54 protein-coding genes (1 of these 54 running past the window's edge) are annotated in these 56,426 nt (G+C 63.4%); 28 read left to right on the forward strand and 26 right to left on the reverse strand.

Annotated features, from left to right (window positions below; all coding sequences use genetic code 11):
• Positions 1–367: 367 nt before the first annotated feature.
• The gene (locus ACWUI7_RS09910) at positions 368–928 is read left to right on the forward strand and encodes a TATA-box-binding protein (protein WP_435162250.1); all 561 of its coding nucleotides are present in this window, start codon (positions 368–370) and stop codon (positions 926–928) included.
• Positions 929–950: 22 nt separating this feature from the next.
• On the opposite strand, the gene ACWUI7_RS09915 is transcribed toward ACWUI7_RS09910, so the two are convergent.
• The gene (locus tag ACWUI7_RS09915) at positions 951–2,156 is read right to left on the reverse strand and encodes a Cdc6/Cdc18 family protein (RefSeq protein ID WP_496642064.1); all 1,206 of its coding nucleotides are present in this window, start codon (positions 2,154–2,156) and stop codon (positions 951–953) included.
• Between the two features lie 1,384 nt (positions 2,157–3,540).
• Positions 3,541–5,793 (reverse strand): NADP-dependent malic enzyme, encoded by a 2,253-nt coding sequence (locus ACWUI7_RS09920; protein ID WP_496642065.1) that lies wholly within the window; start codon positions 5,791–5,793, stop codon positions 3,541–3,543.
• Positions 5,794–6,117: 324 nt separating this feature from the next.
• On the opposite strand from ACWUI7_RS09920, the gene ACWUI7_RS09925 reads away from it, so the two are divergent.
• Together ACWUI7_RS09925 and ACWUI7_RS09930 are read left to right on the forward strand one after the other, a co-directional pair.
• Complete coding sequence (locus ACWUI7_RS09925; protein ID WP_496642066.1) at positions 6,118–6,939, forward strand: DUF7117 family protein; 822 nt, start codon at positions 6,118–6,120, stop codon at positions 6,937–6,939.
• A 99-nt stretch (positions 6,940–7,038) separates the two neighbouring features.
• On the forward strand, positions 7,039–7,266 hold the full coding sequence (locus ACWUI7_RS09930; protein ID WP_496642067.1) for a DUF7385 family protein: 228 nt from the start codon (positions 7,039–7,041) through the stop codon (positions 7,264–7,266).
• A 105-nt stretch (positions 7,267–7,371) separates the two neighbouring features.
• Here ACWUI7_RS09930 and ACWUI7_RS09935 read toward each other — a convergent pair whose 3' ends face one another.
• Positions 7,372–8,436, reverse strand: a complete 1,065-nt coding sequence (locus ACWUI7_RS09935) for a mechanosensitive ion channel family protein (RefSeq protein WP_496642068.1) — start codon at positions 8,434–8,436, stop codon at positions 7,372–7,374.
• A 244-nt stretch (positions 8,437–8,680) separates the two neighbouring features.
• Here ACWUI7_RS09935 and trmB point away from each other — a divergent pair, with 244 nt between their 5' ends.
• The 4 genes from trmB (at position 8,681) to ACWUI7_RS09955 (ending at position 12,108) form a co-directional block, all read left to right on the forward strand.
• Entirely contained in the window at positions 8,681–9,733 is a 1,053-nt protein-coding gene (gene trmB / locus ACWUI7_RS09940; RefSeq protein WP_496642069.1) for an HTH-type sugar sensing transcriptional regulator TrmB, read from the forward strand.
• A 98-nt stretch (positions 9,734–9,831) separates the two neighbouring features.
• Positions 9,832–11,169 (forward strand): 3-phosphoshikimate 1-carboxyvinyltransferase, encoded by a 1,338-nt coding sequence (aroA, locus tag ACWUI7_RS09945; RefSeq protein ID WP_496642070.1) that lies wholly within the window; start codon positions 9,832–9,834, stop codon positions 11,167–11,169.
• Between the two features lie 45 nt (positions 11,170–11,214).
• Positions 11,215–11,433, forward strand: coding sequence for a hypothetical protein (locus ACWUI7_RS09950; RefSeq protein WP_496642071.1), 219 nt, complete (start codon positions 11,215–11,217; stop codon positions 11,431–11,433).
• A 141-nt stretch (positions 11,434–11,574) separates the two neighbouring features.
• The gene (locus ACWUI7_RS09955; protein ID WP_496642072.1) at positions 11,575–12,108 is read left to right on the forward strand and encodes an Rrf2 family transcriptional regulator; all 534 of its coding nucleotides are present in this window, start codon (positions 11,575–11,577) and stop codon (positions 12,106–12,108) included.
• Positions 12,109–12,393: 285 nt separating this feature from the next.
• On the opposite strand, the gene ACWUI7_RS09960 is transcribed toward ACWUI7_RS09955, so the two are convergent.
• The 7 genes from ACWUI7_RS09960 to ACWUI7_RS09990 form a co-directional block, all read right to left on the reverse strand.
• A complete protein-coding gene (locus ACWUI7_RS09960; protein WP_496642073.1) occupies positions 12,394–13,575 on the reverse strand; it encodes an NAD(P)/FAD-dependent oxidoreductase in 1,182 nt (393 codons plus the stop codon).
• Between the two features lie 180 nt (positions 13,576–13,755).
• Positions 13,756–14,574, reverse strand: coding sequence for a nucleoside phosphorylase (locus ACWUI7_RS09965; protein ID WP_496642074.1), 819 nt, complete (start codon positions 14,572–14,574; stop codon positions 13,756–13,758).
• Positions 14,571–14,978: a cytidine deaminase gene (gene cdd, locus ACWUI7_RS09970; RefSeq protein WP_496642075.1), complete on the reverse strand. Its 408-nt coding sequence runs from the start codon at positions 14,976–14,978 to the stop codon at positions 14,571–14,573. The genes ACWUI7_RS09965 and cdd overlap by 4 nt, the downstream gene beginning before the upstream one ends.
• Before the next feature lie 89 nt (positions 14,979–15,067).
• Entirely contained in the window at positions 15,068–15,661 is a 594-nt protein-coding gene (locus ACWUI7_RS09975) for a GNAT family N-acetyltransferase (protein WP_496642076.1), read from the reverse strand.
• 117 nt (positions 15,662–15,778) lie between these two features.
• Positions 15,779–16,075 (reverse strand): hypothetical protein, encoded by a 297-nt coding sequence (locus tag ACWUI7_RS09980; RefSeq protein WP_496642077.1) that lies wholly within the window; start codon positions 16,073–16,075, stop codon positions 15,779–15,781.
• Positions 16,076–16,819 (reverse strand): MBL fold metallo-hydrolase, encoded by a 744-nt coding sequence (locus tag ACWUI7_RS09985; protein ID WP_496642078.1) that lies wholly within the window; start codon positions 16,817–16,819, stop codon positions 16,076–16,078.
• 63 nt (positions 16,820–16,882) lie between these two features.
• Positions 16,883–17,863, reverse strand: coding sequence for a hypothetical protein (locus ACWUI7_RS09990; RefSeq protein ID WP_496642079.1), 981 nt, complete (start codon positions 17,861–17,863; stop codon positions 16,883–16,885).
• Between the two features lie 82 nt (positions 17,864–17,945).
• On the opposite strand from ACWUI7_RS09990, the gene ACWUI7_RS09995 reads away from it, so the two are divergent.
• Complete coding sequence (locus tag ACWUI7_RS09995; protein ID WP_496642080.1) at positions 17,946–19,487, forward strand: glutamate-cysteine ligase family protein; 1,542 nt, start codon at positions 17,946–17,948, stop codon at positions 19,485–19,487.
• Positions 19,488–19,510: 23 nt separating this feature from the next.
• On the opposite strand, the gene ACWUI7_RS10000 is transcribed toward ACWUI7_RS09995, so the two are convergent.
• A complete protein-coding gene (locus tag ACWUI7_RS10000; RefSeq protein ID WP_496642081.1) occupies positions 19,511–20,698 on the reverse strand; it encodes a 5-(carboxyamino)imidazole ribonucleotide synthase in 1,188 nt (395 codons plus the stop codon).
• A gap of 168 nt (positions 20,699–20,866) precedes the next feature.
• Between ACWUI7_RS10000 and ACWUI7_RS10005 the strand changes: the two genes are divergently transcribed.
• Complete coding sequence (locus ACWUI7_RS10005) at positions 20,867–21,640, forward strand: SDR family NAD(P)-dependent oxidoreductase (protein WP_496642082.1); 774 nt, start codon at positions 20,867–20,869, stop codon at positions 21,638–21,640.
• Here the strand turns inward: ACWUI7_RS10005 and ACWUI7_RS10010 are convergent.
• The 4 genes from ACWUI7_RS10010 to aglJ all read right to left on the reverse strand — a co-directional run bounded on the left by ACWUI7_RS10010 (position 21,637) and on the right by aglJ (position 25,926).
• Positions 21,637–22,398, reverse strand: a complete 762-nt coding sequence (locus ACWUI7_RS10010; RefSeq protein ID WP_496642083.1) for a profilin-fold protein — start codon at positions 22,396–22,398, stop codon at positions 21,637–21,639. The two genes, ACWUI7_RS10005 and ACWUI7_RS10010, sit on opposite strands and share 4 nt — an antisense overlap.
• A gap of 68 nt (positions 22,399–22,466) precedes the next feature.
• Complete coding sequence (locus tag ACWUI7_RS10015; RefSeq protein WP_496642084.1) at positions 22,467–23,636, reverse strand: FtsZ/tubulin family protein; 1,170 nt, start codon at positions 23,634–23,636, stop codon at positions 22,467–22,469.
• A gap of 53 nt (positions 23,637–23,689) precedes the next feature.
• The gene (locus ACWUI7_RS10020; RefSeq protein ID WP_496642085.1) at positions 23,690–24,799 is read right to left on the reverse strand and encodes an AI-2E family transporter; all 1,110 of its coding nucleotides are present in this window, start codon (positions 24,797–24,799) and stop codon (positions 23,690–23,692) included.
• 56 nt (positions 24,800–24,855) lie between these two features.
• The gene (gene aglJ, locus ACWUI7_RS10025) at positions 24,856–25,926 is read right to left on the reverse strand and encodes an S-layer glycoprotein N-glycosyltransferase AglJ (RefSeq protein ID WP_496642086.1); all 1,071 of its coding nucleotides are present in this window, start codon (positions 25,924–25,926) and stop codon (positions 24,856–24,858) included.
• A 135-nt stretch (positions 25,927–26,061) separates the two neighbouring features.
• On the opposite strand from aglJ, the gene ACWUI7_RS10030 reads away from it, so the two are divergent.
• From ACWUI7_RS10030 to ACWUI7_RS10055, 6 genes are all read left to right on the forward strand, one after another.
• The gene (locus ACWUI7_RS10030; RefSeq protein WP_496642087.1) at positions 26,062–26,451 is read left to right on the forward strand and encodes a DUF7522 family protein; all 390 of its coding nucleotides are present in this window, start codon (positions 26,062–26,064) and stop codon (positions 26,449–26,451) included.
• Positions 26,452–26,589: 138 nt separating this feature from the next.
• Positions 26,590–27,621, forward strand: a complete 1,032-nt coding sequence (locus ACWUI7_RS10035) for a PhoU domain-containing protein (RefSeq protein ID WP_496642088.1) — start codon at positions 26,590–26,592, stop codon at positions 27,619–27,621.
• 76 nt (positions 27,622–27,697) lie between these two features.
• Positions 27,698–27,880, forward strand: coding sequence for a DUF7525 family protein (locus ACWUI7_RS10040; RefSeq protein WP_496642089.1), 183 nt, complete (start codon positions 27,698–27,700; stop codon positions 27,878–27,880).
• 49 nt (positions 27,881–27,929) lie between these two features.
• Complete coding sequence (locus ACWUI7_RS10045; RefSeq protein ID WP_496642090.1) at positions 27,930–28,154, forward strand: DUF7123 family protein; 225 nt, start codon at positions 27,930–27,932, stop codon at positions 28,152–28,154.
• A gap of 114 nt (positions 28,155–28,268) precedes the next feature.
• Positions 28,269–28,697, forward strand: coding sequence for an SRPBCC family protein (locus tag ACWUI7_RS10050; protein ID WP_496642091.1), 429 nt, complete (start codon positions 28,269–28,271; stop codon positions 28,695–28,697).
• Between the two features lie 320 nt (positions 28,698–29,017).
• Positions 29,018–30,037, forward strand: a complete 1,020-nt coding sequence (locus ACWUI7_RS10055) for a presenilin family intramembrane aspartyl protease PSH (protein WP_496642323.1) — start codon at positions 29,018–29,020, stop codon at positions 30,035–30,037.
• Positions 30,038–30,070: 33 nt separating this feature from the next.
• Here the strand turns inward: ACWUI7_RS10055 and ACWUI7_RS10060 are convergent, their stop codons facing one another.
• The 3 genes from ACWUI7_RS10060 to ACWUI7_RS10070 form a co-directional block, all read right to left on the reverse strand.
• Entirely contained in the window at positions 30,071–30,574 is a 504-nt protein-coding gene (locus ACWUI7_RS10060) for a PUA domain-containing protein (RefSeq protein ID WP_496642092.1), read from the reverse strand.
• 89 nt (positions 30,575–30,663) lie between these two features.
• Positions 30,664–31,944: an MFS transporter gene (locus ACWUI7_RS10065; protein ID WP_496642093.1), complete on the reverse strand. Its 1,281-nt coding sequence runs from the start codon at positions 31,942–31,944 to the stop codon at positions 30,664–30,666.
• 97 nt (positions 31,945–32,041) lie between these two features.
• Positions 32,042–32,863, reverse strand: a complete 822-nt coding sequence (locus ACWUI7_RS10070) for an HD domain-containing protein (protein ID WP_496642094.1) — start codon at positions 32,861–32,863, stop codon at positions 32,042–32,044.
• 321 nt (positions 32,864–33,184) lie between these two features.
• Here ACWUI7_RS10070 and dapA point away from each other — a divergent pair, with 321 nt between their 5' ends.
• The 6 genes from dapA to ACWUI7_RS10100 are packed head-to-tail and all read left to right on the forward strand — an operon-like array spanning position 33,185 to position 39,328.
• Positions 33,185–34,162: a 4-hydroxy-tetrahydrodipicolinate synthase gene (gene dapA, locus ACWUI7_RS10075; RefSeq protein ID WP_496642095.1), complete on the forward strand. Its 978-nt coding sequence runs from the start codon at positions 33,185–33,187 to the stop codon at positions 34,160–34,162.
• Entirely contained in the window at positions 34,159–34,953 is a 795-nt protein-coding gene (gene dapB, locus ACWUI7_RS10080; protein ID WP_496642096.1) for a 4-hydroxy-tetrahydrodipicolinate reductase, read from the forward strand. The genes dapA and dapB overlap by 4 nt, the downstream gene beginning before the upstream one ends.
• A 52-nt stretch (positions 34,954–35,005) precedes the next feature.
• On the forward strand, positions 35,006–35,845 hold the full coding sequence (locus tag ACWUI7_RS10085; protein ID WP_496642097.1) for a 2,3,4,5-tetrahydropyridine-2,6-dicarboxylate N-succinyltransferase: 840 nt from the start codon (positions 35,006–35,008) through the stop codon (positions 35,843–35,845).
• Entirely contained in the window at positions 35,842–37,221 is a 1,380-nt protein-coding gene (lysA, locus tag ACWUI7_RS10090) for a diaminopimelate decarboxylase (RefSeq protein ID WP_496642098.1), read from the forward strand. The genes ACWUI7_RS10085 and lysA overlap by 4 nt, the downstream gene beginning before the upstream one ends.
• Entirely contained in the window at positions 37,218–38,150 is a 933-nt protein-coding gene (gene dapF, locus ACWUI7_RS10095) for a diaminopimelate epimerase (RefSeq protein ID WP_496642099.1), read from the forward strand. Before lysA ends, dapF begins: the two co-directional genes overlap by 4 nt.
• Entirely contained in the window at positions 38,147–39,328 is a 1,182-nt protein-coding gene (locus tag ACWUI7_RS10100) for a M20/M25/M40 family metallo-hydrolase (RefSeq protein WP_496642100.1), read from the forward strand. Before dapF ends, ACWUI7_RS10100 begins: the two co-directional genes overlap by 4 nt.
• Before the next feature lie 30 nt (positions 39,329–39,358).
• On the opposite strand, the gene ACWUI7_RS10105 is transcribed toward ACWUI7_RS10100, so the two are convergent.
• Complete coding sequence (locus tag ACWUI7_RS10105; protein ID WP_496642101.1) at positions 39,359–39,856, reverse strand: LabA-like NYN domain-containing protein; 498 nt, start codon at positions 39,854–39,856, stop codon at positions 39,359–39,361.
• Positions 39,857–39,973: 117 nt separating this feature from the next.
• Here ACWUI7_RS10105 and ACWUI7_RS10110 point away from each other — a divergent pair, with 117 nt between their 5' ends.
• Genes ACWUI7_RS10110 through ACWUI7_RS10130 form a run of 5 tightly spaced genes read left to right on the forward strand, consistent with a single transcriptional unit; the run spans position 39,974 to position 46,416 of the window.
• A complete protein-coding gene (locus ACWUI7_RS10110; RefSeq protein ID WP_496642102.1) occupies positions 39,974–41,851 on the forward strand; it encodes an ABC transporter substrate-binding protein in 1,878 nt (625 codons plus the stop codon).
• 45 nt (positions 41,852–41,896) lie between these two features.
• Positions 41,897–42,871, forward strand: coding sequence for an ABC transporter permease (locus tag ACWUI7_RS10115; RefSeq protein ID WP_496642103.1), 975 nt, complete (start codon positions 41,897–41,899; stop codon positions 42,869–42,871).
• Positions 42,872–42,875: 4 nt separating this feature from the next.
• Positions 42,876–44,060: an ABC transporter permease gene (locus ACWUI7_RS10120; protein WP_496642104.1), complete on the forward strand. Its 1,185-nt coding sequence runs from the start codon at positions 42,876–42,878 to the stop codon at positions 44,058–44,060.
• The gene (locus ACWUI7_RS10125; protein WP_496642105.1) at positions 44,057–45,097 is read left to right on the forward strand and encodes an ABC transporter ATP-binding protein; all 1,041 of its coding nucleotides are present in this window, start codon (positions 44,057–44,059) and stop codon (positions 45,095–45,097) included. The genes ACWUI7_RS10120 and ACWUI7_RS10125 overlap by 4 nt, the downstream gene beginning before the upstream one ends.
• On the forward strand, positions 45,094–46,416 hold the full coding sequence (locus ACWUI7_RS10130) for an ABC transporter ATP-binding protein (RefSeq protein WP_496642106.1): 1,323 nt from the start codon (positions 45,094–45,096) through the stop codon (positions 46,414–46,416). The genes ACWUI7_RS10125 and ACWUI7_RS10130 overlap by 4 nt, the downstream gene beginning before the upstream one ends.
• 154 nt (positions 46,417–46,570) lie before the next feature.
• Here the strand turns inward: ACWUI7_RS10130 and ACWUI7_RS10135 are convergent, their stop codons facing one another.
• The 6 genes from ACWUI7_RS10135 to tpiA form a co-directional block, all read right to left on the reverse strand.
• The gene (locus ACWUI7_RS10135; protein WP_496642107.1) at positions 46,571–48,268 is read right to left on the reverse strand and encodes a sensor histidine kinase; all 1,698 of its coding nucleotides are present in this window, start codon (positions 48,266–48,268) and stop codon (positions 46,571–46,573) included.
• A gap of 263 nt (positions 48,269–48,531) precedes the next feature.
• Positions 48,532–49,302 (reverse strand): SDR family NAD(P)-dependent oxidoreductase, encoded by a 771-nt coding sequence (locus ACWUI7_RS10140; protein WP_496642108.1) that lies wholly within the window; start codon positions 49,300–49,302, stop codon positions 48,532–48,534.
• A gap of 56 nt (positions 49,303–49,358) precedes the next feature.
• Positions 49,359–50,132 (reverse strand): acyl-CoA synthetase family protein, encoded by a 774-nt coding sequence (locus ACWUI7_RS10145; RefSeq protein ID WP_496642109.1) that lies wholly within the window; start codon positions 50,130–50,132, stop codon positions 49,359–49,361.
• A gap of 70 nt (positions 50,133–50,202) precedes the next feature.
• Positions 50,203–51,357: a molecular chaperone DnaJ gene (gene dnaJ, locus ACWUI7_RS10150; protein ID WP_496642110.1), complete on the reverse strand. Its 1,155-nt coding sequence runs from the start codon at positions 51,355–51,357 to the stop codon at positions 50,203–50,205.
• Between the two features lie 187 nt (positions 51,358–51,544).
• Positions 51,545–53,437 carry a molecular chaperone DnaK gene (gene dnaK / locus ACWUI7_RS10155; RefSeq protein WP_496642111.1) on the reverse strand — a complete coding sequence of 631 codons (1,893 nt, stop codon included), beginning with the start codon at positions 53,435–53,437 and terminating at the stop codon, positions 51,545–51,547.
• Positions 53,438–53,617: 180 nt separating this feature from the next.
• Complete coding sequence (gene tpiA, locus ACWUI7_RS10160) at positions 53,618–54,262, reverse strand: triose-phosphate isomerase (RefSeq protein WP_496642112.1); 645 nt, start codon at positions 54,260–54,262, stop codon at positions 53,618–53,620.
• Positions 54,263–54,413: 151 nt separating this feature from the next.
• Here tpiA and ACWUI7_RS10165 point away from each other — a divergent pair, with 151 nt between their 5' ends.
• Positions 54,414–55,139 (forward strand): DICT sensory domain-containing protein, encoded by a 726-nt coding sequence (locus tag ACWUI7_RS10165; protein ID WP_496642324.1) that lies wholly within the window; start codon positions 54,414–54,416, stop codon positions 55,137–55,139.
• 38 nt (positions 55,140–55,177) lie between these two features.
• Here the strand turns inward: ACWUI7_RS10165 and ACWUI7_RS10170 are convergent, their stop codons facing one another.
• On the reverse strand, positions 55,178–55,711 hold the full coding sequence (locus ACWUI7_RS10170; protein ID WP_496642113.1) for a multiprotein bridging factor aMBF1: 534 nt from the start codon (positions 55,709–55,711) through the stop codon (positions 55,178–55,180).
• Positions 55,712–55,839: 128 nt separating this feature from the next.
• Here ACWUI7_RS10170 and ACWUI7_RS10175 point away from each other — a divergent pair, with 128 nt between their 5' ends.
• Positions 55,840–56,426: the 5' portion of a hypothetical protein gene (locus ACWUI7_RS10175; protein ID WP_496642114.1), read on the forward strand. Its footprint extends 157 nt past the window's final position; the window shows 587 of its 744 coding nt (coding positions 1–587); it begins with the start codon at positions 55,840–55,842; its stop codon lies off the right edge, out of view.

Below are 56,426 nucleotides of genomic sequence, written 5' to 3' on the forward strand. Positions count from 1 at the left end.
CCGTTTCCACGACATTGAAGAACGATTCTACCGAAGGATCATCCTGCAGGGTCGCTGAACTCATTCCACCTCAGCGTTCACCCTGCTCTTTGGTATGTGAACTGTTCTATGACACCCTGATTGGCCGGTAAAAAGTGAGTCATAGGCTCAACAAGCGAAGTACTCGGCCAGACAGAGGGAGTAAGAGGTAGGCATAATCGTCATGTGTGCGCTCGCGGCGGTACAGCAAAGTTTGACTCGTGACGTCTCAAGCGGCGGGCTCAACGCACGGTAGTTGAGCGGCGTGGTCAGGCACAACTGTAGTTCGATTGACCCCGTTTATACCACGGGCGTTTATAAGGTAGGGGGACACATATAAAAGCGAACGATGACGAACCCCGCAGACTCTATCGAGATTCAGAACGTGGTTGCATCGACGGGAATCGGACAGGAGTTGGATTTGGAAGCACTGGCAGAGGATCTTCCCGGTGCTGATTTCAACCCCGACAACTTTCCTGGCCTAGTCTACCGAACCCAAGAGCCGAAGGCGGCGGCACTCATCTTCCGGTCGGGAAAAATCGTCTGTACGGGCGCAAAGAGCATTGACGACGTCCACGAGGCGCTGGGGATCATCTTCGAGAAGCTTCGCGGCCTCCAGATCCCAGTCGAAGACGATCCGGAAATAACGGTCCAGAACATTGTCTCGAGTGCAGACCTTGGTCACAACCTCAACCTCAACGCACTCGCGATAGGGCTCGGCTTAGAGGACGTCGAGTACGAACCCGAGCAGTTCCCAGGACTGGTCTACCGAATGGACGAGCCAGAGGTCGTGATTCTCTTGTTCGGGAGTGGGAAGATCGTCATCACCGGCGGGAAGCGAACCGATGACGCCGAAGGTGCCGTAGAGGAGATTGTCGAACGGATAGAGGGGCTTGGACTCCTCGGGTGAGGCCCAGTACCAACCGTAGAGACTACGTGATCGCTGCGTCTTCGACGAGTACCTCTTTGACCACTGTCGGATCTTCGAGTAGCTGATGGTTCGTGTAGCTTCCTTCTGCACTGCCTCCGCTGTGTTTCGACTGTTCGATGATGTCGAGAAACGCGTGTTCTTTGAGTAGGTCTCTGACGCGTCGTAACGAGAGCGTGTCAGATCCCTCTTGTCGACAAATGTTTTCGTACACCTCGTACACGCGACTGGTACGGAATCCATCTTGGCGGTCAGCAGAGAGCGAAAGCAACGCGAGCGCTTGAAGAACGTATCGCGAATGTGGCGTCGACCCTCGAATGAGCTCACGGAACCGGTCGGTTTCAGCGCGCTCGCGTGCTTGGGTGACAAAGGCCTCGCGCACGGTTGGTTCGCCGTTTGCCTGTGCGATCTCTCCTGCGTATCGCAGAATGTCTATCGCCTTCCGGGCGTCACCGTGTTCACGCGCGGCGACGGCGGCCGCACGAGGGATTGTCGACGCGGCGAGCACGTCTTGGTGAAACGCGTCTGACCGGGCTTGCATGATCGCCCTGAGCTGGTCCGCATCATACGGGGGAAAAACAAACTCACGCTCACAAAGACTGGATTTTACTCGCTCATCCATTCGGTCTTTGTACTGAATCTTGTTGCTGATACCGACGACACCGAGCTTACATTCGGTGATCTTCCCGGCTTCGCCGGCGCGAGACAGCTGCATCAAGATCGCATCATCATCGAGCTTGTCGATCTCATCAAGGATTATCAGTACGACGTCGTACTGCTTGTCAAGGATACGCCAGAGTCGTTTGTAGTACGTCGACGTGGAAAGCCCCTTGTCTGGGATGTTGATACCGGTCGCGTCGGGATCGTTAACACCTGAGGCGATGGTCTGGACCGCCTGCGTCTCCGTGGTATCCTGCGCACAGTCGACGTAAGCGAAGGTGGCGGTGACACCCTCTTCACCGGCCGTGGAGACAAGTCGTCGAGAGACGTACTTCGCACAGAGTGATTTGCCGGTGCCAGTTTTTCCATACAGGAGGACGTTGCTCGGGCTCTGGCCGAAGATAGCCGGGTTCACCGCGGTCGCGAGTTCGGAGATCTCGTCATCACGCCCGACGATGCGGCCTTCACCCGGTAGGTGACTGATCTCGAGGAGTTCCTTGTTGGCAAATATGGGGTCCTCTCTAGTGAAGAGGTCGTCCGCAGTGTTCATGTCTGAGACACCGGGTTTCCGGTGAAATGCGTTCTGTTTTGTCGGAGGGGTGGTCCAGCTGGTGGCTGCCAAGGGAAGCAGATACAGTAGGTGAGTTGTCTGTGGGTCATCGGTCGGGTACCACGGTGTCGATAGACGGTGCTAGACACACACACCGGGTTTCCGGTGAAATGGGTGAGACGGTGGAGTGGAGTGAGGAAGTGATGTGGAGTGAGGAAGTGATGTGGAGTGAGGAAGTGATGTGGAGTGAGGAAGTGAATATCCATACACCCCGAGAAAGGTGGTGTGGTGGCGCGCGCCTCGCGAGCTCGTCGGAGGCGGGCTTGCGAGCGCGTGCGAGGGATGAGCGAGTCGCCGCCGGCGACTCGCGAATCGGTTGGGGAGGGCGTGGCCCAAGTGGTGTCCGGTGTCGCGCGGTCGTGGTAGTTGCACCACATACGCCAGCGTATTCGTGCTGAATCAACTGTAGAGAGTGTGGCCGAAAGTGGTACCCATGCGTTGCAGAGTCACATTCACTTCGCTTGCACTGACGCGTGAGCGCAGGCTGGTGATATACTGCACATAAGCACAAAAATTCGACTACGCGTGCGCAACAGAGAGTGATCATGAGCCCGTATCACTGGAGATGAGGTGTCACCGGAAACGAGGTGTCACTGAAAAAAATCGATGCCACTGGTCGAATCCGCCATCAATCGGTTCTTCAGCACTGTTCTAACATGCACATAGCCACGCTATCAGTGCAATCCTAGAAAAACCTCAAAAGCCGCTCACAGCGTTCCTGCATCCATATATTGACACTAGTCACAAGCCTAGCACTAGTCACATGTACTGGTGCTGATTACAGACGGTTTAGGTGTGTTTCCGGTGAAACACTAAAATCTGCAACAGCAAGAAATCCATCTAAGCAATTAGTTTAGTGGTTTATACTCAGTATAACTATATAATACGGTTGGTATCAGTATGTCCGTCAAAGAGATACAGACTCCACTTACCCACCACCAGCCCACCTCCAGCCCACCTCCACAACACCGTTTCACCGGAAACACGGTGTGTGTCTCTCTCAATTCAACTGCCCTACAGAACGACCCACCACGTTTGACCACACACTGGTCGAGGACCCGACTAAATAATAGTCAAGAGCAACAAAAACTAAATCGAAACCAGTGTGAACTAGTCGTGAGGACGAGTCCCCTGACTCGGTAAGTTGGGATGGAGCCCGACACTCGGTTTAGTATCCCTTCCAGTATCCTAGCCAGCCGATAGCCGCTCAATCACTTCCTCCATGATCATACCTCTCGTTCCCATATAGTACCCAGGATTCCGGTATCTATCGGCTCAAAATATGGCTCCTGAATCTCGGGACGCCGCTCAAACAATCGCTCACTTACTCCTGTGCATCAACGACGGCAACGCTGGCAAGATTGACGATATCTTTCACCTCGTCGCCGCGCTGAAGCACGTGAACAGGCTCGTCCATACCGACGAGCATCGGGCCGATGGCCTCAGCACCACCGAGCCGCTGAAGCAGCTTGTACCCAATGTTGCCCGCCTCGAGGTTGGGGAACACCAGCACGTTTGCGGCCTCGTCAAGCTCGGAGAACTCGTAGGTCCCCTCAAGAATCTCATCAACAACCGCCGTATCAGCCTGCATCTCTCCATCAACGGGGAAGTCAACCTCGCCGTCCTCGTGAAGTAGATCGACGGCCTTGCGTGGCTTTCGTGTGCCCGCATTGTCGACGCTCCCGAAGTTCGAGTACGAGAGCACGGCCGCCCGTGGTTCAACATTGAACCGGCGGGCGAGCTCGGCCGTGTGACGCGTTATCTCTGCAAGTGTCTCGCTGTCCGGGTCCTGATTCACTGTCGTGTCTGCACAGAACACGACGCGGTTCTTGAACGTCAAGAGATACACACCGGCAACGGTGTCGGTGTCGGCTGCCGACCCGATCACCCGAAGCGGCGGGCGAAGTGCCGATGGATAGTGATGAGTGAGTCCGGTCAACATTGCGTCTGCATCGCCAGTCTTCACCATCACGCTCCCGAGGTAATTCGTATCTCGGCGAACGAGTTCAGTTGCCTCACGCTGAGTGATTCCCTTCCGCTTTCGTAGCTCGTAGAGTCTATCACCGTATGCGGAAACATCGCGCTCGGCAGGGTCAACGATCTCCGGCTGAAACGAGAGACCGAGCTCGGCAGCCGTCCGAGCGATCTCATCGCTGCCACCAAGCAACACGGGCTCGGCTATTCCCTGTTCGGTGAGCTGATAGGCAGCTCGGATCATCTTCTCGTCTGTCCCCTCGGCAAGGGCGATCCGCTTCGGGTCGTTCTTCGCCTTATTCAACACGACCCGCATCATCTCGCGCGACTTTCCGAGACGCGCCTCAAGCCGCTCGCGATAGCGCTCAACGTTGACGGCTGTGCGAGCAGATCCAGAGTCCATCGCCGCCTGCGCGACGGCCGGCGCAACTTCGAACAACACCCGCGGATCCAGCGGCTTCGGGATGACGTACTCCGGACCGAACTGTAGCGGATCGTCTCCGTACGCTTTGACGACCGCGTCGGGCACGTCTTTTCGCGCCAGCTGTGCTAGCGCCCTCGCGGCGGCCCGCTTCATTTCTTCGTTGATCTCCGTGGCGCGAACGTCGAGTGCACCCCGGAACAAGAACGGGAAGCCGAGCACGTTGTTCACCATGTTGGGGTAATCAGACCGTCCGGTAGCCATAATCACCGTGTCGTCGCGTGCGGCCTTCGAATCCTCGTACGTGATCTCCGGGTCTGGATTCGCCATCGCGAACAGGATCGGGTCGTCCGCCATCGAGCGAACCATTTCTTGAGAGACAATCCCACCGACAGAGAGGCCGACGAAGACGTCGGCTCCGTCGAGTGCGTCAGCGAGGCCGCCGTCGTCGGCCGTACTTGCGAACTCTTGTTTGTACTCGTTGACGTCACCAGCGACCGCGCGGGATTCCGTGATGATGCCCGATGAGTCACACATCGTGATATTCTCGCGTTTCGCACCGAGCGACACGTAAAATCGGGCGGTGGCGATCGCCGAGGCACCCGCACCCGAAAAGACGATTTGGAGGTCTTCGAATTCTTTGTCAACAATATCCGCCGCGTTGATGAGTGCAGCACCGGAGATGATCGCCGTGCCGTGTTGGTCGTCGTGGAACACCGGCACGTCCATTTCTTCACGGAGTCGTGTCTCGATTTCGAAACACTCGGGCGCTTTGATGTCTTCAAGGTTCACTCCACCGAATGTCGGCTCCATGGCCGACACCGCGTCACAAAACGGCTCAACATCGTCAATATCGAGTTCCACGTCGAAGACGTCAATATCGGCAAATCGCTTGAATAACACCCCTTTTCCCTCCATCACCGGCTTGGAGGCGGCCGCACCAATGTCGCCGAGCCCGAGCACAGCGGAGCCGTTCGAGACAACTGCAACCAGGTTCCCCTTCGCTGTGTACTCGAAGACTCGGTCGGGATTCGCAGCGATATCTAGACACGGCGCTGCGACCCCCGGCGAGTACGCCAGCGAGAGATCTCGCTGTGTGTTCGTCGGCTTCGTCGTCGAAATCTCGATCTTCCCCGGCGGGTCCTCGCGGTGATACTCCCGCGCATCGTCGTCCAATCCCATGGTTACCCCAATTAGCGAACAGAGTAAAAAGCTATCCGTAGGCGTCGAACCGTCTGTTCGACGATCGTCCCCCTGCGACAGGTCTTCGTTTCTGCTAAAATACCATACGTCCGCTAACATCACCGAACGCTTGAAATCCGACTCGCCACCCTACCTGAACACCGACTCACCACTCAACTCGAATACTGACTCACTGCTCAACTCGAATACTGACTCACTGCTCAACTCGAATACTGACTCACTGCTCAACTGGATAGTCGACACACAACCCGGCCCAGCACCCGAGCCGCAGCGTTTTACACCGTGAGCGGCCTTTGGTGACCAATGAGGATACGGGGCGAACGCGAGTGTCGCGAATGCGGGCGTCGCTGGTCGTACTTCGAGACCGGAAGCATCGAGTGCCCGACGTGCGGTAGTCTCCACAGCGTCGGGACTGGTGACCGAGAGGCGCACACCGACGCGCCCGTCACACTTGATCTGCACGAGCATCGGGACCGTTTCGGTGAGGCGACAACTGCGTTACCGAGTGAGGGGGTTACCGAGCTCAAACGCGACCTGCGAGCGTACGTTCATAAGCGAGGATTTGTTCACGCTGGTGAACTCACCGAACTTGACGCACCGTATCTCGCCGCGCGCGAACTCCTCGAAGCGGTCGACGTCTACGATCGACTCCGTCACCCCACCGACAGTGAACATACATACCTCCTCGCCTTACTCGCCGGAACCGACAGCGGCGATCGGCCCCACGCAGCCGAGGTACCGTCATCGATGCAGTCTGCACGAGGGATGGCGACCGCACTCGCCGTGGAGACGTACCGAGAAGAGCTCACCACGTATCTGATGGAGTCGACAGCCAGCACGGACGCGCCCAGCGACTCTCCTCACGGGCGTACCGAGTCCGACACCGCACTGGCATCTCGCCCCCACAAAAGCGAGGGTCCCCAGCGCACACAACTTGATCGGCTCCGTGAGCGACTCCGCGACCGAACCAAGCAGATAATCGCACTACAGGGAGATGTTGCCCCTGCCACCGCCGACGAACTCGTGCGTGCGACCCGAGCCATCCACACGGCCATCACGACCGACAATCAAGATGCACTCGACCGAGCAGAGACACACCTCGGCAACGCTACACCCTCGGCGTGAGCGGTCCGTCACCGGTGCTTTCCCGCACACGACGGCTTCGTCTCTCAGCACTGATACGCGAACACGGAGATTGATATAGACCGATCGCTGCACGAGCGTATGATGGCCTTCGACATCCACGAGCATCGACACACGCTGAAACTCCTCCGTGACACGGGAACAACGAGTCTCTGGCGCTCCCGTGGGGCGGCTCGGTGTCCAGCCTGTGGTGAACCGTTTGCCCGACTGTTCGTCACCCAAGCCGAGACGACGACCATCCCAGAAAACGATGGCTCTGCCTTCTGTCTCCTTCGTGAGGAGTCGGCGATCAAATTGTTCTGTCACTGACTGCAAACGCTTGGAACGGGAGGCGAGACCACCGGCCGACAGCAAACTGGCAAACTGGCATCTATCTCTTGACATCTTTATCAGCGATTCACGATCGGTTGCCGATCACTCTTCGGTGTCAACAGCCCTGTCGACATCAGAGTTGACATTGGAGTCGATTGCGCCCGAATCAACCCTCGGCGTCTCACTCGTGTCCGAGTCGGTAGTGGGTAGTGTAGTCGCCTCCGTGTCAGTCCCATCGTCTGTTGTTCTCTCGTCCGACGCTTCTGTGTCGGATCCACTCGCGTCAACGCGGGCGACACCAGACGTCTCGTCGAAAACGAGGTGCCGGTGTGGATACGCCATCTCGACGTCAGCATTGGCGAGTCGGTCGCGGATGTTCGTGTTCACCTCCGACTGGACCTTAGCGAGCTTGTACGGCTTTTTGACCCAGTAACGAAGGCAAAGCAAAATGCCATCGTCTCCAAACTCGTGGAGTCGACAGTCGGGTCCTGCAACGTACCGAGCAACACCGATCCGGATGTCCGGTCCACCGTCGATGACGGCCTCACAATCTCGTGCAGCACGCTCGATGAGTCGGCGCGCAGCGGTCACATCGCTCTCGTAGGTGACGAGGACGTCGATCCGTCGACGGGTGCGCTCGTCTTCGGCAGAGTAGTTTATAACGTCGCGCTCCCGAATGTTGCCGTTCGGCACGACGAGGAACGTATTATCGAGGGTGAATATTTTGGTGTATCGAATCGTGATGTCGTCGACGAACCCCTTCGTACCGTCATCAAGCGCAACCATGTCGCCGATTTCGAACGGCTGGTCGGCGAGGATGAACAACCCATTGATGAAGTTGCCCACGAGCGGTGCGAGGATGATCCCGATGATGGCCGAGAGAACCGCCGTCCCGATCAGGAGGTCGGTAAATCGGAACCCCACCAGCCAAAGTCCGGTGAGAAACGCAGCCGTGACCGTTCCAAGACGGACGCCGCGCACGATCGTCTGTGCCACACTCTGGCGGGAGAACTGTCTCGCCACGGGTCGCCCAATGAGCCGGACCACGACCCGAGACAGGGCTGCTCCGACCACGATCGAGAGCGCGACGACAAGGAGTCGCACGCCAGGGATCGACCCGAGCGCCTCAACCCAGCCGACGAGTGACGGCACCGCCGATCGAACCATACGACTACGGCAACGGCCACGCGAAAAAGCGTTTCTTCCGAGCCACAGCTGACGGTCTTGTTGATCGTCGTCCGCCAGGCCGCCGTCCCACCAGCTGCTGTCCTAGCGGTCGTCGCTCCACCGGCTGCTGTCCTAGCGGTCGTTGTCTCCCCGCTTAACACGAATCAAATACACCCAAGTGTACAATTGCGTGCAACTTCACTCATAGTAAAAAGCTATACCAAATGCGCTCGTTAGATCACGTATGCCAGACGACCTCCGGACGACGCTCGATCGTGTCGGAGACCGGTTCAACCTCGGCGAGTACGAGATCGACGCGTACCTCGCAGTGTTAGAACACGGCGAGTTGACCGCAAGTGACATCGCCGATCGAACGAACATTCCACAGCCGCGGGTGTACGACACAGTTCGGAGCCTCTCTGATCGCGGGCTCGTCGAACTCCGAGAATCTCGCCCGATGAAGGTCGTCGCGGTGGACCCGGACGACGCGTTCGACGGCCTTCGGTCCTCATTCACTGAGATGGTTGACGAACTCGCCGCGCGGTACACCGCGCCGACCCGGGAAACCGAGGCCGTTTCGCTGGTCAAATCTCGGTCGACGATCCTTCGTTACCTCGAAGACGTCATCACCGGCGCCGAGTACGAGCTTGCCGTCTCGCTAACGCCCGACCTTCTCCGTCGATTTCACGAAGCGCTCGCACAGCAGGTGGCCGCCGGCGTCAGCGTTGAGCTCCTCGTCACTCCTGCCTCTCAGGCACCGGATCCCAACGAGTTCGACTACCTCACGGTAGCGACGGTCGCGCGTGCGCGACGAGGGATTACTTCACCCGTCCTCGCTGTGGGCGATGGGGAGTACTCCGTGTACGCAACCCAAGATGCGTTGCGTGACGACCGCGAGCGGTACGGCGTGATATTCAACCGATCTGCGCTGGGCTTTCTCGTTTCTGGCTTCTTTGGAACCGTCCTGTGGACGACCGCCGAGACACTCGCGACCGATGACGGGACACGACCGTTCCCGCGACGATACGCATCCATCCGCCGAGCGGTCAAAGACGTTCGAACGTTCGGTGACGAGACGTTCTATGCGACGGTCGCCGGACGCAACATCGAAACGGGCGAAACAATCACCGTTAGCGGACAGGTACTCGACGTCGAGTTTGAATCCTCCGAAGAGGTCGCAGCGCTTGTCGTCGAAACCGAGGACGGACCCGTTGAAATCGGCGGTCGTGTTGCTGCACTTGAGGATGTCGAAGGACAAGAAATCGTCATCGGTCGGGACGAACCGCCGACGTTGTGACGTCTCTCACAGCTATGATCGTTGACCTGCCTCTCAGGAGAGTGACTTTGCGCAACCGCCTCCGGTAGCAACTTATTCTCGGGGTGAGCAGACTGTGTATGGACGTACGCGTTTCCCCGTCGATGGTAGCCGGTACGGCTCGTGCACCGCCGTCGAAGAGCTACACCCACCGCGCCCTATTGGCGGCCGGGTACAGCGATCGAGCCACCGTCGGTTCGCCACTCGTCTCGGCAGACACACGCGCGACGGCCCGGGCGGTAACTGCCTTCGGCGGGACGGTCAGTCCCTCTCTCGACGCGATCGATACGGGCCACGAATCGGTCGATGTCGTCGGGTTTGACGGGCGCCCGGCCGTCCCAGACGACGTCATCGACTGTGCCAACTCAGGAACGACGATGCGTCTCGTGACCGGAGCAGCTGCGCTCGCTGACGGCGATACGGTGCTCACCGGTGATGCCTCACTACGCTCTCGGCCGCAGGGCCCACTCCTCGATGCGCTCTCTACACTGGGTGTGCGCGCAAAATCAACGCGCTCGAACGGTCAGGCACCGCTTGTCGTCGGTGGGACGCTCACTGGCGGGGAGGTCTCGCTCCCGGGCGACGTATCCTCGCAGTACGTCACCGCGCTGTTGATGGCCGGTGCCGTTACCGACGATGGCGTCGAGATCTCGTTAACGACGGAGCTCAAGTCGGCACCGTACGTCGATATCACCCTTGAGCTGCTCGAGGCGTTCGGCGTGACAGCGACTCCGGTCGGAAGCGAGACGGCGGCGGGCGCGGGCGGATTCTCCGTGCCCGGCGGACAGTCGTACCGACCGACGGGCGGCCGGTACGACGTCCCTGGCGATTTTTCGTCGATCTCGTATTTGATTGCTGCGGGTGCGGTCGCCGCAGATCCCGATAGTGCCGTGCGAATCGAAGGGGCCCGCCCCAGTGCACAGGGTGACGTCGCCATCATCGACATCGCGGCGCGGATGGGCGCGCACATCGACTGGGATCGCGATGAGGGCGTGATCACGATTAAACGATCACCACTGGAGGGTGTCGAGGTCGACGTCGGCGACACGCCGGACCTGCTCCCAACGATCGCCGCACTTGGTGCGGTCGCCGACGGTGAAACGCGGATCGTCAACTGCGAGCACGTCCGGTACAAAGAGACGGACCGCGTATCGGCAATGGCCGAAGAGTTGACGCGGCTCGGTGCAGAGACGACAGAGGAGACGGACACCCTCACGATTCACGGCTCCGAAAGCACCCTCCAGGGGGCCACGGTTGACGGACGCGGCGACCACCGAATCGTCATGTCGTTGGCGGTCGCCGGACTGGCTGCGACGGAGTCAACGACGATCCGAGGCGGTGAGCACGTGGACGTCTCGTTCCCGCATTTTTTCGAGACGATCGAGGCGTTGGGTGCAACCGCCGAAGCCAACGTCTAGGAGTCGCATCGGGGGAGCTTTTTCGATCCCGTTCGAACTGTTCGTGTGTCCAGCGACGATGGCCCAACTATCGACCCAGATGATATCGGGCCAGCAGGGGCGGCCATCGCGGTCGCGTTCACTGGAGCGCTACTCGCAGCAGTGGGTGTTGGCCTCTCGCTCGCCATTGGCCGCGCGGGGTTCGTGCTCGCTGTGATGGGCATCGTTGTTGCCCTCGCGAGTCCGGCGGCATACTGGTACGTCGCACGCGAGTACGGCCGGTGAGACTTCCCGAAGCGGAACCACAGCTACTGCCGCAAGGCAGACAAGAGGTCATACGCAGCAGACTCCTCGTGGTCGTGTCTGACAACCATATTATAAGATATGTCCATCGCATTTATTGCAGGCCGCCATGTAATTCCGACAATGTCATCCATCGAGCTCACGTCCAGTCAGAAAAGCATCCTCTCGGCGCTCATCAACCTCTACGGCGAAGAAGAAGACGCCGTCAAAGGCGAGGCGATAGCCGAGGAGGTCGATCGAAACCCCGGTACGATTCGCAACCAGATGCAGAGCCTGAAGGCGCTTCAGTTAGTAGAGGGCGTCCCCGGGCCGAAGGGAGGATATAAGCCGACATCAAACGCGTACGAAGCACTCGACATCCAGCGCATGGATGAGCCCGCCCGAGTCCCGATTCAACACGAAACTGAAGAAGTAGAAGGTGTCAACGTCGACGGTATCGACCTCTCGAGTGTGCACCACCCCGAGCTGTGCCGCGCTGAGATCCACGTCCAGGGCTCCGTCCGCGACTTTCACGAAGGCGACTCGGTGACCGTCGGCCCGACGCCGCTCTCGAAGCTTCTCATCGAGGGCACCGTCGATGGCAAAGACGACACCGCAAACGTGTTGATCCTCCGGATCGACGATATGCACGCGCCGGCCGGCGAGCCTTCTCACTGAAGCCACTCGCGTGAACGCACCCGGTCGAATACACTCGACCGCATCCACCCGGCCGACTTGGATTATTTCTGACCAACCGGCGGCAGTCGGTCGACTATACGCACATCACGTCGGACCACCGATTGTGTCCGCTAAGGTGGTCTGTGCTCTCGGAGCCGATGCAATCGGGTGAGACGCGGCTGTCAGACTGTATCGACTCGAGACACAGAATCGGTGAGTAGCAGTTGAACCGCTCCCATTGAGCCCGTGGGTCTGGTGGCCACTCGAATAATCGCCAGTCGGCCGCTACATATCACCGAAGGCCCCGATGGCCCGGCCCGTTGAGGAGACCTTCGCGATCCAGCGTGAGGCGATGGCCTTCTTCAGCAGCTTTGCGGGCGTTCCCCCGAAAGTGTCGATTGGCATCCCCACGACGTCGTGTGCGACCGCTTTCTCGCCCACGGAGATGACGGTTCCTTTGTCCTCGTGCGTCCACGTTCGAAGTGGCGCCCCGCGAGCTGCACGCGCGAGGTTCTCGCCGGCGACCTCTGCGGCCTGCCAGGCGGCCTGCGCCGTCGGCGGCGCGACGTTGTCGTCACCCTGATCGATGAGCGCGGTGTCGCCGATGGCGAAGACGTGGTCATCACTCGTGGTGAAGTCGGCGCCAGCAAACACGCGGTTCGAGCGCTCGTCTTTATCGAGCGAGACGCCTTCGAGCTCCTCTTGGCCCGTGACGCCGCCGGTCCAGACGAGCACGTCGTACGGGAGCTCCGTCGGCTCTTCGTCGTCACCGCCGCCGAGGTAGACAGCGTCCTCATCAGCCTTCGAAATGAAGTCACCAGTCCGAATCTCGACATCGGCTGCTTCGAGTCGTTGTCTGAGTGCACCTTGGATCGCCGAGTCGTTCCCGGGGAAGATCTCGTCGAGTCCCTCCACAAGCACGATATCGATCGGTGCGCGGTGGATGTCGCGATACTCGGCGACCTCGCCTGCGGTCTGGATTCCGGATAGCCCGGCACCTCCAACGACGACCGTAGCGGGATCGCTTCGGGTGGCCTCGGCGGCCGCGTCACGGACGTCCTCGTGGATGGCCTGGGCGTCGGCGAGACTCTTGAGCTGGCGGGCATGCGTTTGGAGCCCGTCGATCCCGAAGAAGGCCGTCGTTGAGCCGACCGCGAGAAGGAGGTAGTCGTATGGAACCGTCTCACCATCTGCGGTCTCGACAGCGCGTTCGTCGGTATCGACATTCACGACCCGCCCCTCAACGAACGTCGACCGGTCGGACATGATTTCATCGACTGGGACTGTGAGCTTCGATTCGACTGCAGGGTTGCGTATCACGCGGTGGACCTCGTGTAAGACGAGGTGGTAGTCGTGTTCGGAGACCCAGGTAAGTTCGGCTTCGCCTGCACCAACCTCGTCTTCGAACGCTTTTACAGCCCCGGCACCGGCGTACCCGGAGCCGACGACAACGACCTGTGTAGTCATACTGTGTCGTCCGCAGTGCGCGGGTAAAGACGCTTTGAAAGGCGCTCACAGGATTGACGGGTTCAGCGCCGTCCTCAACGCGGACTCACCGGTGCCGACACCGATATCGAGACCGATCTGACACCGGTACCGACACCGATCTGACACTGGTACCGACCCGTCGTCATGAGCGACAGACGCTCAAATCGACAGCCCCGCGTGCCAGCGGGCCGCCCCGGCCTCGCGTTTGATCTCGTCCATTCGGGCGAGCAGTTTCACGGCGAGACTTGCGGTTTCGGCCGCATGTGACTCACCCTCAGTCCGGAACTCGCCAGTGATCCGATTAGCGTAGACAGAACAGACCGCGCCCGCTCTGAGGCCGTACACGCTCGCGATCGTCAAGATCGCCGACGCCTCCATCTCGATGTTCTTCACATTCGCGTCCTGCAGTGCGTTGACCAACTCGTCCGATCCGGCTGCTTCGAATCCGTCGAATCCAGGACGTCCCTGACCGGCGTAAAATGAGTCGGCGCTCATCGTGATACCGGTGTGGTAGTCGTACCCCAGCCGTTCGGCGGCGGCGACGAGCGCCGAGACGACTTCACCGTCGGCCGTGGCAGGATAATCCGCCCGCACGTACTCCTCACTCGTCCCTTCCTGTCTGACCGCACCGGTCGTGATGACGAGGTCGCCAACGGCCATCTCCGGCTGGATCGCACCACAGGACCCGACCCGGATAAACGTGTCAACCCCAACCCGAGCGAGTTCCTCAACGGCGATGGCAGCCGACGGCGACCCGATACCCGTCGACGTCACCGAAATTGGGACGTCGTCGTAGTGTCCGGTCGCGGTGCGATACTCCCGGTGGTGTGCGACCGACTCGTGATCGTCCCACAACGCAGTGATGGTATCGACGCGCCCGGGGTTGCCAGGTAACAACACCGCATCGGTGACGTCGTCTGGGCCGACCTCAAGGTGGTACTGAACCTCGTCGTTCGGGTCTTCGCTGTCACCGGTCATCGGTCGTCAGCCGCCTCTGTGAGCGTCGACCCCGATATCGACGTCGGTAGCAGGTCGCCGAGTGTGTACGCCGTGACCGCGCCGTCGCCTTCGTCACAGACGACGGCCAGGTCGTCGGCGGCGAACTCCGCGAGCGTCTGTCGACACATTCCACACGGAGTGACGCCGTCGCGAACACCGGAGCTGACCGCGATCCGATCAAAGCCACGGTGCCCGTCCGCCACCGCCTGCGCTATTGCAACCTCCTCAGCGTGGAGGGTGTTAGAGTAGTTGGCGTTCTCGATATTACAGCCGGTGTAGACGGTTCCGTCTGCGGTCCGGAGTGCGGCACCGACGCGATACTCGGAGTACGGGACGTACGCGTCCGCGAGGGCGTCACGAGCGGCCTCGACCAGCGAATCCATATTCGTGTATCGTCGGGGCGAAAAATAAGTGGTGAGGTCGGGTGTCGACGTGGTGAGGCCAGTCACCGATACCGATATCAGCCCAGTCTTCACCGACCCGTATCGTACTTGTACGTCGCCGTCTCCGGGTCAATCCCGAAGTCTTCAGCCGACTCCTCGGATTCGGCCTCTCCAGAGGCGTCGCTACCGGGTTCGGCATTTCTGAACACATCCCGAAGCCGCCTCGGCATCTCGAACGCGTCGGTCGCAAGCTGGAGTGGGACGATGTCTCCATCAAGAGTCTCGCGTTTTACCGCCTGTCGGTCCTCAATAGCGGCCGGAAGAGGGGTTCCCGGAGCGACCCGTTCGAAGCCGAACTGCTCGAGGTACTCGGGTTGGTCGGTGAGCACGTAGACGGTGTCGAACCCCTCGGCTGCAGCCGTGTCGACGAGTCGTTCGACCACGTGTGCGCCGACGCCGCGCCCGCGCCACTCGGACACCACGCCGATGCCGGTGAGCTCGATTGTCTCTTCACCGTCGGCTTTGTGCACGAGCAGTCGTCCGAAGCCGGCCCGCTCGCCGGAGTCTTCGTTCACCGCGATCACATAGTCCCGTGATCGGAAGGCGACGTCGTCGAGTCCGACGCGATCGATGGCGTCCAGCAACCACGCCTCGTCACGGTTTTTGGCGTCGCGGACGTACATAACTGGCACTACGCGACCCAGGATAAAAACGATTCGCCGGTGTGATGGGGTATCCACGCGGGAGTCTGCCGGCGTGGTGCCGTCTGTCGAACGACAGAACGCTGCGTGCGTGTTCGTTCACTGTTCGGCGTCTGGTGCGGCAGGCACGGCGGTATCGAGACCCGCATCGAGATCGACGGTGGCGTCGTAGTCAAGCCTGTCTCTCGCCCGCGAAATATCGGCGCGGCTGTGTCGAATATCTCCGTCACGGGGTGCGGTGTGTACGATCTCGGAGTCGCTACCGACGCTCTCCCGGATTCGTTCGGCGAGGTTCCGTATCGTCACCGCCTCACCGGTACCGACGTTGTATGCGCGGCCAACGTGCTCGGTTCGTGCGGCCAGTCGGTTCGCTTGAACCACGTCGTCGGTGCTCACTCAGGTCGACGGCTCGTCGAGCGCAACCGGGATCGAGCGACTCGCTACGTCCGCTGCGAACGCCTCACCGTCAGCACTTAGGCGGTTGTCTGTATCCTGCCCGCCCGTCTCGTAGTGGATTGGAACTACGAGCCCCGGACCCATACGGTTGGCGAGCACCGCGGCGGCGTGGCGGTCGGCCACAACTCCGCCGCCGCCAATATTCGCGAGAAAGACATCGACCTCAAGTTCGGCATACGCGTCGAGCGCGTCACCGTCGCCCGGCCAGAACACTGTGTGGTCGTCGATCGAGAGCAGAAAGCCACAGCCCGACCCTGGCGGGTGTGGAACGGCCCCGTCAGCGTCCGCACACGGCCCCTCCGGGTCGTTGTGGGCGGCCACCGTCCAGACGGTGACCATTCTGTCGGACGCCTCGACGCCGACCTGTGCCGTGTCGTCCACGCGGACCACATCGTAGTCGGCCGCAAGCGACTCGAGTCCCTCGACTTGCCGGTCGACGCCGGACGGATCGACCGCTTCTGCGAGTAGAATTGTCGCGTCGGTGGCCGCAACCGACCGGATACCCGCTGGGTCGTAGTGATGGCCGTGGGTGACAACCACGACATCCCCATCGCGGGCCCAGTAGTCGTCGAGCACGCCGTACCGTCCCGGATCGGTGTACACGACCGGTCCGTCGGTGGTCGTAACCCGTGCGGTCGCGTACCCGAGCCACTCGATCGAGACCGTGCCGTACTGAACCGTCATACGAATGCCTTCCTGTCGGCGTGGCCTTCAGGTTACGCATCGGCTTCGGCAGCGTGACCGGGCTCAGTGCCCCTCGCTAACGACGAGGAGGTCCCACGCCGCTTCGACATCGACTCGAACGTCCAAGACGTGTTCGGGAACGAGTGGCATCGGAACGGGGACGAACCCCGCCTCGCGCATCGGACCGAAGCCACTCACCGACTCAACGACTCGCCCGTCGGAACCGCGTCTGACGCGGAATCGCTTGTCCGTCGGGTCGCGTCGATAAAAGTACGGAAACGCGCCTGCGGGCGGGGTTCGCAGGCTCTCGACGCCGGCGAGCACGACGACGACTCGCCCGCGAATTTCACACACGAGCCGCGCCACGACGGGTCGGCTGTCTGCGTCGACCGCGGCCGAGTCGACCCCTGAGACGGCTGGAACCGGCCCGATCGGCGTGTCAGTCTCACGCCAGCGGACCGGTGGGTCGCCGGTGGACCGCGACACTCCGGGAGTGTTCGGAGATCGCCCACCGACGGCTGGCGGTGCCGGTGGCAACGCCGGTGTCGAATCGCGCCGCTCGTCCGCATCCCCGACGGCGTCGGTACCCGACGCCTGTGCCTGCACATCCTCACGGTCATTGCCCGGCAGGTCGTCGACGCGGAAGCACGCGTATCCGCCGGTCGCGTTCGAGATCCCACTCGTGTCGACCGGGATTCTGTCGGGCCCTGCGTGGAAGGTCCGACGGCCGTCCGTGACGGCTGCGAGAAGCGGCGGGTCAGTGAGGACGTCCCGCACGAGGGCCGCGACTGTGTCGTCGGCAACGACGAACAACGCCCGCCGGTCACGATCGATCGCGTGACCAAGCCGGGAGACGATCGTCGTCGGGGTTGCATCCGCCGCGGTCAGTGGCTCGACACCGAGCGTAACCTCGGCTCGCTCGGCGAGTGCCAGCGGCTCTGCGCGGGTGTCCGGCCGCACCACGTCGAACCCACGGCTCGCGAGGTGGCCGGCTGCGGACTCTGCCAGCCGTCGTCGGGCCGCGTCGCCGAGTGGATCGGGCATGTGCCACCGTAGGCGGTCGAACGGGAAGCGCGTTTCGCGTCGGTCGGGGAGTTTTTGACAGCGGGGACCGACGACCCAGTTCATGAGCATCGAGTCGTCCCTCGCCGACGGCGTCGAAGCGGCACTGGACGTCGATCCCGACGAGTTCACAGCACGCGCCGAAGCGGAGGCGGCGACGGTTAAAGACGCGCTCCACGACGGCGTCTTCGACAATCACCAGTCGATTGTTGGCTTCGAGTACGAGTTCTACGCGGTCGCCGACGGCCGCTGGAGCGGGGAGTCACGCGCCGGCGACTACGCACTAATGCGGGTTCCCCGGCGACTGCTGGAGCTGATGGGATTCGAAAAGGAGCTGGGGCTCCACAACGCCGAGATGTGCACCAGTCCACAGCCGCTCTCCGATCACGGGCTCCGCGCGCAGCTCGCCGAGGTCCGTGCCCGACTCGAGGCGGCCGAGAATTGTGCCGGCGTCGAGGGGATGCGGCTGGTCTCTGACGGCGTCTGGACGATCCCGCCCGCCGGCGAGTCTGCGGCCGAGTACCTCACCGACAGCGCGGACGTCGACGGAGTGACTGTCGCTGCGAACATGAGCGACGCGGTTCGCTACCACGCCATGGCGAACGCGGGCCACGACGACCCGATCGTCCTCGAGGCCCCGGGCGTCACTCTCGCGGCCGACACGGTGATGCCCGAGAGTCTGATCACGTCCATCCAGCCCCACTACCAGGTCGCACAGGCCGACACGCTCCCAGTTCACTTTCGCTACGCGCTCCGGATCGCTGGCCCGTTGTTGGCGCTCGGGGTGAACTCGCCTTTCGTACCGCCGTCTTTGTACAACGAGGACTGGGACGGCGAGCGCGTGCTCGCCGAGGGCGCGGCTGAAAACAGAATCCACATCTTCGAGTCCGTGCTCAACGGACAGACAGACGCGAGCAAGGTTCGCTTTCCGAGAGACGTCTACGAGGTCGAGACAGCCGTCGATCGTATCGCCCGCGACGAGACGCTGATCCCGATGCCCAAATCGGACGGCTCGAATCGGTTCGACGACGCGTTCGCCACCTTTCGAACGAAACACGGCAGCTACTGGCGCTGGGTTAGGCCGGTGTTCGAAGGGGCGACACGCTCGAGTGCGAACGCGCGCATCGAATTCCGCCCCGTGCCCGCCCAGCCGACAGTTCGCGACGCCATCGCGTTCCAGGCCGCCTTCGCCGGCCTGATGAGTGCACTCCCACGCCGTGAGCACCCCGTAATCAATCTTGAGTGGGAGACCGCCCGGGATAACTTCTACGCGGCGGTCGCCGACGGGGTCGACGCCGAGATGACGTGGATCGACTGTGACGGGACACACACAACCGACACTGACGTCCTGTACGAGGATCTGCTCGACCACGCGGCTGCCGGTCTTGAGGCCGCCGGATGCACCGCCACAGAGGCGTCGTCCTGGCTCGCACCGCTACGACACCGCGTGGATACCCGGACCACCCCCGCCGGATGGAAGCGGGCGCGGGTTCGCTCGGCACTCGAAGGCGGCGACTCGTTCGCGACGGCTGTTCACGACGCACAGCGTGCGTACGTGAGACACCAAGCAGAGACGCTGATTGACGGCGGATTCGCCGACTGGTAAGAATCAACCAGAGTCCGTCGAAGCTACGCTGATTTGAACGTGAGGCCGTCCCTGAGCGCCTGTGCCCGCGAGAGGGCGCGTTCGCTGGCATCATCGGCGGGTACCGTTGATGCGTCCTCGGTAACGGTCACGTGTCCCATCTTTCGCAGTGGCCTGACAGTTGCCTTACCGTACCAGTGGAGGGCTGCTGACGGCTCCTCGAGGACGTCGTCGACGCCGCGAAGTGCCGTGTCGCCATCGAGCGGCTGTGACGCCGTGACGTCGCCGAGCACGTTGGCGATGACCGCCGGTTCAACGAGGTCGGTCGGGCCGAGCGGCCAGCCAAGTACGGCCCGGACGTGGTTCTCGAACTGTGAGGTCGCCGCCCCCTCGATCGTCCAGTGGCCCGAGTTGTGCGGGCGCGGGGCGATCTCGTTGACCAGCATCTCCCCCTCGCGGGTCTCGAACAGCTCGATCCCGTACACGCCACGGCCGTCGAGAAACGCGAGTACGTCCTCGGCGACCGACTGGGCCCGCTGTAGCCGCTCGTCGGTCGTTCGCGCCGGGGTCACGCTTTCGCGAAGGATCTCGTCGCGGTGAATCGTCTCGGTCGCGGGGTACGTGCGCGTCTCCCCGTTTGCGCCTTTCAGTCCCATCACGGCAATCTCGCGCTCGAAGTCGACGAGGCGCTCTGCCATCGCGTCGCCACCGACTGCCTCAAGCGCTGCGGCTGCCTCCGAGGGATCTTCGACCGGAACGTTTCCACGGCCGTCGTACCCGCCTCGTCGTGCCTTTAGCATGACGCCGTCGAACGCCTCGACGACGTGTTTCAGCCCGTCTGCGGTCGCGACAGCGGCGAACTCGGGGACCGGAATGCCCGCGTCGGCCAGCGCTTCGGTCTGGACGAGTTTGTCCTGTATCGTCTCCAGCGTCTCTGGCGTCGGGTGAACCGGCACGTAGTGGGCGTCACCCGCAGCAGCGAGCGCCGTAGGGTCGGCGAGTTCTATCTCGTATGTGAGTGCGTCGACGCGGCTCGCGATGTCTTCGATGGCGTCTTGATCGTCAAATTCGGCGACAACTTGACCACGTGCGACTGTCGAAGCCGGACACGACGGCGTCGGATCGAGGACGACCACGTCGACACCGAGTGGCGCTGCCGCCTCCGCGAGCATCCGTCCGAGCTGGCCGCCGCCGACGACGCCGAGAGTCGGGCCGGGCAGAGTGATCGACATCTATCGCCCGCTACACCACATCGACGCATAAGGATTGCTGACTAGTCGGATCGATATCCACAGCTGTGGATCGCCGTGGCTGAATATCACGTGGCAGCACGTCGATGACGACGCGTAGCGGCTGGCCCGATGGCAACCCTTAGGCGTCAGACGCGTCGAACACCCGCCATGGGAACGATCGAGGCTGACTTTTCGGGAGAGACGGTCGTCGTCACGGGCGCGGCGAGCGGAATCGGTCGCGCCGTCGCGCACGCTTTCGGTGACGCGGGCGCGACCGTGATCGTCGCCGACGTTCGAGAGACGCCCAAAGACCTCGACGAAGCGACTCCGACACACGAGGTCGTCGAGGACCACGGCGGGACCGCCACCTACGTCGAGACGGACGTCACCGATCCGACGCAAATCGAGTCGGTTATCGAGGCGGCTCGGACGTTCGGCGGCGTCGACGTGATGGTGAACAACGCGGGCGTCCACCGAAGCCGGTCGTTTCTCGAGGTCACGCCCGACGACCTCGCGGCCGTCCAAGCGGTCAACCTCCGCGGAACGTTCTTCGGCACGCAACTCGCGGCCCGCGACATGATCGACCGTGGTGTCGAGGGCGCGATCATCAACACGTCATCGACGACCGCAGAACGGCCTGAGCCGAATCACGCTCACTACGCGGCGACGAAGGGCGGTGTACAGATGCTCACTCGGAGTGCGGCGCTCGAACTCGACACACACAGAATCCGCGTCAATGCGGTCGCACCCGGACCGATCGCGACCGAGATTCGCGAGGGGTGGTCAGCCGAAGCGAGAGCCGACATCGCCGATGCCGAGGGGCTCCCGTCGCGAGCCGGTCGACCCGACGACCTGTCAGGTGCGTACTTGTACCTCGCCTCGGCGCAGGCGGACTACGTCACCGGCGAAACAGTGTGGGTAGATGGCGGGGCGAGTTGTTAGTCGTCGGTGCCGTCGGTGACCGCGATCGTCTCGAGGTCGCTCTCGAGATCTGCGACGAAGTCGTTGTACGCAGCGACGAACCCATCGAAGCTGGCGGCGTACTCGCGCACATCGGGTGCGCCGGGGGCCTCGTACTGAGAGAGGAGATACACGCCGTTTGAGCCGCCGATTCGGAGGTACGAGACTGCCCCCTCGTCCCACTTGAGCTCCCAGCGGTCGCCGTCGACGCGCGCGGTGAACGTCCCGTAGTCGTCGCCTTCGAACCGATATATCTCGCCGGCGATGATGGCGCACGTCTCGCGTATCGCACCAAGGACACGGTCGCGCTCGGCGACGAGGTCGTCGGTGGGAGCCGGGTCCGGGAACGCCGTCGACACGTCGTCGAGCACGCCAGACAGCGAGTCAACGTGGTCGTTCCACGCCGCCACCATCGCGGGATACGCCGCGAGCGCGGTCGCAAGCCCCGCCGGCTCCGGTGGGTGCTTCGTCGATACGACGTAGGTGTCCGAGCCGCTCCGGGGTGAAAACAACAAGAAGTCCAGCTCGCCGGCCTCGTGTTTGACCGTCCACTCACCGTCGTCGGTCGCGAGTTCAACCCGACCGTAGTCACTCCCCTGCAGCCGTGCGAGCTGGTGGGCTATTGCTCCGGCGTGTGACTGGACGGCCGAAACCAGCTCGTCGCGGCGCGCGGCGACGGTTTCGACGTCGGCGATATCGGCGCCGATAGTGGCCGGTTGGTCGTCGTCGGCTGCGGGCATACACAAGAACGAGTTGGTGAGAAATTAAGCCTCGCGGTCAGCAAGCACTGCGAGCCGCACCTGCCGGATCACGGAAGCGACTCGTGGATCTCCCGAATTCGGTCCGGCCCGTCGATACCAGACCGCACCACGAGCGCAAACACCTCGTCGCTGCCGGGAACCGGAGCGTCACCGCTCAGTATCGCGCCGGAGCCGGTCTCGTTGACGAGCCACCGACGGCCCTCGGCTATCGCTTCGCGGTTGAGCCAGGCGGGCGGCCCGCCGACGACCAACAACGTGCGGTCGGCGCGACCGTCCGCAACGGCGATCGTGTTCTTCCCGCGGGTCGCTTTCCGGATCACCGTCTCGATGACGGAGATGGCCGCGCTCGTGTCTACGGCCGGCGGTTCATCGGAGCCAAACAGTCCGAGTCCGAACCGAGAGGACGTAGACTCGGGCGTGTCGACCGCCTGCGTCGCGTAGCCGAGCGCGGCGACCTCACCCGCCTCGCCGACCGCCCGGGCAACGTCGCTCGCGTCAAGCACCTGTTGTGGGGTGACGGCGTCACCATCGGTCTCTCCCGCGCCGAACAACGCCGCCACGTGGTCGGCGACAACCTCGTTGATGCGCTCGCGCGCTGCGGCTAGCGTCTCGCCGCGCCGAAGCCAGGCGTCGGTATCGAACGGGAACACCGCGGCCGTTCGGTCGGAAAGCGCCGAGAGCGTCCGCGCCGCGTTCTTCTCGCTCAAGGGACGCGTCGGCTCGGCTGTGGCCGCCGACGGGTCCGTCTCGCCCGTCCGTTGGGTCGGGTCCTGCGTCGACCGGGCGACGGTGCCTTGGCGATCCGGTGCCGTCGGGAGGAGCCCGATCGCGTACACTGGGGTGTCGTAGAGCCGCCGGAGTTCGGCCGCGAGCGCTGGCGCTGCCCCACCACCGGCACCGCCACCGAGGCCGATGATGAGGACGAACGCCTCGGCGAGTGAGGGGCGCTGGTCGTCCATCGCGCGGCACAGTTCGTCGGCGTGGGCGTCGCCGATCTCCCGACCGGCGTGGAGGTCTCCGGTCAGCCCCTCACCCCCGGCAGTGTCACCGAATCGGTGACGACGGGCTTCGCCGACCGCCGAGAGCGACGCGAGAGCCGCGCGATCGGTGTCGAACGCAGAGACGCCGTGGAGGAACCGCTCGTGGTCACGGTCGGCAGCGAGCCGGTCGACGATCCGACCGCCCGCCCCGCCGAGACCGATGACGTGCGCGCGCATACGTACCCGAATGGTCAGCGAGCACGGATATATGCTCTTCGTCGCCGCGTCGACTACAGGAACTCTTCGAGTCGTCGCTGGGCTGCAGAAACAGACCGAGACTGATCGTCGGGGTCAACCCCGAGCAGTTGTGGGAGTGCTGTGTCACCGAAGGTCAAGACGAGGACGAGCACGATCGGCGCGAGAAAGAGGCCGTGGAACCCGAACACGACGGGGCCGAAGACGTACGCCAGCATCAACAAGCCGACGTGGGTCGTCTCGCCGCTAAAGTAGGGCCGTAACACCACGTCGGGGACGGTGTCGACGACGACGACCGCCACAGCGAGTAAGACGGCAATGTACGCCAACAGCCCGGTATCCGAGCCGAGCAGTGCCGGCACGGCGGTCACACCGGCGAGCGGAAGGTAGACAATCTTCATTCCGACGACCGGAATCAGACTCGCAATCCCGGTGAGCGCCCCTGAGAGCGTCGGGTACGGCACAGAGACGGCCGGAGGTGCAACGACGTTGTACGCGGTGTAGGTCACGATGGCGATGATCGAGATGGCGATGACGTTGAGCAGGTTTCCGTACAACACCGCTTCAAGCTCTGCGTCGGCCGCTTCAAGATACTCACGGACGATCGCGTCGTCGTCGAACCGGAGCAGCCACGCGTGAAGCGTCGGGCCGTCGAGAAGCAGATAGTAGGTGACGACGACGGTGATCAACACATTCAGGAGGAAGCCAGACGCGGTGTTCGTCAACAACGCGGCGTTGTCGACGATGAGCCCGACGAGGGGGTCAAATTGGCCAGACTGATACGCGTCGATCGCCCCACGAACGGAGAGATCAGAGAGCTGTCGGAGTCGTCCGACCCACCGCTCCTGTCCACCGACCGACTCGGCTATCGGGTACTGTTGGATAAACCGGCGCGCCTCGACGAGCAGCAGCACAACCGTAGAGCTCAAAAGCAAGAGGAGGGGGACGGCGATGACAGAGAGTGCGGTCGCCGCTCTAAGCCGAGCCGGAAGCCGGAACCGAGCGAGCGCGTGGTAGAATCGTCGTGTGGAGTAATACAGGAACACAGCAACGGTCAGCGCGGCGACGAAGCGATAGGCGATGTAGCCGGCGATGAGTGCGACTACGAGGCCGAAGAGGGCGACGACGAGGCGTTTTTCGTCCATACGGTGTCCGTCTTTCCGGCCACGTACAAACTACTGACGGTCCAAGCGGTGAGCATTCACCGCTCTAGTGGCCCTGAGACGGATGTATCTGGGGTGCCGTCGGTCGCACTGGGAGTCCCGCCATCGTGTTCGTCGGTCTCGGCAGCCCCGGGGGCGGATGTGTCCCGGCGCGGTCCTCGGCCCCCGTGAGTCGAGTTCGACACGTCTCCCCCGGCCGCCGCGCGGGTCCGCTGGTCTTCGGCCTCGCGGTGTAACGAGAGAATCATGTCGGCGAGGACGCCGAAGACGAGCAGCTGGATCCCCAAGATGATCGCACCGGTGGCGGCGACGGCGACGATCTCGTGACCCACGTCGAATCGGATCCACCGGTAGAGCACGAAGCCCGCCATGATCGCACCGAGGATCGTTAAGCCCGCACCGACACTACCGAAGTAGAACAGCGGATTGTTCGTCTTCGCTTTGCGGTAGAGTTCGAGGAAGATCACTCCGCCGTCACGGACCGGATGGAGGTTCGTCGAGGAGCCGCCGGGCCGCGGTCGGTAGGTGACGGGAACCACGGCCACCGGAACCCGTTGTTTGACGCACTCGACGGCAAGTTCGGTCTCGATGCCGAACCCGTCGGCCGAGAGCGGGAGCCGACGGAACGACTCGCGGGTGAACGCGCGATAGCCCGAGAGGATGTCACCGTACGCGTCACCGTGGATGACCCGGAACGCGCCGTTGATGATCCGGTTACCGACGCGGTTTAGCCGGGTCATCGCCCCTGGCCGCATGTCGGCGAACCGGTCGCCGATAACGTGTTCGGCCTCGCCCGCGCGGAGCGGTTCGATCATCGCGTCGGCGTCAGCCGGATCGTACGTCGCGTCGGCGTCGGCCATCAACACGTACGGGGCTCTGATCTGCTCGTGAACGGCCTCCCGGACGGCCTGGCCCTTTCCGGTTCCCGACTGCACGACAACCCGTGCACCGGCTGCCCGTGCCGTGTCGCGAGTTCCGTCCGTCGAGTCACCGTCGACGACGAGCACGTTCTCGAATCCCGCGTCGCGGAACGCGGTGACGACGCTCCCGACCGTTTCGGCCTCTTGGAAGGCCGGCAACAGCACACAGACGTCGTCGGTGCCGCTCATACACCGGGCCAACTCGGCCGAGTCGCTAAACTCTGTCCCTCGGCCGCCGCGAACACCTGTCTGATCGACAACACGTGTAGATGGTTCGTGGTATACACCCCCACGCTCATGTACGACCCCGGCACACATGATGACATGTCACACCTATCGGCGACCGACGGCGACGCACTGGTCCGCGCCGCACGGACCGCAACCGGCGACGAGCTCCGAAGTGTCACGTACTTCACCGAGGACACGGTCGAACAGCTGTACCTGCGCGGGGAACTCGACCGGACGGCCGATCTCGTGGGGTTCGCAGAGAGCGAGCGGCACGGGTTCCACGCCCAGTCGCTGTATCGAGACACCCAGCTCGGCGCCTACCAGTTCACCGTTCGAGTGTTCGCCAACGGCTATCTCACCCGAGTCATCGCGAACGGACACGGCGTGTGGGTGACGACCGACTCGATGGAGATCGACCGGTTCGAAGAGCTCGCCGCCGCGCTCCACGCGCTCCTCGAGGAGTTCGGCCCTGCAGTAAGCGACTGAGGCATTCGAACGAGTCGGACTCGTGTGCGCAACAACGGGCCGGTCGCGGCAGATTGCGTCTGTACACCTTGTACATTGGCTGTCGAATATAATGAGCATGGGAACAATGTTAAGGAGTATCCTGTCGTACGAGCGGCCATGGAGACGCGGAAAGTCCAGCGGCTGGGCCCGTCGACGTTGGCGATGACGCTGCCCGCCGAGTGGGCACAGGACCACGGCGTGGAGAAGGGAGACGAGGTGTCGCTGCGGATGGGCGGCAAGGGGACGCTCACGGTGTTACCGGAGTCGGTGAGTAACGAAGAGTCGGAGGCAATACTCAGCGCAGACGGCCTCGACGCCCAAGCACTCGAGCGCGCGGTCGTCGCCCAATACGTGCTCGGTCGGCGGGTCATTCATGTCAAGAGCGAAGGGACGCTCGACAGCGAACACATCAATGCGGTGTACAAAGCCGAGACGCAGCTGATGGGGCTCGGCGTGATAGAAGAGACCCCGGAAGATATCTCGATTCGCTGTTCGGTCGACCCGGAAGACTTCACACTCGACAACCTGCTCGAACGACTCGAGAATACGGGGTCGACGATGCGCGGTGAGGCGGTCAAAGCGCTCGCCCACGGAAACGCCGACCTCGCCCAGCGGTCGCTCAACCGTGAACGGCAGGCAAACAAGATATTCGTGTTGTTGTTGCGGCTCATCTTCACCGCCTACCAGAACCCCAACCTCGCACGGGCCGTCGGACTGGAGGAGGGATTCCCGCTCATCGGCTACCGTTCCGTCGCGAAGAACCTCGAACTCACCGCCGACAACGCCGAAGACATCGCGGACATCGTGATGGAAGCGGAGGGCCACACGCTCGACGTCGACAGCGCCACGATGCGGCAGATCCGGGAGTTCACCGACCAGGTGGACGAGCTCACCGCGCTCGCAGTCAGGGCAGTCGTCGAACGCGACTACGACCTCACCGTCGAGTGTCGTGACCGCTTTGCTAGGCTCGAAGATCGCGAGCAAGAGATCCTCGACGAGCTACCAACTGACCTCGACAACACCGTGTTGCTGTTGACCCGAGAGGTACTCGTCAGTCTTCAACACACCGCCGAGTACGCCATGCGGAACGCCGAGATCGCCGCGAATCTCGCGCTCAACGAGGCCTCAGAGCACGTCCATATCGTGTGAGGCGGTCCGCGCGCGGTATGTCAACCGGTGACGTCAGGTCCGCATGAACTAAGTAGCGGCCCGCAAAGCCTCTCGTATGTCTGAGGCAACTCTCTCGTCCGACAAAGGGCTCGGCGTGACCCTCGCGCTGTCGGCCGTGGCGCTCGTCGGCGCCGCCGTGATGTTCGGATACCCGACGCAACTGGGAAAGGCGTGGGGGTTCGGCACCGCCTTCGTCTGTGCGCTGCTCGCCGTCGTCGCGGTACAGATCTTCGAGTGACGGACGTCACGAGAAACCGTTAAGCCCGTCAACCGCCTTTGATCGCTTGATGAGCGAGTACACCGAGGAAGAACGACGCATCCTCGCGTACCTCACCGACAGCGTCACCCGAGGCGAGCGGTACCTCCGTTCGAAGACGATCGCCGACGCTATCGGTCTCACCGCCAAACAGGTCGGCTCCCGCCTACCGCACTTAGCGGAGAAAGCCGACGACGTCGAGATCGAAAAGTGGGGCCGGGCCCGATCGACGACGTGGCGCGTAAGCCAGTCGTGATAGTGGCAGCTAAGCCAGTTGTGACCACGCTCTCACCGTGAACACCGTCTCGATACGTTCGGACCGCGACGCCGACTCCCCGCCATTTAATCGTCGGCAGAACGACGACGTAGTATGACCGTCAGGGTCTCCCGGACGTTCGAGTTCGACGCCCCGCCAGCAGCCGTGTGGGCGTTCATCTCCGACGCCGAAAAACGCGCGGGAGCGATAAGCGTCGTGGACACCTTCGAGGTTCACGAAGACGGAACGGCGACGTGGCACGTCGCCCTGCCGATTCCGATGATCCGATCGACGATTACGGTCGAGACCGAGGAAGTCGACCGACGCCCGCCGAATCGGGTGAAGTTCGTCGGCAAGTCGCGGGCCTTCCGTGTCACCGGCGAACACGAGATACACGAGACTGAGACGGGGTGCCAGCTGGCGAACGAGTTCGTCGTCGAGGGGGCAGTACCGGGCGTCGAGTCGTTCTTCAAGCGCAACTTCGACGCAGAACTCGACAACCTCGAGACGGCGCTTCGCCGCTCGCTGTCGACCGACGACTGAGCCTGTACTACGGCGCGCCGGCGTTCCGTGGGTTTATACCGGAGAACGGCATATCACTATCTGCCGAAGTTCGACGCTTTTCTCGTCGAGGTTCGGCGAATCCGACCCGCGCCCGTCCCGCCTCGGGTGGCCGGCATCGACGCAGTTTGGGGTCCGCTGGTCATCGCCGGTCACCCGCCCGCCTCTCGCCTTCGTCACCTCGCATACACTACTACACGAATGGGTCACGATGGCTCGTGTGCCAGTGTGTGACCTCACTCGTGGCGACGGCCGACACGGAAGCGCAAGGAGGATACCGCCGAGTGTCGAACGACCCGTACATGCTTCCCCGCGAGTACCGCGGTGTCGTCTTCGCTATTGGGCTGTTTCTTGCCGTTCAGGTGGGGGCGCTCGCATTAGTTCCCGCGTTCACCGCGAGCGGGTACCAGCCGGTCGAGAACCCCCAGGACCCGACGAACAGCCTGTTGTACGTGGTCGCGATTCTCGCGATGAGCGGGGTGATGCTTGCTGCGTTTCGGTACGAGTTCGACTGGGCAGTTCGGCTGCTCATCGTCGGCGTCTCCGCGTGGCTCTCGTGGTACGTGTTCGCGGCGGTGGCGTCGCCGCTCGTTGCCGCGGTCCCTGCGGTCGCTGTCGCCGTCGGCTTGCTCGTCCACCCCGAATGGTATGTCATCGACACCGCCGGGGTACTGATGGGAGCCGGCGCGGCGGGCCTCTTCGGCATCTCGTTCGGGCTCCTTCCTGCGCTCGTCTTGTTGGTCGCGCTTGCGGTGTACGACGCGATCTCGGTGTACGGGACCGAACACATGCTCTCGCTTGCTGAAGGCGTAATGGACCTGAACATCCCTGTCGTCCTCGTGGTTCCGCTCTCGCTCTCGTACTCGCTACTTGAAGAATCACCCGATGACGACGATACGGTACGTACGGACGCCGAGCACGGGGCAGCATCCGACGAGACCGGCAAGTCGACAGACGCCGAGCGCGAGTCAGTGGATGGTACCGGCGAACCGGCTACCAACGAACCGACTGCTGACGACCGCGACGCCTTCTTTATCGGCCTCGGAGACGCGGTGATCCCGGCGGTGCTCGTCGCGAGCGCGGCGACGTTCTCACCGGCTGCTCCGCTCTCGGTGCCGTACCTCGGGTTGAATCTTCCCGCACTGCTTGCGGCAACCGGGACTATCGCCGGACTACTCCTTCTGTTGCGCTGGGTGATGCGCGGGCGACCGCACGCCGGACTCCCGCTGCTCAACGGCGGAGCGATTGGTGGCTACCTGCTCGGCTCCGTGCTTGCCGGCGTGCCGCTTATCGAAGCCGTCGGACTGACCGGCATACTGTAACGTGTCACCAATGGGATGCTCTGTGCCGTGGCGTCAGCTGGCGTCAAACCCGTGACGCACCTTCACTGCCGCCCCGCTGGCGAACGCGAGCGCTTCAAGCCCGGATAACTCGGCACGACCGACCGCGAAGAGCCGGTCGCGCTCGTCGACGACGACCACCTCGTCGCCGGGGCGGATGTCGCGGTCCGCATCGACGACGAACTTGGCGAAGGCGTTCCGACCGTCTCTGACGTACGGCTCGCTCTCTTCGCCGACGACGACGCGGGATGCAGGGGACGAAATCGCCGCCTTGAGGCGTCTCGCTCCGGTCTCACCGAGGGTGAATCGACCGTCGGTGCCGTAGGTAACGAGCCGGTCTCCGGCCGGGCTTCCAGGCGTGTCGTCGACATCACCGGCGAGGACCTGCCGCGGTCGACCGCCGCTTGACCGACGGATGGTTATCGGCTCGTCAGGCGGAAAAAGCGCGTCGCCCGCACCGGATCCGAACTGGTAGTCGGCACTTACACGAAGATCTGCGAGGGTGGCGTCGTCGGTCATGCACGCGGTACGCCAACGGCGGTAAAATCGCTTCCGACGGTGGACCGCTTCACCCGGCGAACATCAGCTGAGCCTCTGTGACTGTCCGGTCAGATGACGGCTCTCGACCGGGCCGCTGCCCGCCGCGCCTGCACGGCGAAGAGGGTCGTCGAGAAGGCAATAAACCCTGCCGCGAGGAGGAAACCTGCTTCGGTGCTCGTTATGTCCATCGTCGCGCCAACGAGGACCGGACCAACAACCTGCCCCACCTTCCAAGAAATGGATCGGAGCGACATCGCGCTGGCGACTGCCTCGTGCCGTTCGCCCTCGTCAACGAACAACGACATGCTCGCAGGCAGTCGGATGGAGTCGGCGATGCCGAGCAGCGAGTAGGCCGCAAACAGCGCGAAGAACGCCCCGCCGAGGGTCTGTGAGTCGCCGAGGTACGAGACAGTGACGGGGTCTATCGTTCCTTCGGCTACCGCCGCGAGCGGGATCGCTGCGGTCCCGACCCCGTAGAGCGCAGCGCCGAGGCCAACGAATCCGTGACGCCACCCATACCGGTCGGTCAGATCTCCGACGAATCCCTGTGTGACCGCCTTCGTCGCCTTGCCGCCGGCCATGATCCACCCGATGGCGAACGCCGAGATGTCGAACGTCGTGCGGGCGTATATCGGGAGAAAGATGATGACGGCCATCTTCCCGACGCTGAAAGTAAATCGGAAGACGACGAGCGACCGCAGCATCGGTAGCGCGACGAGCGACCGAAACGTCTCCAAGCCGCCGGCGGCATCCGGATCGCTCCGCCCACCAGGATTGTCACGCAGAAAGCGGTAGACGAGCGCGAACGACCCGAGCGTGATCACGGCGAGCACCGCGTACGTCTCGGTGAAGCCGTACGCGTACAGCAGGTAGCCGCCGAGCAGGTCCCCGGCGAGCGAGGAGACGGACGCGAACTGGTTGTACGAGCCGAGCCACAGCCCCTGGCTCTCGTCGGGACTCACCTCGCCGATGATCGTCGCGCCGGTGATCCAGAGGACGCTCGCACCGAGCCCCTGGAGCATCCGGACGAGGATCACGTGCGTCGGCGAGTCGACGAGCGCGAACCCGACGAATACGGCGACGTTGATCAGGAATCCGGCGAGCAGGTACCGCTTCGCGTTGCCCGTGTCGACCGCTCGGCCGAGCGGCAGGACGACGACGAGCTGGACCACCGCAAAAGCGGTCCCGAACAACCCCTCGACGGTGCCCGTGGTACCGAACAAGTCGGCGTACAGCGCGAGCGCGATGAGCACCGTCGAGTACGCCTGGCTGCGAGCGAACGCCGTCCCCGCAAGTGAGGCGAACTCCGCGTTTCCCAACAATCGAATCGAGTTTCCGAGCCGGGCCACGACCAGTGTCTGGCTCCCGGGAAGCGCTCGTGGGTATAAAACCCCCGAGAGCCGGCGGTCCCTGCTGGGTTTTGTAGCCGCGGCTGCCGCCCCCGGCTCAGAGCTCGATCCGCTCGACGAGAGGGCCCTCGCCGTCGCCTCGGGTGTTGACGGCGACGATGCGAACCACATCCTCAAGCAGCGAGCCGTCGACTTTCGCCTTCAGGAGGGAGTCGACCTGGTAGACGCCCGCGGCGTTGTTCATTCGAATCTCGACTTCGACGGGGACGTCGTCGTCTGGGCGGAGACTGACCGACTCGATCGCCTGTGAGGAGACGGTGTTGATACCGCGGCCACCCTTCTCGTACGGGACGCGCGAACGACCCTGCTCCATGTCGAGACCGTCTGCGATCCGGATCACACCCGCCTCGCGCGTCAGCGGCTCCTCTTCGGTGTGATGACAGAGGATGGCGTGGAGCACCTCGGCTTTCACGCGAACCTGCGCCTCGACGTCGTAGAATGCTGGCAAGAGCCGGTCGAGGATGTCGGCTGCGAGCGGGATCGAGTAGTAGGAGTGCTGGTCGCGGTGGACGACGTGGCCGACGTCGTGTAACGTCGCCGCGAGTGCAACGATAACGGGTTCGTCTGCCTCTTCGAGCCCCTGCTGTCTGGCGCCGTTAAATCGGACTCCACCGGTCTTCAGCAGATCGTAGAGCCGGAGCGCACGGTCTCTGACTATCTCGACGTGTTTGGTCCCGTGATCGTTGTAGCCCTTCCGCGTGACCGCGTTGACGTTCTGGGCCTCGAGATACGTGGTTATCTCTGGATCGTCGCGAATCTCGTCGAATACCTCGTTGAGCCGGGCGTCCGGGAATGCGTGCTCGGCGCTGGGATCGTACTCGCGGCGCCCCGCCGTCTCGTCGTCTGCTGTCGTGGCCATCGGATCTCTACGGACGGGCGGCGGCGGCAAAAACGTACGTACTGACCCACAACCTATAACTCGCTCTCCGTTATATCCGTAGTCGTGACGCAGCACGCGCCGATGGCCGGCACGCCGCGGCCGACAGCGGCGCGTCCCTTCTCTCCGAACCCGAAACGGGTCTGAGACGTCCCCAGGCGGGAGTGGCATCCCCGTTTCGGACGGCCCTGATCCGCGCGACGCACCGGCACCGCGACCGAGGAGATCGGCACCGGACGTACCGGTCTCCACCTACCGACGGACACCACGCTCACGGACGCCACGTCCACAGACACCACACCGATGTCGACCACGAGAACCACGACGCCGTACACGACGACGAACCGTACAGCCACCACCACCGACACAGAGCCGTTTCAGGGGGTGTACCCCGCGATGACGACCCCGTTTACCGATGACGACGCGATCGACCACGACCAACTCGCCGAAAACGCTCGCTACCTCGAGCGCGCCGGCGTCGACGGCGTCGTCCCGGTCGGCTCGACCGGCGAGTCGGCGACGATGACCCACGACGAGCACATCGAGGTGGTCGAGACGGTTCGTGACGCCGTCGACGACGTACCCGTGATCGCTGGCACCGGATCGAACAACACCGCGGAGGCACTCTCACTGTCGCGCCGCGCCGCGGACGCCGGTGCCGACGGGCTCCTCCTCATCTCGCCGTACTACAACAAGCCGGAGCCCGCCGGATTCCTCGAGCACTATCGAACGATCGCCGACGCGATCGACCTTCCGCAGATCGTCTACAACGTGCCCTCGCGCACGGGCCGGTCGATCCCAGTCGACGTCGCCACCGAGCTCGCGACACACCCGAACATTCAGGGATACAAGGCAGCGTCCGGCGACCTCGGGCAGATAAGCGAGATCGTCGAGGCGACCCGTGAGGAGACGTTTTCGGTGCTCTCCGGCGACGACGGGATCACGTTACCGATCCTCTCTGTCGGCGGGACCGGAACGATAAGCGTCGTGGCGAACGTCGAACCCGAGCGGACGTGCGCCATGGTCGGTGCCGCGCTCTCTGGAGACTACGACCGCGCCCGCACGCTCCACCACGAGCTCGGTCCGCTTATGCGGGAGCTGTTTGTCGAGACGAATCCGATCCCCGTCACGGAGGCGATGCACCTTCGCGGCCGCGGCGGCCCGACCGTCCGACCCCCGCTCACGCGACTTGCCCCCGAGCACCGCGAGTCACTCCGCGAAGTGCTCGAGCGGTATGAGGACGACGCGTCGGCGGCCGAGCCGCCGGGGGCGGTCGAATGACCACGGCCGACACCGAAGCGGTTCAGATTGCCGTCACCGGCGCAACCGGTCGCATGGGTCAAACGGTGCTCGAAACGGCCGCCCAGCGGGCAGACGTCGAGGTCGCGGTCGCTGTTAGTCGATCTCCGGTCGAGCGAGTCGCCGGCGTTCCGGTCGATGATGCGGGATCACTCGGCGGGCTGCTCGATGCAGAGCCCGTCGACGTCCTCGTTGACTTCACCGGTCCGTCCTCGGCCCTCGAGTACGCGACGAGTGCCTCGTCGGCAGACGTCGGTGTCGTCACTGGGACGACTGGCTTCGACGACACGGACCGAGCGAAACTCCGCGAGACGGCTGCACAGACCCCCGTGCTGTGGGCGACGAACTTCTCCCGCGGTGTCGCTGCCCTCCGGCGGGCGGTCACCGCAGCCGTCGCGGCGGTGCCGGGCTACGACGTCGAACTGACGGAGACGCACCACAACGGAAAGCGCGATGCCCCCTCTGGAACGGCCACGACGCTGCTCGAGGACATCGAGGCGGCCCGGCCGGACCTCGAAGAGCGCGTTCACGGCCGGTCCGGGCATGCACCCCGTGAGTCGGGGGAAATCGGCGTCCACGCGCGCCGTGCCGGCGACGTTACTGGCGAACACGAGGTGTTGCTCGCCGGCAACAATGAGTCGCTCTCGCTGTCACACAGCGCGGGGAATCGCGCGGTGTTCGCGGCTGGAGCGCTCGATGCCGCCGCCTGGCTCGCGGGACAACCCGCGGGGTGGTACGCTTTCAACGACGTCCTCGATGGAGGCGCACCGTGAGCGACGTTCGCACATCGACGAATAAATACCGTCCGTCGACGAGGTGTCCACAATGACACTCCAATCCGACGTCGACGCGCTCTGGGAGCGGTACGAGGACGGACTCACAGCCGAGTCGACGGTCGAAGACGACGAGACGGTTCTCGACGCCTTCCTCACGGCCCTCGAGACGGACGAGGTGCGCGCCGCTGAAAAGACCGGCAGCGATGTGACGAGCTGGGAGGCGAACGAGTGGGTAAAACGCGGCATTCTGCTCAACTTCGGGCTCCGGGCGACCGAACCGCGCGAGTACGGCGGCGTGACGTACTACGACGTGTTGCCGCTACGGGAGACCGCTGACCTCGCCGAGCGCGGCACGCGGAACACGCCGGACGGGACGGTGATACGTCGCGGTGCCTACCTCGGTGCCGACTGTATCATGATGAGCCCCTCGTTCGTGAACGTGGGCGCACACGTCGGCGACGGCACACTCGTCGACTCGTGTGACACCGTCGGGTCCTGCGCGCAGATCGGTGCCGACGTCAAGCTCGGTGCGAACACCCTGATTGGCGGCGTGCTGGAGCCGATCGAGGACGCCCCGGTCGTGATCGAAGACGGCGTCTCACTGGGTGCCGGCTGCCGAGTGACCTCTGGATTCCGGATCGGCGAGAACTCCATCGTCGGCGAGAACACACTGCTCACCCCACGGATACCCGTGTACGATCTCGTCGACTCTGAGATCCGGTACGGCCACTTGCCAGCGAACCGACGCGCGTTCACCCGGATGGTCGAGTCGTCGGTCGGTGACCACGAGCTCTTTTCGGACGGAGCGTACAAGCCGGCCGTCGTCGCGACCGACGTCGAACACGAGACGCTCGAAGCGACCCAGCGGGAGGACGCGCTCCGGGAATGACCGACGTCGACGGAGTCGCGGGCGCGAAGGAAAACCCGGCCACAAGACGGCTCACCGAGTGGGACACAGCGCGGCTCACCGCGCTCGCAAACACGCATGGGACACCGCTGTACGTCCAAGACCTCGACCGCGTCCGCCAGAACTGTGCGCGGATGAAATCGGCGTTTCCGGACGCAGACGTGCGGTACGCGGTGAAAGCACACACGGGCCGTGCGGTGTTAGAGACGGTCCGGGAGGCTGACCTCGACGCCGAGTGTGCGTCTGCGGGGGAGGTCAACCGAGCCCTCACGGCCGGTTTCACCGGCGAGCACATCCACTACACCGCAGTCAATCCACCGGCTCGAGACCTCGACCGGGTCGTCGAAATCGCCACGGAGGCGCCTGGGATGACAATCACGCTCGGCGCGGTCGACACGCTAGACCGGCTCATCGAACGCGGGTACGACGGCCGGGTGTGTCTCCGGGTGAACCCTGGTGTGGGCGCGGGACATCACGCGAAGGTCCGCACCGGGGCGGCACCAAAGTTCGGCATCCCGTACGACAGGGCCGAGCGCGTCGCGCGCGAGGCCGCAACGCGAGTCGACGTGGTGGGGATCCACGCCCACGCTGGCTCGGGTATCGACGGCGACGGCCTCGAGGACCACCGCTCGCTTGTCTCCCAAATGGGGTCGCTCGCGCGGTCGCTCACGGCCCCCGCAACCGACGAAATCGTGGCCGATACAGCTGGTAATGGCCAGATCGTCACGGACCCGCTCGCGCTCGAGTACGTGGACGTCGGCGGCGGGTTCGGGGTGCCGTATCGGGCTGACGAACCGCCACTGGACCTCGACGCAGTTGCCGAGGCGACCCGGGACGCGATCGGGTCGCTCCCCGGTGTCGATCTCGCTATCGAACCCGGCCGGTACGTCGTCGCAGACGCGGGCGTCCTCCTGACGCGTGTGAACACGGTCAAACCGACCGCGGGCGAGACGGTGGTCGGGGTCGACGCCGGCATGACAGACCTGCTTCGTCCGGCCATGTACGACGCGTATCACCCGATCCGACTCCTCGGCGGCGCCACAGGGGCGCCGGCACCTGCCGACCGAGAGTCGACGTCGGTCACGGTTGCCGGGCCGATATGTGAGACTGGAGACGTGTTCTGTCGGGACCGACAGGTCGAACGGCCCGTCCGCGGCGACCTGCTCGCGATCGGGATCACCGGGGCGTACGGCTACGAGATGGCGAGCCAGTACAACTCCCGGCCGCGCCCGGCGGAGGTGGCGCTCGCGGACGGCGACGCGAAGCTTGTCCGCCGTCGCGAGCGACATGCCGACCTCACCCGGGTCGAACGGGACACAACGGCAGACGCTGACAGCGAGACGGAGGGCCCCCGATGAGTGCACACGCCGTACCGATCGTGAAGTACCACGGAACCGGCAACGACTTTCTCGTCGTCGACGCCGCGGCGCGCGTTCCCGACCGCGCGGCCTTCGCACGGGTACACTGCGACCGCGAGACGGGAGTACGTGCGGGAGCACGTGCTGAATCGGTGGATATCGAGGTCGAACCGAGTGGTGTCGGCGCGGCAGAGGGGCGACGCGGAGCCGACGGCGTCTTGTTCGTGAGCGTCGAGGCGGGCTACACACCGACACGCGTGATCATGACACTCGTTCAGCCGGACGGGTCGACGGCAGACATGTGCGGCAACGGTGCGCGAGTCGTCGCGCGCTGGGCACATGACCAGACTGGAGACCACGAGTTCATGATCGACACCCAGGCGGGTACGCGCCGGGCAACGGTGAGCGCCGACGGTCGCGAGGCGACTATCGAAATGGGCGTCCCACAGTTTGACCCACGAGCGGTTCCGGTCGACGCTGAAGCGCCGCTCGTCGAGACGCCCGTTGAGGATCTGACCGTCACCGCGGTCGACACGGGTGTCCCGCACGCCGTGGCGTTCGTTGAGCCCGAGGAGATAGACGATGTCGCGCTCGAGTCGGTCGCACCGCCGGTCAGACACGCATCAGTCTTCCCTGAGGGCGCGAACGTGAACCTCGCCGCGATCCGAGAGGCCGAGGCGGACGGAGGCCCAATCATCGACCAGCGCACCTTCGAGCGGGGAGTCGAAGGCGAGACCCGATCGTGTGGAACCGGTGCGGTCGCGGTCGTCGCCGCCGCCTACCGGACCGGACTGATCGACGACGAGACGGCCGTCACCCGCCCACCAGGCGGCGAGCTCACCATCACAGCACCGGGCGGCGAGCGGGCGACCCTCACCGGTCCGGTCGCCCGTGAGTACGCCGGGCGCATACCGGCGGTTTCGCGATGACGGTCGCGTTCGACCCGGTGGCGTTCCTCAAACGGGCCGTCGCCACTCCCTCTTCAGAGCGTGTCGATGCGATGCGCGAGCTCCTCGTCGAGACGCTGGCCGCCGCCGACATCGAGGCGACCGTCGACGACGCAGGGTGCGTACTCGCGAGCCTGTCGTCGCCGGCCCCCGAAGCCGGTCCACATCTCGTACTGAACACCCACATTGACACCGTCACCCCGCACGTCGCGTTCGAGCGCGACCGGTCGGCGACGAGTGCGGAGGCCGGAGCACGTAACAGTCCGGCCGACGTGATCCGTGGACGGGGGGCGTGTGACGCGAAGGGGCCACTCGCCGCGATCCTCGCCGGCTTTTGTGCCGCAGAACCCACACGTGGACGGCTCACGCTTGCGGTGACCCCCGACGAGGAGACGCTCTCACTCGGAGCTGCCGCGTTGACCGGCCGCCTCCCTGGCGCTGAGGACCGACTTGAGCCGGACTTATGTCTCGTTGGAGAGCCAACGGGTCTCGACGTCTGTACGGCTGCGAAGGGACGGTTCGAGGGGACCGTGACGCTTTCGGGGACCGCCGCACACGCAGCCGAGTTCGCTGGCGCGAACGCGGTCGCCGCCGCCGAAGGGGCCCTCGCGGCGATCCGGGCCTTCGACGAGACGACCGAACCGCACCCACAACTTGGCGCCCCGAAACTCACACCGACTGTGATCGAAGGCGGCTCAGCGACGAATCAGGTCCCTGCATCGTGTTCGATAACCGTCGACCGACGGTGTGTGCCCCCCGAGACCGCGTCGGAATTCCGGCGTCGGCTCGAGACGGCCGTCGACCAAGAGACGCCCGCGTCGGTCGACGTCGCGGTAGAGTTGACCGAGCGGGACTCCCCATTCTTCGAGGCGTTCTCGACGCCGCCCGACCACGCGTTCGTCGAGTCGGTCGCGACGACCGTCCAGGAGACGACCACGGCGGCCGGGCTCCCAGCCGACAGAGGCGGGGCCGTACGGCCGTTTGGCGCCGCCACGGAGGCGTCATACTTCACACCGGTCCCGACCGTCGTGTTTGGCCCCGGAGATCTCGCCGACGACGCGGGCGCGGTCGCCCACGCCGAGCGCGAGTACGTGCGTGTCCACGAGGTCGAGACGGCGGCCGAGACGGTGACGGCCGTGATCGATCGAGTGCTCGGATGACCGGTTCGACTGGCTTCTCGGTCGTGCCAGCTACAACAAATAGTGGTCTTCGCGTTCCGAGAGGTCGACGAACTCGTCGACTGCGTCGATAAGCTCCTCTGACGCGGCCCGCTCGAACGCCATCGCCTCGACGCGGACGCCCTCGTGTCGGAGGTGTGAACACAGACGAGCAAAGTCGCCGTCACCGGTACACAACACTACGGTATCGAGGTGGTTTGCAAGCGTCACGGCGTCCAGGCTCATGCCGACGTCCCAGTCGGCTTTCTTCGAGCCGTCGGCAAAGGTTTTAATTGGCTTGATCTTGGTCTCGAAGCCGATATCTTGGAGTGCCTCAAAAAACGACTCCTCATCGGGTGAGTCCGCACGGATCACGTACGCGATAGCGCGCACCAGCGAGCGGTGACCAACCGCCGACTCGAGCAGCGCCGCGTAGTCGACGTTTCGGGAGTAGAAGCTGTGCGCAGAGTGATAGAGGTTCTGGGCGTCGGCAAGAACCCCAACGCGCTGGGCGGGGTGAACGTCTGTCATACCGCGTGATTCGGTCGCCGCCTGTAAGACGTTCCGGATCGGCGGGCCCTCGGCTCGCCGTGACACGCCCACACAGCGGGTCGACAGTTTATATGGATCGACCGGTTCGTGTAGTGTATGCCACGGCGGCCCACGGAGGGGACCGAAGACGGGAGACGCGTCGGCAGACGGCGGTGGCTCGCAGCGCTCGGCGCCGCCGGAACCACCACGCTCGCCGGCTGTTCGGGCGGCGAAACCGACGCAGGAGGGTCTGAAACTGGCGAGGAGGTCGACGTCGAGGTCGGGTCATTCCCGCGGTTCGGCGTCGACGACCTCGCCGGTCGTGAGGTCGCACGCTCACTCGCGCGCGAGGCGTTCGCGGCGTCCGAGTACGACTACGGGTTCGACGGCGATCGGCTGGTGACGCCGAGTGGCGATCAGGTGACGCTCGACATTTACCACAGCGCCGGCCAGGAGACCTCACAGCTCACCGCCGAGTACATCGCTGGAGAGCTTGATGCGGCGCTCGGCATCGACGTCACCGTCGAGGCGATAGACGGGACCCGCTTCAACAACGAGTACTGGACGGCGACGCCGGAAGGCGGGACCGACACCGTCGCCGGCGAGGAGGTGACGTGGGAGAACCCGACGCCACAGAACCCCGGCCCGCAGTCGGTGACGAGCAACGAGGCGTGGGACATGTCCGTCGTGTTCGGGTTGAACACGTACCCGCTCAACCCGCTCACGAATCGGGTGTTCTTCGACGGCGCAACGGCGACGTACAACCCGGTCGGCTACTACCCGGAGTTTGACGCGACGAGGCTGTTCGAGACGGCGAGTCAGGCGACGAGCCGTGAGGCGATCCGCGAGGCGTTCGTCGAGATCTTCGAGAACCTCGCGCGCGAGCAGCCGTACATCACGCTCGTTCTTGGCGACGACCTCGTCGGCTACAACCCCGATCTCACGGGCCCGATCGAGAACTTTGCTAACGGGTGGGACCTCCCAGCGTGGTACGTTGGTGAGCCCACCGTCTCGGGGTCGTACGACACGGTCAGCTCCGCCGGGTTCACCACCCTGAATCCGCTGTACAACACCGAGTCAGGCGCCGGGTCGGCTATCGGGCGTGTGCTCGACCAGGGGTACACCTTCGACGACGACCGGGAGTACGTCCCGCTTTTGTACGACATGTCGACCGACGACGGGAGGGTGTGGACGTTCGAGGTGCGCGAGAACCTCCGATTTAGCGACCCGTACGGAGCGGTGACGGCCGAGGACTTCGTCTACCTGATACAGGCGGTCCACCAGAGCGACTGGGCGAACACCGCCGCCGCCTCGAGCTGGGCCGGCGTCGACGTCGAACAGACGGGCGAGTTCACCTTCCAGGCGACGCTGGAGACCCCCTCGGTCCTGTGGCCCGAGACGTACGACCCCCTCCTGTTCCCGATCCCGCGCGACCTCCTCGAGCCCTACGTCGACGCCGAAGACGTCGAGGGGCTCCAACAGGACGCCGAGCTGCTCGAACTCTCGTTCAGCGGCAACCTCGGGCCGTTCACGCTCGAGGCGTGGAACCGCGGCTCGGGGACGACGTACGTCCGCAACGACGACTACTACCTACGTGAGACGGACGTCGGCCCCGAGCGGATGGCGAACGGGCCGCTCTTCGAGTCGGCGTCGGTACGCGTGGTCAAAGAGCAGGCGTCGCGACTCGGTGCGCTCGAGACCGGTGAGGCCGACGCCGCGGGAATTCCCCCCGAGCAGTTCCAGTCGTATCGAGAGAACGACGCCGTGACCGTACAGCAGATCCCGACCCCGTACAACCGGATCCTCTCGGTGAACCAGCGGGACAACGGGTGGCAGACGGGGCCGGGAAACCTGTTTCAGATCACGACGTTCCGACAGGCGGTCGCCGCGGCGATCGGCAAAGACGAACTCATCCAGGGGATCTACCGCGGGCTCGCCGATCCGCACTTCACGTGGCAGCCGCGGTGGTCCGACTTTTACCCGCCAACGGAGTGATCCGAGCGTGTCAAACCGTGCGAGTGACTCAAAGAGGGTGTCGAAATGGGGCTCGGTCGGTACGTAGCCGCCCGCCTCGCGTGGGCCGCCGTCGTCTCGCTCGTGATCGTGACGATCACGTTCGTGTTGCTGGCTGCGGCCCCGAACCCGGACGTCCAGCGGGCGGCGACGCAGGCCGCACTGGAGGGTGGCGACCCCGCAGCGGCGGCCGAACGGGCCCGGGAGCTCCGCGGGCTCGACCAGCCGCTTTCGGTCCGCTACTTCGATTACCTCCGCGGCGTGTACACGCTCGAGTGGGGGTGGGCCGACAGCCGCAGCCAGCCGGTGACCGCCGCGCTCGCCGAGGGGCTCTACTACACCGCCCAGTACTCCATCCCGTGGACGGTCCTCACGGTGTTACTCGGGCCCCTCGTGGGCGTGTACTCGGCCGCGAACAAGTACAGCTGGAAGGACCACCTCGCGACTGGAGCCGCGTTCTTCGGGTACGCCATCCCGAACTTCTTTTTCGGAATCATTCTGTTGTTGGTGTTCGGCGTCTGGTTCGAGGTGATCCCGATCACCTACGATACGACCGTCCCAGTGTTCAGCGTCGCGAACGCGGTCCAGCTCTCGATACCGGTGTTCGTGCTCGTCACCGGCTCGATCGGCGCGGTGATGCGGGTGTCGCGAAACGAGTCGGCGGAGTTCCAGGAGGCGGCGTTCATGAAGACCGCCCGGGCCAAGGGCGTCTCACCGCTACGGGCGTACGCCTACCACGTGATGCGCCCGACACTCGTCCCCCTGTCGACGACGCTCGTCGGGCAACTGCTCGCGTTGTTCCTTGGCTCGTCGCTGCTCGTGGAGGTGGTGTTTTCGATCCCGGGTCTCGGCCGCGTGACGTACAACGCCCTGATCGCACAGGACACGAACCTCGTGTTGGGGTCGACGCTCGCGTTCACCTTCGTCGCGGTGGTGGGCAACCTCCTCGAGGATCTCGTGTTCACCGTGTTGGACCCGCGGATCAGCTACGACGACCGGTGATCCCATGACAGAGAACCGTCCAGACCGATTCGACGAGGTGGAGTGGAGTGAGATCTCGCGGTCCCGTTGGTTCGAGCCGTCGGTCAACACGCTCGGGCTCGTCGTGACCCTCCTCCCGCTTGTCGTGCTCGCCGGGTACGACCGGGCCGTGCTCCCGGCGCGTACACCGACGCTTGCCGTTTTCGGCCTCGGGTACGATCTTACCGCCGTCGACTACCTCTTCGTGGTGACGCTGGTGCTGTTCGCGTGGTACCTCGTCGTTCCACTCGCACAACACCCGCGGATGACCCGGCGGTACTGGCGTGAGTTCAGGCGGAACCGACCGGCGGTCGTCGGACTCGGCTGGCTCGGGGTCGTTTTTGTCGGTGGGCTCTTCGGCCCCCTCGTCGTGAGCGCACCCGAACAGAGCGTGCTCATCGGTCACCAACCGCCGGCGTTCTTCTCGGTGGACGCCGCAAACGTGGCGACCTGTGTCGGCGAGCTGCACAACGGCCGCTGTCACGGGACGCTCACACACCCACTTGGTACCACGAATGGGGGTAAAGACGTTTTCGCTGGGATCGTCTATGGGATGCAAATCAGCGTCAAGATCGCCTTTATTACGACCACGATTGTGGCGGCGATCGGCGTCTCCGTCGGCACCGTGAGTGCGTACGCCGGCGGGTGGGTCGACGAGATTCTGATGCGGTTCGTCGATATCGTCCTCTCGTTTCCGACGCTGTTGATGTTCCTGCTCATCCTCTACATCTACGGCGCCGGGCTCGGGATGTTCATCCTCGTCTTCTCGCTTTTCGCCTGGGGTGGTACCGCACGGTACGTCCGCAGCAAGTCGCTCTCAGTCGCCGAAGAGCCGTTCGTCGACGCGAGCCGGATGAGTGGCGCAACGACCGCACAGGTCGTCAGGCGACATGTCGTGCCGAACACCGCGAGCAGCATCATCACACAGCTCACGCTTCTCGTCCCGGGATTCCTCCTCGCAGAGGCCCAGCTGGCGTTTTTGGGACTCGGCGACTCAGCAATACCCTCTTGGGGGCAGCTCATCGCCGCCGGTCGCAGTGACCTCTCATTCGCGCCGTGGATCGTGCTCGCGCCAGGGCTCGTGCTGTTCGCGACCATCCTCTCGTTCAACTTCCTCGGTGACGCGTTGTTGGACGCATTGAACCCAGAGACGGAGGCCGAGAGCCAATGAGTGAGGACCCACTGCTCGCCGTCGAGGGGCTCACGACGACGTTCGAGACTGATGCGGGACGGCTCGTCGCAGTCGACGACGTGGATCTCACCGTGGATGCGGGCGAGACGGTGTGTCTCGTCGGCGAATCGGGCTCGGGAAAGACCGTTGCAACGGAGTCGATAACGGGACTCGTCGACGCACCCGGCAGTGTGATCGAGGGCGCCGTCCGGTTTCGTGGGCGTGATCTCCTCGAACTGTCAGAGTCTGCGCTACGGTCCGTCCGTGGCGCTGAGATCGCCCACGTCTTCCAGAATCCACAGGAGGCGATGAATCACTGTTACACCGTCGGGTGGCAGATCGCTGAGGCGATCCAAGTCCACGAGTCCGTCTCCAACGCCGAGGCTCGGGCCCGCGCCGTCGAGCTCCTCGACCAGGTGGGCATCGCAAACGCGAGCGCCCGGGTTGACGACTACCCCCACGCGTTCTCCGGCGGACAAAAACAGCGCGTGATGATTGCAATGGCACTCGCTGGCGACCCGGACCTGCTCGTCGTCGACGAGCCGACGACCGCCCTCGACGTCACCGTCCAGGCACAGATCCTCTCGCTGCTCGCTTCGATCCAAGAGCGACTGGGGACGGGAATCTTGTTCGTCACCCACGACCTCGGCGTCGTCGCACAGATCGCTGACCGAGTCGTCGTGTTGTACGCCGGGAACGTGATGGAGCGTGGCGATGTCATCGACATATTCGAGCACCCGGCACATCCGTACACGCGCCGCCTGCTCGAGTGTGTCCCCTCGATCGGCGGCTCCGGCAGCGGTATCCCCGGTACCCTCCCGGATCTCCGTACCCCGCCCGACGGCTGCCGATTCGCTCCCCGGTGTGAGCACGCGGAGGCGGCGTGTCGAGCCGGCGGCCAGCCCCCAGAGCACGCGGTCGGGACGAGCCAGCAGGCCTCCTGTGTGCACTACGGCTCGCGCGGGGACCCGACCGTGCTCAACCCCGATGACGACGCGGCGTGGCGGAACGAACCGCGAGGTGAGCCGGAGCGATGAGCGACGAGCCGCTGCTCTCTGTCACCGGACTGAAGAAGCACTATCCGGTGCGAGAGGGACTGTTGAATCGCCAGGTCGATGTCGTCCGCGCCGTCGACGGTCTCGACCTCGACGTGGCTCGTGGTGAGACGCTCGGCGTGGTCGGTGAGTCCGGCTGTGGCAAGTCGACGACCGCGAGAGCAATAACTCAGCTCGAAACGCCCACCGACGGCGAGGTGGTGTTCAACGGAAACGGACGCAGCGGTGCGACGCGGACCCCCGACGGGACACACCCGAACGACGTGACTCGCTTTTCAGATCGAGAGCTTCGTCGGTTCCGTCGCGGTGTGCAACTCGTCTTTCAGGACCCGAACGCCAGCTTCGACCCGCGGCGAACCGTCGGTGAGGCCGTTGCGGAACCACTGCGTGTGCAGGGAATGACAGACGGGGACAGACGACGCCGCATCGTCGCGGACCTACTCGAGCGGGTCGGGCTCGCGGGAGCCGACGCCGACCGGTACCCTCACGAGTTCTCAGGGGGGCAAAAACAACGGATCGCCCTCGCACGGGCGCTGGTGGTGAATCCTGATCTCGTGATCGCTGATGAGCCGGTGTCAGCACTCGACGTCTCGGTAAAAGCCGAGATCCTCTCGCTGCTCGCTGACCTCCAGCGCACATTCGACCTCGCGGTGCTTCTCATCAGCCACGACATGTCGGTGGTCAGTGAGGTGTGTGACCGCGTCGCGGTGATGTACCTCGGTGAGGTCGTCGAGACGGGACCGGTTTCGACGGTGTTCGGGGAGCCAAAACACCCATACACGGAGGCACTGCTCTCGTCGGTTCCGACGCCCGACCCGCGTGTCACACCGACACCAATCGAGCTTGACGGACCAGTGCCAAATCCGGCGGACCCGCCGAGTGGGTGCCGGTTTCACACACGCTGTCACCGAGTGATCCAGCCCGACGGACTCGGCATCGATCAGGACGCCTGGCGTGGGGTAGTGCGCCTCTGTGATCGCGTCGCGTCAGCGGAAATCGAGCCGATACGGGTGCGCGAGCAGGCGGCCGCGGGCGACACGACACCGACCGCGACCGATGAGGCAGCACGCGCCCAGTTGCGGGACGCGTTCGATATCCCGAGTCAGCTCTCGTCTGTGGAGGCAGAAAAGACACTCCGTGCGGGACTCGACCAGGTCCTCGCGGGCTCATTTGAGGCGGCGACCGCGACGCTTGCGGAGACGTTTACCTCTCCCTGTGCGGAGCGCGAGCCGCCATCGGTGACCCACGGTGATGCCCACGAGTCGGCCTGTTTGCTCCACGTCGACGACGATACCCGTTGACATCCTCCCCACGCTGAAGCGCGAGGCTTCCCATAGCACCGCACCGCGGGGTTGAGATAGTTGCTCGTGGGAGAACTCCCGTGTATGCGTTGATCCTCTCTAGTTACTCACTTCGTCTGCTCGGTAAATAAGAAGGCTTAGCACCGTTTTTTCACTAAACGATGGGTAGCTCAACGGTGAATATTGCCCCCTCAGGGTCGTTGTCTTCAATCCACACGTCACCGTCATGAATATCAACAAGCGTACTAACAAGATGCAATCCTATTCCGGTGCCAGAACTGTTTAGCCCCCGCTTTCCTTTCCCAAAGATACGTTCTTTTCGCGTATCAGGGACGCCGGGACCATTGTCAGCCACGGTTATCATCACTGTATCTTCGTCATTGGTTGCCGAGACAACAACCTCGGCCATCTTCTTATCATTGTGTTGAACGGCATTCTTCAACAGGTTCCGAAACACAGAGGCGATCATCTCGTTTGCTGCGAGGGTGACTGGTGGTATCTCTGTCCCGAACTCAAGCGCCACGTCGGGGTATGCAGCTTGTATTTCGGCAACTTTGTCTGTTAGCATCGTTTGGAGCGTAACTCGCTGTTCTTCGATGCTGTCTGAGAGCATAACCGCAGATAACTCCCGCGCTGTCTGTGTGAGTTCGACAGCGTGGTCAGCGCTCTCACTGATCGTATTTATATACTGTTGGTTGGCTTCTGTTTCACAGTCGTCATCAAGCATGTCACCATACGCCGTGATCAGTTGGAGGTCGTTGCGTATGTCGTGTCTCAGAACCTGATTGAGCGTCTCAAGATTATCTCGTTGCTGTTCAATCTGTAGCTCATACTGTTTTTGCGCCGTAATTTCGTGGAACACGAACGCGCGCCCTCTCTCGTCTGTGCCGACTGTCGACGCTGACACAGAGAAGCATCGTCTCTCCCCATCGGGTGTCATTGCGATTTCCACCTCGCTGTCGGCCATATCGCTGATCCGGTCGGGACGTCCACCGACTATCGAATCGAAAAGATCGTCTGCCGACATACCCGCATACTTCGGACCAGTCTTGAACACGTCCTTTGCAGCTCGGTTGGCATAGGCGAGACGGTCTTGCCGATCGAGAACAATCGTCGCGTCCTCGATATCCTCTAATAGCGTCTTGTGTGCAATAGGAGTCAACACCAGAAAGTCAGCGTAGAATAGAGCCCAGAGGAACGTCATAGACAAGACTGTGCTTCCTACCATCGTTGCATTGTACAACAGGTCGGGATACGGCTCAAATCCAGTAACTTCGACAACTGCTGTCAGATAGATGACTGCGATACCGCCGAGTATTGTGCGGGCCTGTCGGCGATATCGGCTACTCTCGTCCAAATATACTTGAAAGAACATTCCCAGCATAGCAGTAGCTGCAGCAAACGTCACAATGAGATGAATATTCCACCAGATGCCGAACTCGTACACTGGCATCCCATCTTCCACAACTGTCGGCGCATGTGTATAGAACAGATGGGCGGGATTGAGCCAGATCATTAGTGCCTCCACGCAAAGATATCCACCGATGCTACCCAGTACCGCCGGGTGTTTGAGCCACGTTCGTTCCGTGTACTCTACGGCAACGTACATACCAGAGAAGGCTACGACAGCCGCAGCAAGCCACGAAAGACCCAGCAAGCCAGGAGCGACCAGTTGGCTGTCGAGTCGAGTGCCCGCTCCATAGCTGAGTATCCAGACGGCTGACCCAATTCCGTGGAGGATAAGCGGAGTGCCCCCGGGATTTGACCGATGTCGCCATGCAAACAACGCAACGGTTGCTGAAATGAGAGCTGGGACCCCGAATATCGTCACATCGAACGGGGTTATACTCATACTAAGCAAAGAAAGGAATGAGTGGTTCAAAAAGTGTGTTGGTAAGCGTATAGGGCTATCTTCTTTCGAGGAGAAAATCCCGCCGTGTACAGTACGGGGAGGATGTCACCTAGTACGAACCTGGAGGAATGCTCACTGTCTGAGTGATTGGGGGTGGGCAGGCCGCCATCGGAGGATTAGGTAAAATCGCTCCGTTCCCAGCCTAGTTCCTACTCCTGCGTAGGGCTGCCTGCTCAGTATTGTACAATTGCGGGGCTCGCAGCTCAGGTCAGTCCCGCCATCACGCCGCCGTCAACGTCCCAGATTGCTCCAGTCACCCAGGACGCATCCTCGGACAGAAGGAAGTCGATCACTGCGGCCACCTCCTCTGGTTGGCCGACGTCCCCAGTCGGGTGCATCTCGTCGAAGGCCTGCAGATTCTCGTGGATCTCCTCCGGGTCCATGAATTCACCGTAGATCGGCGTCTCAACCACAGCTGGAGAGACCGCATTGACTCTGACGTCGTCGTCTCCCAACTCAATGGCGAGTTGTTGTGTGAGTGTATGTAATCCGGCTTTCGCCATGGAGTAGGCTGAAGAAGGAGTATCCTTCACGGCCTGCTGTGCCCACATCGACCCGACGTTCACGATAGAGCCCTCTCCGTTCTCTACCATCCCTTGAGCGACGGCCTGCGTGATGAAGAAGAACGACTTGTTTATTTTATGGTATTTTTCGTAGTCCGATTCTGTATGGTCCAAGAACGGTTTGGGTGCAAACGACCCTGCCGCGTTCACCAAGTACTCGATAGACGACGACTCGTTGACTGCGTCAACAAGTTCCGCGACGTCATCATCCTCGAACAGATCTACGACCGAATATTCACCCTGTCCATCCCCTGGAAGGCTCTCTACGGCATCCTCCAGTTTCGTTTCTGTCCGACCAACGAGGTGGACATTGACGCCACGGCGGGTCAACCGCTCTGCTGTCGCCAATCCTATCCCACTCGATCCGCCGATAAGCAACGCCTCGGTCTCGGTCGAAATCTGCGAAGCCATCTATTCTGAAAGTATCGGATCCGACCTAAAACACTTGGTATGTTCCTTTCTCACGTTCAGTCGTGGGTCGATGACAGCTCCGACACCGCGTCGACGACGAGCCGATTTGGCTCCGGCGGTGTGACAGCCTCGTCCGCGACGATGGCGACGTCGCCGCGGGCAGGGTCGTCGGCGATACTGTCACTTCCTGTCTGGGGGTCTCTGTCAAGCACGACTGTCCCTCCTGTGACTAATGGGGCGACGACACCCGCGGCGAGTGCCCGGTAATCGGTGACCGGCGCGCGTACCACCACCCGCGTGTCGGCGTCGATTGCGGCTGTTCTCGTGGCGGCGTCGGCGAGCGCGAGGAGGCGCTGATGCGAGAGTGGACCGGTCGGGTCGCGGACGACCGGGTCGGACGGCTCGACGGTCGACGGGACCATGCCGGGGTTTTCACTCCACAACTCCTGCTCCCAGTGGGTCGTCTCGGGGCGCGTCGGCGGTCCCCCGAAGACCGCGAGGTTCGTTCCGGGCGCCGGGGTTGCTGTAGACTCCTCCGCTGTCGGGACGAGCACCACACGGTCACCGCCGTCGAGACCGGCGGCTGGGTCGAACCGGACCGGGGCCCCGAGTCCGGCCGCGCCGAGGAACGCCAGCGTCGGGTGAAACCCTGGATCCGGGTGTACGGCCACCGTCGCTCCCTCACGCGCACCGAGGTACCGGAGGACGTTCGCGGCCTTGTACGCGTTCGTAATGAGGTCGTGATACGTTCGCTCGCGGCCGTCGGGCGTGATAATCGCGAGGTCCCGACTCCGTCGGTCGCGGGCGAGTAGGTCACCGACAACGTCCATGTGAGAGATGGATTCCCGTGGGGCTTAAACACCCCGTGCGGTCGCGAGGATCGAGACCGCGTCGGCGAGTTCAAAATGTGCTCTTCAGCTTCTCGAAGAAGCCACCGCCGATGTCGATATCTTCGCCACCGGCCTCAGCGTACGCCTCAAGTGCCTCCCGCTGCTCCTCGCTGAGCGAGTCAGGCACCACCACGGCAACGGTGACATAGAGGTCACCGCGACCACGTCGCCGCAGTCGCGGCATCCCCTTCCCTTGGAGCCGGAACCGCTCACCGCTTTGGGTTCCGGGTGGAACCTCCATTTCGACGGTGCCGTCGACGGTCTCAACGTCAATGGTGTCGCCGAAGACGGCCTGTGGGAATGACACCGCCTCGGTGACCGAGAGGTCGTCGCCGTCGCGCTCGAACCGGTCGCCGATGTCGACGTCGACTTCGATCAGGAGGTCGCCGTTGGGGCCGCCGTTCTCGCCAGGCGCCCCCTCGCGCTCCATGCGAAGGCTCTGGCCCGACCGGATCCCGGCTGGGACGTCGACGGACAGCGTTGCCTCCTCGCGAACCATCCCGTCGCCGCCGCAGTCGGGACATACCTCGCTGTACACCTCACCGGCTCCCTCACACTCCGGACAGGTCGTCGTCTGCTGGACTCGCCCGAGCGGCGTCTGTTGGACCTGTCGAACCTGCCCCTGCCCGTTACACTGCGGACAGGTCCGAGCGTCCGCGTCCGGGGGATGGCCCTCGCCACCGCAGGTGTCACACCGCGTCGGTCGCTCGATGGTGAACTGGTTCGTCGTGCCCTCGAACGCCTCTACGAGGTCGATCGTAAACCCCGTCCGGATGTCACTGCCCTGTCGCGGCCGGGAGTTGCTTCGACCACCGGGTCCGCCGCCACCGCCGAAGAACTGATTGAAGATGTCCTCGAAGCCGCCGGCCCCGCCGGCCCCGCCGCCGAACGGGCCGCCAGCACCACCCCGTCCGCCGCCGCCGGTTGCACCGTGTTTATCCGCCTCGGTGTATCGGTCGTGACCCAACTGGTCGTACTGGCGGCGCTTTTCTTCGTCTGTGAGCACCTCTTTGGCCTTCTGGATCTTCTTGAACCGGTCTTCGGCGTCGTCCTCGTCGCTCACGTCCGGGTGGTGTTTCGCCGCCTGCTTTCGGTACGCCTGCTTGATCTCTTCCTCGCTGGCGTCCCGTGAGACACCCAAGACGTCGTAGAAGTTCTCGCTCATGCGTTGCGTTCGATGGTGTGTGGTCGTGGCTGAGTCGTGTTAAACGGCGCGGCCAGGCCGGGCTCCTCGCACACCGCGTGTCGGTGTGGGTCCAGGATCATGCAGCGTTCTGATGATCCCGGCTACTCGTCGTGCTCGTCGGTGTCACCAGAACTGCCGTACAGCGCTGGGTGACTGATGTGCCCGACTATTCGTCGTCCTCGTTGACGTCTTCGAAGTCGGCGTCGACATACTCATCACCGTCGGCGTCGGCGCTAGGACCGCCAGCATCGCCCATACCGCCCATGCCGCCGGGTCCAGCGCCTCCTGCACCGCCCGGGCCGGCCTGTGCGGCCTGCTCTTGGTACATTTGTTTGCCGATCTCTTGGAGCTCGTCGGTGAGCGTCTCGGTGGCCGTCTCGATCGCGTCAGTCTCGGCGTCGTCGTCTTCGAGGACTGCCTCGACTTCTTCGACGGCCGCTTCGATATCACTGATAACGCTCTCGTCGAGGTCCTCCTCGTTCTCCTCGATGAGGGTTTCTGCGCGCTGGATGGTCGTCTCGGCTTCGTTGCGTGCCTCGATGCGCTCGCGGCGCGCTTCGTCCTCTTCGGCGTGTTTTTCGGCCTCTTCTTGCATCTGGTCGATCTCCTCATCAGAGAGGCCAGCCCCTCCCTCGATGGTGATCGACTCGGCGTTGCCGGAGCCTTGGTCTTCGGCTTCGACATTCACGATCCCGTTCTCGTCGATGCTGAATGACACCTCTATTTGCGGCGTTCCGGCGGGTGCGGGCGGGATGCCGGTGAGCTGGAACGCACCGAGAAGTTCGTTCTCCGCTGCAATCTCGCGCTCGCCTTGGAATACGCGAACGTTAACCGACGTCTGGTTGTCGGCCGCGGTGGTGAACACCTTCGATTCCTCGGTCGGTATCGTGGTGTTCTTCTCGATGAGCCGCTCGAAGAGTCCACCTTTCACCTCGATACCGAGCGAGAGCGGTGTGACGTCAAGCAGCACGATGTCATCGACGTCGCCGGAGAGGACCCCGCCTTGGACCGCCGCGCCGAGTGCGACCGCCTCGTCAGGGTTGACGTTCTTTTTCGGCTTCTGGCCCGCCAGCGTTTCGACCTTATCGACGACCTGGGGCATCCGGGTCGACCCACCGACGAGGATAACCTCGTCGATGTCGCCCGTCGAGTAGCCGGCGTCGGAGAGCGCCTGCTCAGTCGGCCCGACCGTCCGCTCAAGGAGGTCTCCCGTGAGGTTCTCGAACGTCGCTCGGGTGACCGATTGTTCGAGGTGGACTGGACCGCTGTCGGTCGCAGTGATGAACGGGAGGTTCACCGTGGTCTCTTTTTTATTAGAGAGCTCGATCTTCGCCTCCTCAGCGGCATCTTTGAGCCGCTGGAGTGCTTGTCGGTCCTCCCGGAGGTCGATGCCGTGATTGTTCTCGAACTCGTCGGCAAGGTGGTCGATGAGCGCCTCGTCCCAGTCGTCGCCGCCAAGGTCGTTGTCGCCGTTTGTGGCGACAACCTCGTAGACGCCACCGCCTAGGTCGAGGACGCTCACGTCGAAGGTACCGCCACCGAGGTCGTACACGAGGACGGTCTGGTCTGACTCATCGTCGAGTCCGTACGCCATCGATGCGGCAGTCGGCTCGTTGACGATGCGTTCGACGTTGAATCCTGCGATCTCGCCGGCGTCTTTCGTCGCCTGACGTTGTTTGTCGTTGAAGTAGGCGGGGACCGTTATCACGGCCTTCTCGACGTCGTCGCCGAGGTACTCCTCGGCGTCGCGTTTGATCTTCTGGAGGATCATCGCTGATATCTGCTCCGGCGTGTACTCGTCGTCGCCGATTGCGACCGTGTGGTCGTCTGCGCCCATGTGCCGTTTGATCGACTGGATCGTTCGGTCTGGGTTCTGGACAGCCTGATTTTTCGCCGGCTTTCCGACGAGTCGTTCGCCGTCGTCGGAGAAGGCGACGACGGACGGCGTCGTCCGATCGCCCTCCGCGTTTGCGATGATCTCAGGCTCGTCGCCCTCCATCACCGCGAAGGCGGAGTTGGTGGTACCGAGGTCGATACCGAGGATTTTGTTGGTCGCCATCTTACTTTTGATTACCGGCTTGTGTCGGTTAAAGGTTACTAGACGCGCCGAAACGCCGGTCGGGCCGAAGTTGACGCAGTCTTGCGATTTCTCCGATCGTGTGAACCGCTCACACCAATGTCTTTATACAGACCCGCAAACGCACTCGCACAGTACCGAAGACTGGTCACCGGGTCCGCGTTACACGCCGGCGACGAGATCTTCGAGCACTGCAACCGGGTCGTCAGCCTTTGCCACCCCAGACGCGAGTAGGACGCCAGACGCACCGAGTTCATCGGCGGCGTCAACGTCGTCGCCGGTGGAGACGCCGGCGCCACAGAAGACGTCGACGTCGCTGTCGACGGCGTCGGCCGCAGCGACGGCGTCCTCGACGATGCCAGGATCTGCCGTCGCCACCGAGACGTCTCCGCCTATCAACGCCGGTGGCTCGACGGCGACTGCGTCTGGTGTGAGCGCCGCGGCTGCACCGACCTGCGCCGGGTTATTCGCACAAACGACCGCCTCGAGGTCGGCTCGCTCGGCCGCCCGGACCGAGGCGTCGATGTTGGCGAGCTTCAGCCGGTTCTCCGAGTGATTGATAAGCGTCCCGACCGCGCCGTTGTCGGCGACCGCCTCTGCGAGAGTCGAGCCGGTATGTGAGCCGTGGTCATTCGGCGAGACGTGTTGTGCCCAGGTCTCGACGCCCGTCTCTGCGACACGAGCGATGTCGGCTGCTTGTGGAGAGACGGCGATGCGCACACCGGAGGCGTCGGCGACGTCACGGGCAGCGGTCGCAACTTCGATCGGGTCACACGGGTACGCCTTGAGGTTCACCAAGATGAACATACACGGGGTACTCGGCCAGGAGTAAAATAGGTTGATCGTTCGCCGCCGCCCCCACTCCACACGCGGGCGAGTGACACTCGCATTGAACACATTCTTATATCCCTACAGGGACACAATGTCACACGACCACGAACCCACGGTCGTCGCTCTCATGTCCCTGATCGAGATCATCGCCGGCATCGAGGCTCGAGAGGCCACCTTGACGGTGTTCGATACTGACCCGGCCGTCGCGGAGGCGCTCGCAGACCACTTTGCAGACCGAAACCTCGCCATCGTCGACGAACGAACTACACACGGTCCAAGTGGGTACGCCGTCCTTGAACGCGACGGCGAGTTCGTCACCGCTGTCTCTACTGGCGAGTTGTTGCCGTCATCGAACGAGCGAGCGGACGGAGACCGCGTCGGGGAGCCGATCCTCGATCGCCTAGAGGAGACGTTATTCACCTCGTATGCGCACGCGGACATGGTCGCCGCCTCACGCGAGATCGAAGACCGGGCCTGGCGCGTCGGCGACGGCGAGTTACACGCCGGGTTCCAGACGCTCGACGTGTTGACCGGCGAGGACCACATCTACGACGCCCTCGGCGGCGAGGCGAATCTCGACGTCCACGCGTATGCCGCCGCAGAAGGCGACCCGCCTTCTGCGGACCGCTACGCGGTACACATCGGTGAGACCGCCGAGATACGTGAGACGTGGTTCGTCGCCTACGACGGTGGCGGCCTCGACACGGCAAAGTGCGTGCTACTCGCCGAAGAACGTGAGCCTGGAGGGTTCTACGGCTTTTGGAGCTACGACCCGGAGACCGTCGACGACGTCATCGACTACCTGACGGAGCGGTACGGCGAATCGACGCCACCGGACGACGCGAAGGTGTGAGACCGGACGTCGCGGTCTCGTGGAGGAGCACCGCGGCGTCACTCCTTTCGTTTGACCACGTCGCCGAGCGTCATCGTCCCAGTGTCGCTCGTCTCCCACTCGGCGTCGACCTCCTCGCCCTCGACGAGCGAGATGTCGAGTGCACGCTCGAGTTTCCGCTGGATGTCGTCGGTCGGGAGCGTGTCACCACGTTCGAGCTTCCGGATCAGACTCGCCTTCTCGTTGAGGTCGTCTGCGAGCGCCTCTTGACTGAGACCGGCGGCCTCCCGGGCGGATCGGATCCGATCGTCGTAGTCGGTGGCGATCTCGTCCATCGTGTCGAACATGTCGCGACGACGAGCGCCGCCGCCCCCGCCGCCCCCGCCGCCGGACGACTCACTCGACGAGGAGCCGCTCGATGAGGTTCCACTGCTCGAACTCGTCGAGTACTTGCTCCCGCTGGTGCTCGACGGCTCCTCGCGGACCTTCGTTCCAAAGTCCGCACAGGAGCTACACAGCTCCAGCTCGGCGCCTTCGACCTTCGTCGTCGTGAGCGAGGCCTGCTCGGCACCACACATTTCACACTGCGGCATAGCCTGCGCTAGCGCAGCCGGTGATATAAAGCACACGCCGCCCACCCACACGATCGAGCGACGAACGGGCGGCGTGAAGATCGTCGGCGCCACAACACACATATGGATTCGCCTACAGTTGGTAAGTAGTGGCATCCCGACAGGGCGGGCCGGGGAGTGACTGGGGCTCCCGGCCCGGATCGGCGGAGCGTCGGATCGAGCCATCGACCGCGCTGACTGACGGCGACGACCAGTCTGTGCGAGGCGCCCGAGCTGCGTCGGCGCCGTCGTCGACACACCGGTATCGCCGGTCGCGGCGACCGGACACACCCGACAGCCCGGTAGGACCGGGTAGAATCTCGCATCGAACCCCCGAAGATCCGCCGCTTCGCGATCCCGGGCTGTACGCACTCACCGACCACTTTCGAAAACGACTCAGACAGCCCGGTCGATACATCTCAACGCGAACAGTGAGCGCCGCAATTCGCAATGGACAGCTTCGGTGGAACCGAACCGACGGCTGGCGGTTCGCGGTCGTCGAAGATGGGATCCGCTTCGTGGTCGTCGTTGCAGACACCGAGACGGCCTCGCCGGTCGTGGTAACCGCCTGGACAGAGGTCGCAGACCGGTCGGCCGCACTTGAGGCGGGGCGGTTCGACTGCGTCGACGTCGACACCATCGCAGTGCGTGCCGCGTTAAGCGAATCGTCGGAGACACCGATTCCAGACCAAATCCG

It is taken from the genome of Halorubrum orientale, from assembly GCF_059623105.1.

Excerpts from the sequence above, each read along its gene's own strand:
- ACWUI7_RS10030 (WP_496642087.1), top strand. The coding sequence starts at position 26,062 with ATGTCACACCTATCGGCGACCGACGGCGACGCACTGGTCCGCGCCGCA.
- ACWUI7_RS10165 (WP_496642324.1), top strand. The coding sequence starts at position 54,414 with ATGTCCCTGATCGAGATCATCGCCGGCATCGAGGCTCGAGAGGCCACC.
- ACWUI7_RS09910 (WP_435162250.1), top strand. The coding sequence starts at position 368 with ATGACGAACCCCGCAGACTCTATCGAGATTCAGAACGTGGTTGCATCG.
- ACWUI7_RS10060 (WP_496642092.1), bottom strand. The coding sequence starts at position 30,574 with ATGACCGACGACGCCACCCTCGCAGATCTTCGTGTAAGTGCCGACTAC.
- ACWUI7_RS10045 (WP_496642090.1), top strand. The coding sequence starts at position 27,930 with ATGAGCGAGTACACCGAGGAAGAACGACGCATCCTCGCGTACCTCACC.
- lysA (WP_496642098.1), top strand. The coding sequence starts at position 35,842 with ATGACCGACGTCGACGGAGTCGCGGGCGCGAAGGAAAACCCGGCCACA.
- dnaK (WP_496642111.1), bottom strand. The coding sequence starts at position 53,437 with ATGGCGACCAACAAAATCCTCGGTATCGACCTCGGTACCACCAACTCC.
- ACWUI7_RS10115 (WP_496642103.1), top strand. The coding sequence starts at position 41,897 with ATGGGGCTCGGTCGGTACGTAGCCGCCCGCCTCGCGTGGGCCGCCGTC.
- ACWUI7_RS10145 (WP_496642109.1), bottom strand. The coding sequence starts at position 50,132 with ATGGACGTTGTCGGTGACCTACTCGCCCGCGACCGACGGAGTCGGGAC.
- cdd (WP_496642075.1), bottom strand. The coding sequence starts at position 14,978 with ATGGATTCGCTGGTCGAGGCCGCTCGTGACGCCCTCGCGGACGCGTAC.
- ACWUI7_RS10085 (WP_496642097.1), top strand. The coding sequence starts at position 35,006 with ATGACACTCCAATCCGACGTCGACGCGCTCTGGGAGCGGTACGAGGAC.
- ACWUI7_RS10005 (WP_496642082.1), top strand. The coding sequence starts at position 20,867 with ATGGGAACGATCGAGGCTGACTTTTCGGGAGAGACGGTCGTCGTCACG.
- ACWUI7_RS10140 (WP_496642108.1), bottom strand. The coding sequence starts at position 49,302 with ATGGCTTCGCAGATTTCGACCGAGACCGAGGCGTTGCTTATCGGCGGA.
- ACWUI7_RS09935 (WP_496642068.1), bottom strand. The coding sequence starts at position 8,436 with ATGGTTCGATCGGCGGTGCCGTCACTCGTCGGCTGGGTTGAGGCGCTC.
- ACWUI7_RS10130 (WP_496642106.1), top strand. The coding sequence starts at position 45,094 with ATGAGCGACGAGCCGCTGCTCTCTGTCACCGGACTGAAGAAGCACTAT.
- ACWUI7_RS10110 (WP_496642102.1), top strand. The coding sequence starts at position 39,974 with ATGCCACGGCGGCCCACGGAGGGGACCGAAGACGGGAGACGCGTCGGC.
- aroA (WP_496642070.1), top strand. The coding sequence starts at position 9,832 with ATGGACGTACGCGTTTCCCCGTCGATGGTAGCCGGTACGGCTCGTGCA.
- ACWUI7_RS09915 (WP_496642064.1), bottom strand. The coding sequence starts at position 2,156 with ATGAACACTGCGGACGACCTCTTCACTAGAGAGGACCCCATATTTGCC.
- dapA (WP_496642095.1), top strand. The coding sequence starts at position 33,185 with ATGTCGACCACGAGAACCACGACGCCGTACACGACGACGAACCGTACA.
- ACWUI7_RS10105 (WP_496642101.1), bottom strand. The coding sequence starts at position 39,856 with ATGACAGACGTTCACCCCGCCCAGCGCGTTGGGGTTCTTGCCGACGCC.
- trmB (WP_496642069.1), top strand. The coding sequence starts at position 8,681 with ATGCCAGACGACCTCCGGACGACGCTCGATCGTGTCGGAGACCGGTTC.
- ACWUI7_RS10035 (WP_496642088.1), top strand. The coding sequence starts at position 26,590 with ATGGAGACGCGGAAAGTCCAGCGGCTGGGCCCGTCGACGTTGGCGATG.
- ACWUI7_RS09990 (WP_496642079.1), bottom strand. The coding sequence starts at position 17,863 with ATGCCCGATCCACTCGGCGACGCGGCCCGACGACGGCTGGCAGAGTCC.
- ACWUI7_RS09960 (WP_496642073.1), bottom strand. The coding sequence starts at position 13,575 with ATGACTACACAGGTCGTTGTCGTCGGCTCCGGGTACGCCGGTGCCGGG.
- ACWUI7_RS09965 (WP_496642074.1), bottom strand. The coding sequence starts at position 14,574 with ATGACCGGTGACAGCGAAGACCCGAACGACGAGGTTCAGTACCACCTT.
- tpiA (WP_496642112.1), bottom strand. The coding sequence starts at position 54,262 with ATGTTCATCTTGGTGAACCTCAAGGCGTACCCGTGTGACCCGATCGAA.
- ACWUI7_RS09995 (WP_496642080.1), top strand. The coding sequence starts at position 17,946 with ATGAGCATCGAGTCGTCCCTCGCCGACGGCGTCGAAGCGGCACTGGAC.
- ACWUI7_RS09930 (WP_496642067.1), top strand. The coding sequence starts at position 7,039 with ATGATGGCCTTCGACATCCACGAGCATCGACACACGCTGAAACTCCTC.
- aglJ (WP_496642086.1), bottom strand. The coding sequence starts at position 25,926 with ATGAGCGGCACCGACGACGTCTGTGTGCTGTTGCCGGCCTTCCAAGAG.
- ACWUI7_RS10070 (WP_496642094.1), bottom strand. The coding sequence starts at position 32,863 with ATGGCCACGACAGCAGACGACGAGACGGCGGGGCGCCGCGAGTACGAT.
- ACWUI7_RS10000 (WP_496642081.1), bottom strand. The coding sequence starts at position 20,698 with ATGTCGATCACTCTGCCCGGCCCGACTCTCGGCGTCGTCGGCGGCGGC.
- ACWUI7_RS10125 (WP_496642105.1), top strand. The coding sequence starts at position 44,057 with ATGAGTGAGGACCCACTGCTCGCCGTCGAGGGGCTCACGACGACGTTC.
- ACWUI7_RS09955 (WP_496642072.1), top strand. The coding sequence starts at position 11,575 with ATGTCATCCATCGAGCTCACGTCCAGTCAGAAAAGCATCCTCTCGGCG.
- ACWUI7_RS10100 (WP_496642100.1), top strand. The coding sequence starts at position 38,147 with ATGACGGTCGCGTTCGACCCGGTGGCGTTCCTCAAACGGGCCGTCGCC.
- ACWUI7_RS09985 (WP_496642078.1), bottom strand. The coding sequence starts at position 16,819 with ATGACGGTTCAGTACGGCACGGTCTCGATCGAGTGGCTCGGGTACGCG.
- ACWUI7_RS10040 (WP_496642089.1), top strand. The coding sequence starts at position 27,698 with ATGTCTGAGGCAACTCTCTCGTCCGACAAAGGGCTCGGCGTGACCCTC.
- ACWUI7_RS10135 (WP_496642107.1), bottom strand. The coding sequence starts at position 48,268 with ATGAGTATAACCCCGTTCGATGTGACGATATTCGGGGTCCCAGCTCTC.
- ACWUI7_RS10055 (WP_496642323.1), top strand. The coding sequence starts at position 29,018 with ATGCTTCCCCGCGAGTACCGCGGTGTCGTCTTCGCTATTGGGCTGTTT.
- ACWUI7_RS10010 (WP_496642083.1), bottom strand. The coding sequence starts at position 22,398 with ATGCCCGCAGCCGACGACGACCAACCGGCCACTATCGGCGCCGATATC.
- ACWUI7_RS10170 (WP_496642113.1), bottom strand. The coding sequence starts at position 55,711 with ATGCCGCAGTGTGAAATGTGTGGTGCCGAGCAGGCCTCGCTCACGACG.
- dnaJ (WP_496642110.1), bottom strand. The coding sequence starts at position 51,357 with ATGAGCGAGAACTTCTACGACGTCTTGGGTGTCTCACGGGACGCCAGC.
- ACWUI7_RS10020 (WP_496642085.1), bottom strand. The coding sequence starts at position 24,799 with ATGGACGAAAAACGCCTCGTCGTCGCCCTCTTCGGCCTCGTAGTCGCA.
- ACWUI7_RS10050 (WP_496642091.1), top strand. The coding sequence starts at position 28,269 with ATGACCGTCAGGGTCTCCCGGACGTTCGAGTTCGACGCCCCGCCAGCA.
- ACWUI7_RS09920 (WP_496642065.1), bottom strand. The coding sequence starts at position 5,793 with ATGGGATTGGACGACGATGCGCGGGAGTATCACCGCGAGGACCCGCCG.
- ACWUI7_RS10120 (WP_496642104.1), top strand. The coding sequence starts at position 42,876 with ATGACAGAGAACCGTCCAGACCGATTCGACGAGGTGGAGTGGAGTGAG.
- dapF (WP_496642099.1), top strand. The coding sequence starts at position 37,218 with ATGAGTGCACACGCCGTACCGATCGTGAAGTACCACGGAACCGGCAAC.
- dapB (WP_496642096.1), top strand. The coding sequence starts at position 34,159 with ATGACCACGGCCGACACCGAAGCGGTTCAGATTGCCGTCACCGGCGCA.
- ACWUI7_RS09925 (WP_496642066.1), top strand. The coding sequence starts at position 6,118 with ATGAGGATACGGGGCGAACGCGAGTGTCGCGAATGCGGGCGTCGCTGG.
- ACWUI7_RS10015 (WP_496642084.1), bottom strand. The coding sequence starts at position 23,636 with ATGCGCGCGCACGTCATCGGTCTCGGCGGGGCGGGCGGTCGGATCGTC.
- ACWUI7_RS09975 (WP_496642076.1), bottom strand. The coding sequence starts at position 15,661 with ATGTACGTCCGCGACGCCAAAAACCGTGACGAGGCGTGGTTGCTGGAC.